Raw genomic sequence first — 50,923 nt, forward strand, 5'->3', positions numbered from 1 at the left:
GTTCAGGCTCTTTTACAGAAGCATCAGCTTCTTTTTCAGTTTCGTTAAAAAGCTGCATCTGATCTGGAGTTACTTCACTAGAGCTTCCAAATTGTTTATGTCGGTTAAGCTGGTAGTGTTCTTTGAGCAGTTTATTCTCTTGCTCTAACCTGACATTTTCTCGCTCTAATGCACTGCATCTATCTTGTAATTGTTGGATTGCTTTCTCTTGATTTGTCATACTAATTTAATTCGACTTTTTGTACTAAAAACCTTTGAAATCAGTGATTTTTACAAAATTTTATTCTTAGTTACTTGGTTATGAGCCTCTCGTTGATCTAAAGCTAACCCGTCGAGTAACCAGCGTAGTTGACGGTAGCTTATGCTTACTGTCTGTGTAGTTGTATCATCGGGCCACTGGAATTTACCTTCTTCTAATCTATGGTAGTACAGCCAAAAGCCCGATGAGTCCCAGTAGAGTATTTTAATCTTGTCTTTTTTGCGATTACAGAAAGCGAACAGGCATGGAGAGAATGGATCTAATTCAAAGCTCTGTTGTACTAACACTGCCAAACCATCTATTGACTTTCTCAAATCAGTTTTACCAACTGCCAGGTAGACTCTTTCTACACTGGTTTCTGTTAGCATAGTTCCGAAAGAGTCCTGACTAAATCTTTTAGTAATTGTTTATCAAAATCAGATCCTACTTCTATGGAAGCCTGACCAACTTTTACTGTCATCTGGGAAGTGTCTTTTTTTTCTACCTGGCTGGCATCATCAACTTTCAGCGGAAGCCACTGAGTATCAGATGTATTATTGTGATTATTTAAATCTTCATCTTTGTATTTTCTGAGCCAGTAACGCAGTTTAGTGATGCTTAAATTGTGTGTATTGCACCATTCTCTAGTGGTCATGCCGCTAGATCTGAACTCGGCTATGTGCTGTTTCCAGCTTTCTCTTCGCCTTTCATATTTGTTTTTAGGTTGTGACATGAAAATTCCCCCTACCTTAGTTAGTTGGGGGAATTATGACACAGTCTTAGTTGTTTTACTATGTGGGGATAGTTTGACGCTCACTTTGATACTCAAATTGTGGACTAACCTCCCACTACTAAAATAACCAACAATCTCACCTATATTATTCTTAGCCCCTATTACTGTTATAGTAGCTATTGCTAAAAAAGTACCTGCTATTCCTGGTGTCCTTGGTATTTCAACAGCAAGACTTGACAAGGAAGATAACTAAAAGATAAAAGAGCGGTTGCACTCACACAAAGTGAATTCAACCGCTCTTTATTAGTAAGCAATTATTCATACTTGAATTTATCTATACTTGTTTTCATTTCTTCAGATAACTTTGCAAGGGAATCACTAGCTCTAGAAATATCTTCCATAGCAGCAGTTTGCTCTTCAACAGATGCAGAAGCTTCTTCTGTTCCGGCAGCATTTTCTTCTGAAATAGAAGATAAGTTTTCCATAACACTTATAATCTTATCTTTCTTTTCTTCCATCTCTTTACCTGAGTCATTTACATCTTGGAGTACTTCTTTTACCTGTTCTATCGCATCTTTTATTCCACTAAATTTGGTACTAGTTTGTTCAACACTTTCTTTCTCAGAATCAACTATTTCTTTTACCTCTTCCATAGTAGTTACAGCGTAGTTACTTTTTTCTAGTAGATCTTTAATAATGGAGTCTATCTCTTCAGTAAATTTACTGGATTCTTCAGCAAGCTTTCTAATCTCATCAGCTACAACAGAAAACCCTTGTCCTGCTTCACCTGCTCTAGCAGCTTCTATAGCTGCATTTAAGGCAAGTAGGTTTGTCTGTTCAGAAATGTTTTTTATCATTTCACTTGCCTCTGTAATTTGTTCAGCACTATTCTTTGTATTTAAGATGATATCATTTACCTCTGTAGTTCTAGTATTAAGGTGCTCAGTTTTATTTACTAAATCTTCAACTATTGTTAGTCCTTCATCTTTTAATGTATCTACCTTACCTGCAGTATTGTTTAAGTTTTCAACATCAGTGTGATTTTTTTGTATGTAATTACCTAAATCATTAATCTCTTTTACACCTTCATCTGTATCTTGAGCTTGTGTACTAGCACCATTTGCAATCTCCTCAATAGTCTTTGCTACTTCATTTGCTGATTGTGTTGATTCTTCACTAGTAGCTGATAGTTCTTGTGAAGATGAAGCTACTTGTTCTGATTTATAGTGAATGTCACGGATCATTTCAACAACAGAATTTTGCATTGTATCAATAGATTTTGATATTTCACCTAGTTCATCTTTTAAAGTTAGTTCTTTATCTGTTAGGTTATCTGCAAAATTGCCTGATGATAACTTATTTAGATGATCTCGTAACTTACCTAAGGTTGTTACTACGTAGTTAGATGATCTATATAATATTAAACTTAATATTAAGAAGGTAACTAATCCTATGATACCAACCCTTAGTAAGTTTTCATATACAGCTCCTTGTACCTCTTCCATAGAATAACCGATATTTAAAGCACCAACATGTTCACCATCGATTTCAACAGGAACTATGACATCATAAACATCGACATCTTCTGGTTCATAGTAATATTCATCAGTAAAATGTTCTTTATGAACTGCTGCCTGTTTTAAGCCTTCATCATCTACTTCCATACCTATTCTATCTTCATTACTATGGGCTTCTATTTTAAGATCTTTTGATGTAAATAAAGCAAAAACAATATTATTTTCTTCTACTAAATCATTAACTGTATTTTGAATATCAAAGGAATCTTGAAGTTCTTCAACCTGATTAGCTGAAACACCAGCTTGTACAAATCCACCTTCTGGGTTTATTAAGTAACCATATTTAATATATTCATCTGATTCTGTGTCTTGTCTAATATCTTCCATTAATTCATCGTCATTGCTTTCTATAAACTCATTTAAAACATGATCTTCTGGTGGCTCCCAGCCAACATATTCTTCAATTGAGCTATAGATTATTTCACCATCTTCATTAAAAACATTTAGTTCTGTTAATTCAGAATCTTCAGCTATCTGTTTTACTACTTCATTTGAAAGATTTTCATGATTACTGATGACATTTCTACTTGCTGTTCTGATAGTATCCTCGATCATGTCATTGATAACATTTATTGATTCTTCATTATCTTCCATTTGACTAATGATCCTATGGGATAATTCGAACCCATTTTCTCTCATCTGCTCAAATAAACTCTCTCTAATATAATAGGAAGATACTCCTCCTATCCCAGCTATAGCAACAAAAGTTATCAGTAATGGAATAATAATCAACTTTAATTTAATAGAACTTTTATTTCTCAATACTATACACCATCCTTTAAATTTTTTCTATAAGATATAGCAAACTACCAACTATAAAACTATTAATTAAGACAACATTTAGTAGATTTTATGATAAGTATTGGTATCTTCTCATTTACAAATATACCACCCTTTCTTCTCTGCAATTGTTACCGTCTTCTCTTCTAAAACTTCTATTATCCCTTGGTACTGTATAATTTTGTATTTCGACAATCTTTATAACGATTATGACCTATTTTTAATATTATGTAAATAGGTCTAACGTTACAGTATTAGGGCGAAAAGCCCACTCTTTCAATCGTGGGCTTTTCGCCCTAATACTGTAAATACAACTGAAAAAACAGTTAAAATTTTTATTATTAATTGGTTAATAATCACATAGTTTATTCTACCAACAAAGAAAAAAATCCCCTCAGTTCCCAGTCTTAAACTAGGGGGATCAATTAAGATAGGGGGCGGTTCCAGATTATATCTGACGTAAGAATTCATATCTAGACACAAGACTTTCAAGCCCTAGACCAATCTAATAGGCTTCCGTCTAGGGTTCTTTGTAGTATTGGACTTTTAACTAGACGCCTATAAGCTTTCCGGGAATTACCCCATTCATACGCTTTACATGAAGAAACTTCAAGTGAAATAAGATTCTCAACCTACGACTTAACCACGATTCGAGACTCTTCAGTTTGCTTGGAGTGTATGAGATTTGTGTCCCTCGGGGCGAAAATTTGCCGCTGACTTCCTTCAGATGATAGAGTCACCTCCACCACCCTTGTCTTGAGCTACAGCTACTACTACCTTCGCTGTCCGAGACTTTCACCCTATAGCTTATACCCATGCCGGGCACACACAAACAAGTGTCGCTTATAAAATAAGCGACACTTGTTAACATGCTCAAAGTTTATCCCATTACCGTTCTTTTTCCATATCATTAATTCCTTGATCTATACCTTGTGACTGTGTATCCATATCCCCTAATCCATCAACCATGATACCATGTTCATCTAACATTAAAAGTTCTCTTTTAGCTAAATATGCTTGTAGTCTAGCCATTTCATATAAATTTTTTGTTTGGATTGGTTCTGTCATACTATTCAAGTACTCAGTTTCTGAAATCATACCATTTTGAAATCTTATTTCATCAACATTTACTGCTTCTTTTTGTAACTCTAATGCTTCTTTTGCTAACTCTACATCATTCATCGCTTCTTTGAAACTATTGTAACTTGAATATGCTTTCTTCTCTATATCCTCCTCTATCATTTCTTTTTCTATTTCAGCCTGCTCTAGTTCATATCTTTTCATATCATATTCTTCACTATTAGAACCATGTTGCTCTTCCATCCAATCTAAATTATCTTCTTCATGATCTACCTTCTTTTCTTTTAATCTTATCTCAACACCATCATTAAGAGCATAATCTATAGTATCATCAATATTGACATTAAAACTGTCTATGCTAGGTTCGATAGATTCTAAATAGATTGAATCATCTATTGGGATTCCTATAAATGTTTTAAGTTCTCTTTGTAAGTTTTCCCTTTCATTCTTAACACTTTCAAGGTTATTTTTCACTTCATTTTTTTGCATTTCTAAAGTATCTACATTTAACCCAGTACTTAGACCAATTTCTTTTCTTGCTATCTCTTCATCTAAATCCCTTTTAGCATTAGCATAATCAATATTTAGAGATTCTAATTGTTTATCTAACATTAAAAGACCTACATACATGCTCTCAACAGCAAATTGAAGTTCCTTTTGTCCCTTTTCTTCCCACTCTTTATAGGCTAGATCTCGTTGCTGTTCGATTTCTATTACGCTTTGTTCAGCTTCAGAAAGTATATCATCTGTAAAGTTTTCCTCTTCCATTCGATCAGTTGCATCAATCAGTCCATTAACAGCTCTTAACTCCATTTCAACTTTTTGAAGCTCTAAATATATCTTGGTAACTTTATTTAATTGTTCTTCAAATTCTTCTTCAGTCGTTGTTCCATTTTCGTCATTGTTATCATTTCTTCCAAAATCTATATCAGAAGGTAAATCGTCTCCATCTACTACATAGTCATAACCATTACCCGCAAATCCTTGTTCTAATTCTTCTAATTTTTCTATTTCTTCCTCAAGTTCTCTTTCTAATTGATCTCGCTTATCTTCAAGATTTCTCTTTTCTGAATTTAAATCATCTGATATGTCAGATGTACTATCCACCAAATCTTCTAGGTCATCATGTTGTTTCTGTGCCATGTTAACACCAGCATCAGCCATCCCAAGGCTTACCTCTATTTGCTGTGCTTGCCAAGAATGCAATACTTTATCTTTTGTTTCTTCTAAAGTTAAAATCTTATCATACTCATCTAAGTTAACATCTCTAATGTAAAATTCTTCTAGCTCTGACTCTAACCTTCTTCTTATTTCTTCATCACTTTCTTTCTCTTCTTCTTTTTCTTCATAAACAGTGACTAAATTATCATCTGAATGCCATTCTACTTCTGTCCCTAACCCCTCAGATATGAAACGTAACGGTACCATAGTTCTATTATTATCAGAAATCTTAGGTACTGTGTCCATGGTTTTAGTATCATCGTTTAACTGATACTCTTTTTCACCAACCACTAGTTCTAAAGTATCTACCCCACGCTGAATGGAGATTAAATCTTGTGAGCCATCCCAATCAACATTAGCTTGTAAAGCCTCACTTACATACCTAACAGGTACTTGTGTCCTATTTGAATCATCAATATATGGTTTTTGATCAGTAAATTCAATAAGCTCATCCTCTACCATTACATGTATTTCTTCTTCAGCAGAAGAAACATTGGGTACTGATAATAGTAATAACATAGCTGGTATCAATTTTTTGTAGTTTAACATTATATCACCCTTTACTTATAAATTATTCTAATACATATATCTTCTTTTTAAATTTAATTTTCCCTTCTAAATTTCATTACTAACGTAATTAGGACTTTAATAACTTCAAAACTGTCACAGTTTATAATTTTTAGAAAATAGAATAATTTCTGCAATGGAATTATTCTATTTTCTAATACGACAAAATTTGGTAAAATGAACAATGCATTAAATTTAGGAGTGTGATATCATGAGTCTCGAAAAAATTAATAGATTAAGGGCCAAACTTCATGAATTAGTTATAGAAAATGCTCCTTATGAAAAGATCTTAACGTTAAGTCAACAGTTAGATGAACTAATTGTTGATCATCAAAAAGAGAAAAAAGATTATTTTGAAGATAGATGAGTGATTAATTTCACACATTCTATTCATAATACCTTTTAGGTATACTTTGTGGGCACCTAAATAAAATAACCGCCTTTGGCGGTTATTTTAATAGCGCACTTAAGAAACCAAACAGATCATTAGCTGAATGTTCATTTTCTATATCCTCATCTCCATCAACTTTTATTGTAACTGGCTCTTCAATTAATTCTGCCACACCTAACCCGTCAAAACTAGATCCTACTTTTAACTCAAATTCACCGGGTTCAGTACTGTCAACGTAAAACGAAACATATCCATCCTCATTAACTTCACCAATTAGATTCCAGATATTTTCTTCTCGATAATTCTCTTCAGCGCCCTGCTCATGAGGCGGTAAATCTTCACCTAGAAAGTCATCACTCATATATATATTTTCAGATCCTCTACTAGTTTCTACATAGAATTGTACTCTTTCACCTTCTTCTATTGCCTCTATACTTGTGGCAGGTTCTAGCCTTATTTCTATTCCTTCTCTATCTTCTACCTTGTCTTGTAAAATTTCATTATCCATTACTTCTAGTGAACTAGTAGCGCTGTAATAGTCAACAGTTTCACGTCCAAAAATCACTTCAACATCTTTATCCTTTTCCATAAAAAGCCTTAAATTATCATAAACAAACTTTTCACCATTTACTATAATCCCATCAACTTGCCAGCCATCTCCTGGTACAAACTCTAGGTTAGCTTGTTCATCTTCATTATATACACCTGACCAACCATAGTCTATTTCTTCTCCATCTACGGTAACGCTTCCATTACCTACTACCCCTACTCTTAACTGGTAATCATCACTACTTTGTGATAATTCAATAGGAATAATCGCCTCGCCGGATCTTGTTTCGAAGTTACCTGTTATAGATCTATAACCTTCTTTATCTACTTCATAGCTATATATATCTGAAGGCATCTCTTCAAAGACGACTTTTCCATTTTCATTAGTTTCTTTCTCATAACCACCTAATTCAACATTAACATTTTCTAGCTCTTTGTTACCTTCAAATACTCTAAAAGTAACATCTTGAGTATCCTCTGCATAAGCTGTACTGGTTGTTAGTGTTATAAAACCTAATGTTACTATAACAAATAGTTTACTTTTCAATACGTCTTCACTCCTTGTTTATCAAAGATTTGTGTGTTATCACTCCTAATATATAGTTTCATAAATTTAGACGTCACTTAACTTTGTCAAGTTCCATTTTTTCTACTATTTTTTAAATATATTTAGTTTGACATACTCCCACAGCTAAAGCAGTGGGCTTTCTGCTTGATTTTCTCGTAAAAAAACAGTAGAAACACTAGGGGTATCCCAAAAGATTATCATAAAAATCATTTAGGATACCCCTGATTTTTTACTCCATTACTCTTTAATAGTTATCTGTTGATTAGATTGTTCATATTCTACATAAGCATCAAAAGCATCAGCAAAAAATCTCAAAGGAAGTAGAGTTCTACCTAAGTCATCATCAACAAAAGGCTTTGTATCCATAACAAACTCTTCATCATTTACATAAGCAGTTTTTTCTCCTAGATAAAAGACAACTCTTCTATCGTCTCTTGTAGCAATTACCGACTGATCTGCTTGGTTATACTCTACATAAGCTCCCATAGTCTCACCTAGAGTTCTAAAGGGAAGAAAAGTCCTTCCATCTATAGCACGAGGTGCCACCTCAAATATTTTTTCTTCTCCGTCTACTAAATATCCCCTTTCATCTAAGCTCATGATAATATTCTGACTAGAAGCACTATCTTCTTTTGAAAGTGTAATTACTTTATCTGTATCATCAGAAAGGGTAATAGAGCCTTTATAAGTCTCATAGCCATCTGCTTCTACAGTGTATCTCTGATACCCTGCTTCTAAATTACTAATCTCTACATACCCAATCATATCAGTTTCATAAGTATTACCGTCAATGCTAACTTTAGCACCTTCTACAGTGCTTTTATCTTCATCTTCTACGATAAATGTAAGGTCATACTCTTCCTCTTTTTCTTCACTGAAAGTTATTTCAAAGGTCTTGTTTACACCCTCATCAGTGATAGCTCTAAGCTCATAAGTACCAAAACTATCTACTTCCACATCAAAAGTCGCACGCCCTGAGTCAAAGTCTTCTTCATTTGTAACTTCAACATCATCATTTCTTGTGATTACATAACCACCTTCTCCATGAGCTCTTCTCCCGTCTTCATCTACATAAGTCATTTTAACTTCACCAGATAAAGAACCTGGTTCAATATTTGATTCAATTTCAATATCTTCAGCTTGATCACCTACTACTAGAGTAGCGGTAGCTTCTAAACCAGTCTCTTTATGATATGCACTGATCTCTGCTTCACCTTCACCACGGATAGTAATGTCTCCGGTATCTCTATCTATACCTGCAACAGAATAACTGTCGGTACTAAAGATGATCTCTTCATCATCAGTATCATATTTTCTTTTAAGATCATCTTCATCGATTAAATAAACTTCTCCATAGTAATCGTCATCATCAGCGTCATCTACCACTGCTGTCTCTTCACTTAGTTCAAGTTCTAAATCATCTACATCTCCAAATTTAGAAACAGTCACATCTATTGAATCTCTAATAGTAGTACCACTTACTCTGGCTTCTATTTCATATGTTCCAAGTAGATCAATTCTATCCTGATCTACTTCCACTACAAACATATTGTAGGTATCTTCATCTTCATCATCTTCAACAGCTAAAGATACTTCACGGTTATCTCTATCATAAGTATCTCCATCAGGATCAGTTACTGTAATGACAACTTCATCAGTATCAGGAACTTTATTTTCATATTCATCATATAGAGCAAAGAAGACTTCAAAGTCATCTTGACCGTCTTCTACAAATTTAGTGTCTTGATATGCTTCTATTCTGTCAATATCGCCTACTTCATCAATATTTACCACTACAGTATCAGATTCTACATCGTCATCGTCACCTTCGTATATAGCCTTATACCTGTAATCACCCAGTTGACTTTGATCGAGTCTCAGCTCTGCTATACCGTCTTCATCAGTTTCAATAGTTTCTATCTCTTCAAAATCGTCGTCATCTTTTTCTTCTTTTATTACAATATCTAAACCTTCCCCAGATTCAAAATTACCGTCAAAAGCTTCTACAGTTAAGATAAAATCTTCACCTACTCTAGGATAGCGTTCATCTACTTCTAAATATAGATCAGTAATATCCTCTGATCCAAAGTGAATATCTTGACTACCCCGTCTTACAGTTCTACGCATTTCTTCATCCTCTTCGTCCCAGTCACCCACTTCTATAGTGGCTCCTCCTGGAATAGAACTGTATACTTCAAATACTACTTCCCCGTCACCGTCTGTTTCTGCTTCTATTCTCCACACTTCGTTATCAATTATTTCATCTAGCTCGTCGTAATCACTAACCATATCGAGATTTTCTGTATCTCTATCAGAACTTACATAAAAGACTACATCTTCATTCTCTAAAACTTCACCATCAGCTTCTCTAAATCTAACAGTAAATTCGGCACCATCGTCCCCAGTGTCAGGGTCATCAGGGTCAACATCTCTCACACTACTAGCTGAATAGCTGAAATCAGTTCCTGCTAGAGCTATCCCTGCTGACATGGTAAGAATTAAAGCTGTAGTTAGAAATAATCCAATACTTTTTTTAATGGAAAGTTTCATGTTCTTACCTCCTTTGGTTCTATAATCCTGTTAGTCTATTTTTAAAATGATTAGATACAAGAAGAGACCGCCATTCTGGCGGTCTCTCTGTATTACTTAGCTTACTTAACTAGTCTTTCAATGATTACTTCTTGTGCGTCTCCGTCCCAGTCAACGTAAGCATCAAATGCTTCTGCTACGTATCTTACTGGAAGTAGAGTTCTACCTGCATCTTCGTCTAGTTCAGGAGCTACGTCCATTTCACGCTCTTCTCCGTTTACTGTGTAAGAAGTTTCGCCTAGGTAGAATACTGCAGTTTGACCATCTAGTTCAGCAGTGAATGACTGATCTGCGCCGTCCCACTCAATATAGCCTCCTAGTGCTTCACCGATAGCTCTGAATGGAAGATAAGTTCTTCCGTTCATGATTTCAGGAGCTGCATCTAGAGTTCCTGGCTCACCATCAGTTAGGTAAGTAGTGTCGCCGATAGTCATGTTGATGAATATTCTTTCTTCATCCTTTTCATCATCTTTATCGTCTTCTTTGTCTTCTGCTGCAAAGTCAGCATCGAAAGTTACTGTGTAACCGTCTTCTGCTACTACTACTACTTCATATACTTCGTCTGCATCAGCTTCGATGGAGAATTCTGCATATCCATCTTCAAAGTCGTCTTGTTCTACTACTTCTAGACCTGCATCAGTGTATACATTGTACTCGTAGTCATCGTAAATGTCTGCATCTTCTCCGTCACCTTCAAGGTAAGTTCTGTATCCATCTTCATCGATTAGATAAAGTGTAACATCGCCAGTTCTTTCATCTACGTCTAGGTCAAGAACTGCTTCTACTGCATCTGGGTCTTCACCTACATATAGTTCAGCTTGAACTACGATATCTTCTTCTAAATGACGAGCTGTAATAGTAGTTACACCTTGGTTGTGTACTTCTACTTCAGCATCGTATCTAGTGATTGTAGCTACTGAACTGTTACTTGAGCTGAATACGATATCTTCGTCACCTGGATCGTATTCTTCTTCCATACCTTCTGCGTCGATTAGGTCAATTGTTACAATTTCATCAGCATCAAAGTCAGAGCCTTCAATGTCAAAGTCTTCATGGAAAACTACAGGTTCAACACTAATTTCCATATCTGTTGTGTCACCGAATTCTCTTGCCATTACTGTAGTATAAGCTCTTCTAGTTGTTCCAGCAATGGAACCTCTTACTTCATATTCACCTTGTGCTTCATCTTCGCCAATTTCGTCTTCGATTTCTGAGTAGTCAACTTCTACATAGAACATGTCGTCTTCTGTGCAGAAGTCAATTCCTTTAATTTCATCGTCATCTGTGCTGTCATATCTGTTTCCTTCTGGATCTTCGACTCTAAATTCAAAGAAGTCAGCTACTTCGTCTTCAGTTGCGTCAAGAGCTTTTTGAAAATCAGTGTTTCCAAATTCGTCTTCGATTTCAAAGTAAACTTCAAAGTAAGTGTCATCAATGTCATGGAATTCTGTTTCTTCGTCTTCTGAGATATTGTCAGCATCGCCAGGGATTACTAAGAAATCTTCGATAACGTCATAGTAGAAATTATCAGCATCTACATCGCTACCGAATTCTTCGTCGTCATCCCATTCGTCTGCTACTGCACGGAACTGATATTCATCTACATCAGTTAATTCAAATTCCACTACTGCTTCACCGTCACTGTCAGTTTCTTTAGTGTCGATTTCGCTCCAGTCATCGTCCCATTCTTGATCGTCTTCTACTTCTCTGTATTCAAATACTACGTCTTCGCCTTCTACTTCCCAACCTGAAGCGTTACGGTTTTCAAAAGCTGTGGCAGTAAGTTCGATTGTTTCGCCTGCTTCCTGATAATAAGCGTCATCCATATCGTCTCTATCTTCAACTTCGTCTATTTCTAGTTCTACAGATTTAATTTCATCGGATGCTTCTACGTCTACAGTTACTCCATCAATGTGGTGAGCTTCGTCTTGACCTCTGTAAAGGTCTACTTCAACATCACCAGGAGAAGTCGTAACAATGTCAAACTCTGTATCGCCATCGTCAATTTCTGCTACTACAAAGAACTCGTTGTCTTCTGCATCTTCATGATCAAATTCTTGATTGTACTTTGCTTTGTATTCGTCTGCATCTTCTGAGTTATTTAGGTCGTATACTTTAACGATATCTTTCTTTTCGGCATCTTCGTCATAAAGCTCATCTTCGTCTATAATATGTGAAGCGTCTCCGCTAAACACAGCGTAGAAATGAACTTCTCCTTCTTCGCCTAGATATCTACTTCCGTCAGATTCACGGAACCTAACTTCAAATTCAGATCTTTCATTTGTATCTACTTCGTCGTCAAAATCTCTGATGTCACTACCTGCTGATCTGTATCCGTCTGCTTTTTCTTTTGGATCTACATCTTCGGAATCATCTTCGGATTCTGTTAAACGAACTAGACTTTCACCGTCTTTCCAGATTCCTTCAGTTATCTTAATGGAACCTTCTAAATCTTCTCTAACAATATTTAGTTCTTCTCCATATTTAACTTCATCAACTTCCACTTCTCCCTGAGCATCTGTGAAATACGGTTCTTCATTAATCTCTACTTCAGTTCCCATAAGAAGTGATCCTTCTTCACCATCTACGATTGTAAGTGTGATTTTTTGGTCTTCTATTTTAACTTCAATTTCTTCTTCTTCATCTACGTCATTAGGTGTAACTTCTGTACTAGCTATACTGTTTTCATCGTTTTCTGCATCTTCTTCGTTTTCAAAAAGTTTAAGATCTAGTTCTGTATCTCCATTACCAGCTTCAATTGTTATTTCCGCTTTACCGTCTTCATCAACTTCCGCGTGACCTAGATAATTATTAAATAGAGCGGCAAATTTACCTTCAAATTGAGTGCCAACATTTAATGTAAATGTTTCTTCTAGAGTCACTTCTTCTTTTTCAATCAAAGTTTTTAAGTCTGAATCTTCATAAGCTGCTACAAAAATTTCATCGCCTTTTTCTGCTTCATTTTTAAGGTCTAATGAGAATTCACTTTCTTCGTCTTCTTCTAGTTCTACTTCAATTTCTGCATCTCCAGTTAATGATTCCTCTTCGCCATTAACCAAATCAACATAAACGTTGTCATAAACTGACTCAGCTACAGTAGTAGCATTCACTTCTGTTTCTCCTACCTCTACGTATGCTGAATTAATAACTTTTGCTTCATCATCTTGTTCATCTGCAATTGCAACCCCACTAAATAGAGTGAATACCATGGCGATTGCTGTCATTAATGATAATGATTTTTTAAATGTTTTAGTCATGTAATAATTTCCCTCCTTCAATTTTTCCTTTTTTCAAAGGTCTTTCAGTCGTTCGATCTAACTCGCTCAATTGGTCGACCAAAATCAATTGGCATAAATGAAACTATAAGGTTGAGGTCTTCCTCTGTTCTCCTCTAGTTTACTACCACCCCCTTAAAAGGACTTTATTTACTGGGACCTAGCTGCCCCTCGATATATTAAAAAGCATTGCTAGCTAACAGAAACTGTCGGAGGGAAAAGATACATGAATAACTACTATTGCATCTGTTCAAATTGAATGCGAAATGGTTTATCATGCTTTAAACCTCCTTATTAAATTTTCAAAGATCTAGATAGTTGTGTTAGGTAGTTTTTTGAGAAATTAAACATCCCCTTAATTACCAGGAGATGTTATGACTGTCTCGTTAATGTATTCTACATTGATACTAGAATTCCTTCCAAAAAATTAATGTTTTTGGTTAATATAATATAAGTTACATTCATTTTCTTTTGTTGGTAAATTTTCATTCACATATTGTGACGCATTAACTTTTAAGTTTGTTCCGTTTTTTTAAAATTTTTTTGGAAAAATTTTTAATCCCAAACATAAAAAGGGTTCAAAATAATCCAGTTATCTTCATTTGGGCGGGATATAACTAAATGGTATGTTCCATATGAAAAGTCAATTTTTTCACGAAAAGGAAACGGATATTCCTTTATTTTTATACCATCTTTATAGAGCTTTAACCTAAGTTTAGTTGGTACATTATTTTTGAACTGGCAAATTAATGAGTAGTTACCAGGTTTTACCCGATCCCCTGGTATATATTTATAACTCATATCCTTAAGAAATGTCAAGAGGCCGTCCCCTTGTTTTTTCCTATCATGAGAGATATAAAGGTTACCTTTTTTAAGAGCATTTAGAACTTGTTTTTTAGCAGTTACAAAATCTTCTGCTAACGGTTCTTTTAAATATAGGTAGTTATTTGCTGACTTAAATAGATAGTTATAACTAAGAACAGTTATAGAAAAATAGAACTTAGATAATATTGGTGCATGAGCATCAGAACCTACTATACCTACTACTTGTTTTTCTTTAGTTAGCTCTAACCACTTATCAAATGCTTTTTTACTTGGAAAATTAAAATAAGCTTGATCATTTATAAAATTAGCATAGAGTCCTTGTAAGGTAGTTCTAACACCATCTCTCCACTGACTAGAATAATTACTTATTTCCATACCAGTAAAACCAGCTACATCCCAATCTGTCCACTGATAAGTTTTGTTGTTACTAATCAGTGGAGAGCCTTTTTCAAAAGGATGAGCTATAAAACCTAGACCACCTTGGCGATTAACCTCATCTATTACCTCTTGTGGGTTTTCTTCATTTCTCATTATCTCTTCATCTATACCTATAGCAAGGTAATGGTTTTTAGATAAGTTAATCTCAGAACCAATTAGTACTAATACATCATGATAAAAACCTTCTAGCCCACGTTGTTTACCTAAAAGATGTCTATGGTCATTTATGATAATGAAATCCAAATTATTCTTTTTAGCTATTTTAGCTATTTCTTCAATTGAAGAAGTTCCATCAGAATATTTTGTATGAATATGAATATTACCTTTGTAAATGTACAAGTCTTTCACCTACCAATTATATATGCGAAATTTCTATTCATTATAACCAAATAATTAAGGTCTTTAAACTTATACAAAAAAAGAGCCTTTCTAAATATATGAAAGACTCCTACTTAAAGTTACGATCTTTTAGTTTCGTTGATGTAAAAACTAAAAATAAAGGCGATCAAAGAAACTATAAAATATGATAAAAATGCATATTGATAATTTTCTGGTTCATATAACCTAGCACCATTTACAAACTCACCTTGCCAGGTTAAATCAAGTACCCAGCCAATTACAAAGTTTAATATCACAGTACCTACAAAAGGTGCTATGTTAATAACACTAATAGCAACTCCAGAAAACTTTGGTGGGTTTATTTCTTTTATAATAGCATGAGTTAGCATCATAAAAATACCAAAAAAACCAGCTAGAAAGTATACAATAGGTAATTGATACATTGGGAGTATATTATTCATAGCAATTACTTTATAACCCCAAACTACAGTAAATACAAGTGAACCCACTTGTATTAATCTTTTTCTGTCACCAAATAAATCAGCTACTCTTCCCATAATAGGAGATCCAATTAAAACACCAATAGTAAATATAAGTACTTGAGTAGCTGCAGCATCATTAGACATGTCATATACATGCATTAAATAAGTTACACCCCAACCTCCTGAAAAACTCATGATAGTTCCCATTATTCCAGCTAATATAATAAAATTAACCCAAGTAGATTTATCTTTTATGATATAAAGTAACCCTGACTTTATATCAATATTGTTATTCTCATCTGTATGTTCTAATACAGATGAGTAGTTTAAATCTTCTGGTTTATCTCTTACTACTAACCATAGTAAACCAGCAATTAATATTGAAATAATTCCTATAACATAAAAAGAACTTCTCCACCCTATATTCATCACAAGTAACGAAAAAGGAGTAGTAGCTAATATACCACCACTATTACCTACAAGTGAAGTTAAACCAAGTACTGTTGCAAACTCTTTTGGTTTAAACCAAAGAGTTTGTATCTTTAAGATACAGATAAGTATCCCTGATACTCCTAGTCCAACTAAAAATCTACCAAGATAAGCAGTTACAGGTATTGTAGAGCTACCTAATATAAAAGACCCTATACCCGCTATAATCATACCAGATACAGTTATTGCTCTAGGACCTATTGTATCAGCTAAAATACCAGCAGGTATCTGTAAGATAGCATAGATATAAAAATACATAGAAATTAAATTACCTAATTGAGTACCACTTAAATGTAATTCAGAACCCAAATCTTCTGCAACTACACCTAAAGCATACCTATGAAAAAATACTATTAAAAAAGCAAGAGCACATACAGCCCATATAACCCAGCGGTAATTATCTCTTTTTATTGTGTTATTAATGCCACTAAACATATATTACCCTCCATTTCCCCAAGAACAAGCCAAGTGTCAAAATATTTTGACACTTGGCTTTATGGTTTAGGTTCTCATTAGTAATGGGTATTCGTTCTCTTTTTCTTTCATGTTTTTCTTCTTGAATTCATGGTTTTTTTGAATTTATTTCTTAACATATAACTGGATAACAAAAGAGCGGCAACAGCCGCTCGATATCTATCCTGACATATTGTGCTCATTTTCTATAATAGTGTCTCGTTCTTTTGTTCTAGTCCAAAACTCATGAAAGAAAGAACCAAATACCCCTATCATTAAACCTAGTACCGCTCCTAAAGCAACATTTAGTTGTAAATTAGCACCTTCTACACCACTATAAGGTGCTATCGCGTATTGAATACCTTCACTAGCTCTTTCTTCATAATATTCTTCTATAATTTCATTATGTATGTTCACTAAACTGTTTAATTCACTAATTAATACTTTAATATCATCTTCAACCTCAGATGCAATATCTTCATGTTGATTATCCTCATCATAGCTTTCAAGTCTTTTTATTTCATTTTCTAATCTTTCTATTTCATACTTTTTATCAATAGAATCATTAGAAGCTTCTAATGATACTTCAATTAACTGAGGATAGAAATTATCAGTATATAACTTATCATATATCTCTTCTATTAGACTATGGTCTTGTTCTTCTATAACATTATAAAACATAGAAGGTAGTTCACCAGTACGTAGTTCATCAGCATCTTGTAATAATTCTAATGCATAATCAGCTTCTCTTTGTTTTTTCTCTTCTTCTAGTTTTAGTTCATTTATCATAGATTCATAGTGTCTAATAGCAGCTTCTCTATCTCTAGATAAACTATTTGTACTAATAGCAGCAGAGATATCTTCAAATTGAGTATCTCTTAAGATATCAACTTGACGTGCTATATCATTAAAAGACATACCATGTTGTGTTGAATGAAAGTCTTCAGTTTCTTCAGCCATCTCTTCTGCATGATCTTCTAACATATCTAGATATGATCTTATATTTCTACTAGCAATAGGATAATCAAGATCTAAAATATCTTCATGTTCAGTTAGTCTTGGAAATGGTGATTCTTCTCTAAACTCACTTTGATAAGTTTCTTTGTAATTATTGATTATAGAAGATAAAGTTTGGCGCTTAAAGTGAGTAGGAATATCAATATCACCATGTTCAAGTAAAGAAACTTGATATTGATAAGCAGGTTCTGGTTCTTCATCTTCATCATCAACTGAATAATATAATTCATTTACTTCTGCCATTTCAGTTATATCAATAGCACGAATTCCACGTTCTTCTAAGTTCATTTCACCTGTAACTTCAGAGATAATATAAGGTGAAATAATATCAGACTTAGAGAAAGGTTCTCCACTAGGATACTCACTTTCTTCAATCTCTTCAAAATTATATTCTAATACAGCTCCTACATATTCTTCTCGTTGTAGAAGAGAAAATAAACCTGAAGCTAAAACACATAGACCAACAACACAAGCTATAATCCACTTTCTTTTAAGTAACACTTCTATAAGTTCTCGTAAATCTATCTCCTGTTCACCAAAACCTTGTTCTGTTGTACTCTCATCTCTAGTTACTCTATGGTTATTATCCATTTTACTCATTGTCTTTCCCCTCTTCTTTAGTTAAAACTGATACTACTTTATGAAACTTTTTTGAGTGAGTTTTTAAAACAGCTGAAAAGACACCAAAAAAAGCTCCAATAAACCCAAAAAGTCCTAAATTAATAATGATACTTCTACTAGTCCCTCTTTCTCTTTGATCTTGTATTTCAACACTTTCATCATTATTTTGTGAAAACATATCTCTTCTCATAGTTTCAATATCTTCTCTATAATCTTCCATCTGATTTAATACAACCTCTATCTCGTTATCTACATCAGAGGTTATTTCTTCTTTTTCTTCTCCTTCTAAAAGATCACCTTCTTCTAAACTAGTTACTATATCTTGGTAGTAGTAAAATTCAGCTTGTAGTGCTTCAGCTTCTACTCCTTCATCTAATGATCTTTCTAATGTTTCAGAAAAGTAATCTTGACGTAGTAGGTCTTCAATAATGTTTGCTTCTTGTTCTTCACCTTCAGGACTATATTCACCATCTTCTATCTGGTGTAATAAGTCCCTTGCATAAGAAGCACGTTCTTCTTTTTCAGATATTTCATGTTCTAGTTCTTGTAAAACACTTTCATATCGATTTAAAGTTTTGTTTGGATCATTTGTTAAATTATGTTTTTGAATAATAGATCTAATATTACTGATATTATTATCCTTTAGATTTTCTAGTTGATATGTAATATCACTAAAAGTAAGATCTAGTTCTTCAGAGACAAAGTTTGGTTCAATATCCTTTAAATGCTCTGCATTTTCTATTAGTGTTTCTACTTGTCGTTCTAGTACTAAAGGAACAAAAGGATAATCATCTTGTAAAACTTCCTCTACATTTTGTCTATAAGACTTAGGAAGAGGATAATCCATACTTAGATGAACTTGATACTTTTCTTCAAACTCTTTTACTATATTTTCTAAAAGTAAAAACTCTTCTTCTTGTGACAGTCCAAGAAGTTCACCTTCATATAAATTAAGTCTATATTCATTTGGATTATATCCATCTACCGCCTCATCCGATCTAGACTTAATATCATCGGGAAATACCCCTTCGACTTCTAAATGACCTCTTAACTCTGATACCGTTAAATCTTTGTCTACATTTTCAATAGATCTAGTAAGTATCTCATCATCTAGTAAATCATTTTTATTAAAGCTTATACCATCTGGGTACATACCTCTATGGATATTTTCAAACTTTAATAATACATCAGTACTACTATAACCATCTTGTAATGTTACAAAATGATACCCAACACCAATTACTAGAAACATTAAAACAACAATTGATATTATTTTCCATTCCTTTATTAAAAACATATCTACTACACCTTTCTATTATTATATTAAGCTCCAAAATATTATTCTAGATATTTCCCGTTATTCCTTCCACCACTTTCCTAAAATTTAAGAGTGACATCAATTTGAATCGCAGATACTTATAGAAAGTTGGGATAAAACAGTAAAATACAACTGCTTATACATATAAAGACCGAAAAGAATTTTGTAACGATCTTAAAGTGTTTATAGAGCACCGACTGAGGAAAGCTTTAACAGAGCTAGATAACCTTGAAGAAAAATGGGAAAGTAAATACGAACTAGAGAAGTTAGAAAATTGTGAAAACGACTGTAGATATCACTAAAAAATGTACTATGAGAACAAAAAATTGGGCTCAAATACTGGGACAATTAAGCATTTATTTCGAAGGATTTTCTTTGGTAGTTGTATACCAGGAGTTTTTACTCACTAGTTACCATACAACAATAAAAATGATAAATCGAGGAAGATGATCCCCTTGTTTAAGGAATCTTCCTCGATTTATCCAGCATTTCATCCTGTAATTAAGTTATTCTTATAGGTCATTATCGAAATGTTCACACCAATTACTTGACAGACTCAATTAAAACGAAAACATCATCTTTAAACTTATCAATATTGTTTTCGTGATCTTTGATCATCTCGTTTTCTTCCATGATTTTTTCATATTTTTCATCTCCTTTCCAAAAGAATAAATTTATATCTTTTTCCCCTACACTATATTCACTATTAGCAAGAGACGGTGTTTTACCCCCGATTTTCCATCTATTAGTTTGATCCTCTATAAAAAAAGCATCTTCACTTTGATCTAAACTTATTGTAGATAAAAATATTGCTTCATTCTTATTATCATAGATCACTAAAACCTCTTGAAAATTGTTAATTTTAATTGATGTAAGGATTTCATCATTCTCTTTTAATAAATTTTCGATAGCTGATTGTTTTGAAGTATAATAAGTTGGCTCCTTTTCGCCAGTGCTATTTATACCAATTAAAGTTATACATATCAACATCATTAAAAAAAAGAAAACTGTAGATTTATGCATACTCCCCCCTTTCTCAATTATTTCTTAAGAAAATAAATATCATCCTAATATGTAGTATAGGATGATATTTATTTAATCAACTTCATTAGATCTGACTTCAAATTTATTTGTATTCTAGATAATATATTCCATCTGCAAAATTACCAACTTCTTTTAGGACACTCGCTGAAGCAGCTTCTTCTGATCTGAGCCTAGGATTCGCCTGTCCTTCTAGCTGTCTCCAGGTTTGAATTTTTCCTTCTGACTCACGAACCATAGGAGCAAACCTTACACGAGCAACATCACCAGAGCTTATATTAAAAGTGGTTCCAAAACTTTCATCGTTAGATGTAGTTTCTTTATATGACACTCCTAATTCTCCTAATATTACATTTATTTGAGAAGATGATAGACCTATATCAAAAGAACTAGAAAATGTTTTACTCTGCCCATAAGAAACTGTTGCTCCATCTTTTGAACCGTCAATCCAAGGTGTGACATGCTCTGATTTACTATAATCAATGTCTTCAGTAGCACTTTCTTCTACATATTCATAAAATGTGATGGATTTGGGGCTTATAGAATCTTTTTTATCAACTTTTGTTACACTATTCTCATCTAGTTCTACTTCTTTCGGATATAATTCGTCTAACTCTTCATGAGTAACTACCCTGGTAGATCCGTCCTCTACTAGTACTGCTTTTTTCTCATCAGTCACACTCTCTGCAAGCACGTTACTGGTACCTAATGCTAATACCAGCATTACAACAAACAAGAGAACAAACTTTCTCATAAATTAACCTCCTCATATAATATATTTTAGAAACACTTACACATAAAGTTGCCTACAAAAAATAACCCACTATAGATGGATTTTGTTTACCTCCGGGTATTGAAATAATTTCATAGGAGCTTTTTCAGGATAATCAAACTACTTCCGTAGTTCAATATTATTGCCATTTTAATTTATAAAAAGATATCAAGTTTTTTAAAGCTGACAACAATACCCACATACAACTTGATTGTGAACACCTCCTCCCCTTAAAGAGTTAAGGTTAGACTTTTTAGTTTACCCCGAATGTTTTTACAGTTCAACCAAGGAATCAAATTTTTAAAAGTAGTTCTACTAATTCTCAAACAACCCATATGAAGCAAATTTTCTTAAAAATTTAATATATAATTTTATTTCTATAAATTATAAAACATCACCTACCTAAAAACCTGTATGTTCTATTTTTTAACCCGAATGTTCTATTTTTTAACCTGAATGGTAGTCTCAATTGTGAATGTTATTATAAAAATTTAATAACGTACCAAGATAAATGAACCATAATTCAAGTTTATTCAATTCTTTGGAAGGAGTTAACATCTTTACCTAGAATTTTATACAAAGCAATTTTCTACAATATACCACTTTAACCCTAAAGGGGGATTAAACATGACAATGAAATATTTAAAACGTGGGCTTCAAGTCATAGTAGACATTTATTTATTTAATCTTTCATTTATCATGGCCTTATTATTTCGTTTTGATGGTCTCATCCCAGAAGAGTACATACTTTTATTTCAAGATAGCTTTTGGTGGATGACACTTATCTTTATCTTAACCTGTGCTATCTTTCGCCTTTATCACAGGCTTTGGAATTATGCTAGTATTCATGATGTGATAGTTTTAGGTACAGCTATCACTATAGGTACTGTTGCTGTATTTTCCATCACAGTATCTTTTGGGGCTATGTTTCCAAGAAGTATCTATCTAATAAGTTTGTTTTTAAATTTAGTACTCCTTGGTGGTTATCGTTTAGGATTTAGAATCCTAAATATCTATAAACGGTTAAGACTCTCAAAGATTGAACCAAAAAACACCAAAAATGTTTTAATAGTCGGAGCTGGTAATGCTGGTAATATGGCTTTAAAAGAAACTAGTCGCCACCAAGAAGATCTTTCAGTAAAAGTAGTAGGTTTTTTAGATGATGATCCTGAAAAAGAGGGTTGTCGAATTAACGGAGTTAAAGTATTAGGTTCTACAGATAAACTAAAAGAAGTTTGTACAAAAAAACACATTGATGAAGTGATCATTGCTATACCTTCAGCATCACAACAAAACATTAAAAATATAATCCGAAAATGTAGTGATGCTTCAGTTAAAACAAAGATAATCCCAGCAGTACACGATCTTATATCTGGTAGAGTTTCTGTAAATAGTATCCGTGATGTAGATATAGAAGACCTACTTAAAAGAGATCCGATAAACCTAAACATAAGCCAAATAGCAGGTTATCTTCAAAACAAAACAGTACTAGTTACAGGAGCCGGTGGTTCAATAGGTTCAGAACTAGTAAGACAAATTATAAACTTTAACCCAAGTAAAATTATCATACTAGGCCATGGTGAAAACAGTATCTTTAATATCTATAAAGAACTACTATCTAAATTTCCAAAAGATAAGATTTATCCAAACATAACAGACATAAAAGATAGAGAAAAAGTCTTTCAAGTCTTCTATGAAGAAAAACCAGATGTTGTGTTTCATGCAGCTGCTCACAAACACGTACCTTTAATGGAAGAAAACCCTATAGAAGCTGTAAAAAACAACATATTTGGTACCAAAAACGTCTCTGAAGCAGCTTCAACCTATGGTTGTGAACGATTTGTTCTCATATCAACAGACAAAGCTGTTAACCCAACAAACGTTATGGGTGCAACTAAAAGGGTAGCAGAACTAATAATCCAAAAATTATCTAAAGAAAGTACCACTAGGTTCTGTGCAGTTAGATTCGGTAATGTACTAGGCAGTCGCGGAAGTGTAGTACCACACTTTAAAGAACAAATCAAACAAGGTGGACCAGTAACAGTAACACACCCAGACATGACCCGTTACTTCATGACTATACCAGAAGCTTCTCAACTAGTTATAGAAGCTGGAGGTATGAGTGATAGTGGAGAGCTATTCGTCTTAGATATGGGTGAGCCAGTTAAAATTGTTGATCTAGCTCGAAACCTAATAAAACTATCAGGTTTTGAACCAGAAAAAGATATACCAATTACCTATACAGGCATCCGCCCCGGAGAAAAACTCTACGAAGACCTATTTACAGAACAAGAACAAATGTCATCAACTACCCATGATAAAATATTTATTACTAAAGGCACTACAAACGGACAAGACCTAAATCATGAATTAACTGAATTAGAAGATATTATTAAAACTGATTTTTCATTTCTGAAAAAACAATTAGAGGTTGATAGTAAGACAGTAAAGTAGGTCAAGGTAAAAAATATATGTCAGGTAAATGAAAAATCTAGGAAGCTTCTTTTAGCTAAATACTGCCCCTCGATTTTTCATTTCTATAGGTGGATATTCATTATAGGGTAATTCTAACCGACTCCTCCTAAAATTAATTCTAAAAATTATTTATGTGAGGGATAGTACATGAAGATAAACAATTTTCTACCAAGGAAAATGTTAAACAGAAATATTAAAAATCAAAATAATATCAAAAAATCTTTTAATAGATTATCAACGGGAAAAAGAATCAATTCAGCTTCAGATGATTCAGCAGGACTTTCAATCTCACAAAGAAAAAAAGGACAACTTAATGGTATAGGGCAAGCACAGAAAAATATCCAAGACGGCATCTCTTTACTTCAAACAGCTGAAGGTGGGCTAAAAGAAATAAACTCCTCATTACAACGAATGAGAGAGTTATCAGTCCAAGCAGCAAATGATACTTTAACTGACAAAGATCGTGAAGGATTACAAAACGAATTTTCACAGTTAAAAAACAACATCTTAACTATTGCAAAAGAAACATCATTTAACGGTAAAAATTTGTTAAATAAAAATCATAAGCTGCAAAATGTTACATCTCCAAATGAAATTAGCGATAATAAACTTAATGACTCTCCTCCTGATTTGAAGTGGGAAAAACATTTACCGTCAGATGTATCCATTAATTCAATAGAACTTACAAATGATGGTGACTATATAGTAGGCGGTAATAGTGGTGGTTGGAAATTTAGAGACAGTAATAGTTGGTTAGCGAAAATAAACCAAAACGGTGAGCTAGTTTGGGAAAAAGACCTAGATAGGTTTGATGATTATAATAGAATCAATGATATCAGTAAGCTAGATCAAGATAAATATGTAGCAATTGCTGAATCTAATAATGATCGTAGTTCTACAATAGCTTACATTTTTGATAGTAAGGGAAATATTTTAGAGTCTTCTGATCTCTATCATGCTACCAATGATGTATTATATTCTATAGAATCAAAAGGGGATAGTTTTGTAGGTTCAGGTACTCAAATAAGTTCCTTAGTTATAGAACAGTTCGATAGTGATTTAGAATCAGAAAAAAGGGCGTATAAAACCCATGATTATATTGGTAGTTACTATGGGTATGACATACAAACTCTTGATAATGGTGGTTATATGGTAGTAGGGGAAGAATCTTTTACAAACGATCCTAATAAAGGTTTTGCGATGAAATTTGATGAAGAATTAAATAGTGAACCCTTATGGGAAGTTAAAATGGAAGAAGAAGCTTTTACATCTGTTAAACAAACAAATTCAGGAGATTATTTAGCTTTAGGTCAAAAAGGCTTATACAAAATTGATTCGAATGGAGAAAACATAAATATTATAAATGATAATATCAACTACAATGTAGATACAAGAGATTTTACTGGAGATACTATTAGAAAAACAGATGATGGAAACTTTTTGATAGGAGCTTCCGAAAAAATGCATAAAGTAGACAACAATGGTGACATTATATGGGAAAAAGAAATGCCCTCTGGCGAAAACCTAGTAAGAGGATTACAACAAACCAATGAAAACGAATATATAAGTATACAAAAACGTAATAGCATAGCTAAATTTAGTCACACAGAAGAAACAACAGAACCCGATGAACCGGATGATAAAAATAAAAAGAAATATGAAGACTTAGTAATCCAAACTGGTCCAAATAGTGGTGATAATTTCAATATTAGTTTAGAGCGTATTTCAACTAAAACACTAAATATTAACGATACTTCTATAGAAACACAAGAAAAAGCAAATTTAGCTATTGAAGATATTGATAATGCTATTAATTTAGTAAATTCAGAACGAGCAAACGTTGGGTCTCAAGTTAATGCACTAGAACATACAAATAATAACTTATATAATTACCAATCCAATATTTCAGATTCACTTTCACAAATCGAAGACGCTGATATAGCTGATGAGATAATGAATCTAACTAAAGAACAAATTATACAGGAATCAAATATATCTGCTTTATTAAATTTAAAAAATATTAACGATCAAGTTTTAGAGATTATAAACTATTCAAATAACCAACATTAAAATTATCATCCACACCTGATAATAGAAATTTAGTAGAAGAAATTCCAAGATTATCCAGAGCTTCTTCTACTAAATATTATTCGTTTCTATTCTAAACTATACTCAAAAGAGTATTAGCCAATAACTGAATCCCTTTAAAAATGTCATCCATTTCAGTATATTCTTCTGGTGTATGACTCACACCGTCTCGACTAGGTACTAAAATCATTCCAGAATCAGTTATCTTTGAGAGATTTTCATTTGATTAACAATTTCCATAACAGAATTCATCTGTGAACTATTAGAAACTATAGGATTATATTCTTCTAATCTATTTTTACGAATTTCATTACGATACCATTCTAAACTTGTTTCCATTTTATTTAATCGTTTTTTTAACTTATCTTCATCAGTAATATCTCTACAGATATTAAGTACTCTTATAAGATTTCCTGAGTTATCAAACATGGGGATACCTGTTACTACTAGACGCTTCCCTGACCCAGTAGTCTGAACAAGAGTCACTTCTTCTTTCTTTTTTAAAACTTCTACAGTTGATGATTTAGAAAATATTCCTTGTTTTTCTAGTTCATAAGCACTTGTACCAATCATATCAGTATCTTTAATACCAAATGTTTTATCACAACTTTTACTAACTCTAAGAAAGACACCGTCTCCATCGGTAATGGTAATCTCATCATATGTTGCATCAAGAATTAACTTCAGCTCCTGGTAGATCTGTTTATAATAGGTGAGGTCATTATTATCTTTTATATCAGACATACCACACCTCCTAAAAAGAGCTAAAGTTTTTATAATCTTTGGGAAACTGATAGGTTTTTCAAACAAAAATTTATTCTCTCTTATTTCAACCGAAAAAAATTCCGAAGCTTACTCAAGTTCGGAATTTTTTAGCTATTATCCTATTTTTTTATATCTCATTAGTTTTCTTAGCTAAGTTTTTAACATAAGTTGTTAGAAGAATTAAAGGTGGCACATTTACGTTAGAGGTAAATGTAATAATTAAGGCACGTAAATAAGGGAACAAAATTGCTACAGCATTTTCTTCTAACATCCACTTTTTATCTTTATCATCAAGTTTTTGAATATTGAAATACCCAGATAATGACGCCTCTAAGTAAAAAGGGTATTATTTTCTTTAGTTTCTTTAAATAGTTCTAATTCATTAACCACAAAATTAAAGTGGTCAACTACATAGTTTTCAAAAATCAAAGCACTTTTAAAGTTTTAGGTTTGTCCACTCATTATGCAACCCCACTTATCTCATATGATAAATATTCAAATTCATCATCATAATTAAATGAATACTTATATTGCTCAGTATGATACTGTACTTCAACAACCTCGCTAGAGTTCAGTCGCTCTGTCTGTTCTACTTCATCAATCCCGGCAGTTTTTAAGTTTTCTTCAACTTCTTTCGAAGTTAAATTGGGAAAATGATCCTTAATTTCTTGTTTCATTTTTTTTATATCCATATTACCACCCCTTTGATGGGAAATTTATTGTAATACGTCCTTTCCCTATCTACATAACACATCATATCTGGGAGTTTCCCCTTATACAAGCTTTCTGAAATACTTTTATAGCTTTGTAAATCTTCTTCACTTATTTCATATTTCCTAAGCTTATTCACGATTGAATAATTCTTTACACAATATTGTTTTTCAGGAACATAATTGAGCTTAAGTGATGTGTTACGATAATTATTATGATTTCTAATAAAAACTGCAATAACCTTTTATTTCTTCAGCTTTTCTTTTTCCCGGGTTCTTACGCAATTCATGAAAAGATAAGTCAAATAACTCCTTATGTTGAACAGTTTTAAGATCGAACACCCTTTTTTCATCTATAGATACTTCTGCAGTTATTATTTTATAATTATCTAGTAATTTTGAAAGCTCTACACCATCTCCATAACAATCACTACACAATTCAAGACACCATTTAAAAGCAAAAAATGTCTCTTCGTAAAAATAATAACCATCACCTAGCCAGTGTCTATCTCTTAACGAAGCTCTAAACCCAGAAGTAATAATATCTTCAGCATTTTGTACAGAAGTTACATAATACAAATTTTTATTTATCATTCTATCCCTCTGATATTAATATTTTTATCATTCTATTGCTTTATATATTCTTAATTATTTAGCGTAATCCTGCTAAATATAACCAATTATTTTTATACTGTAAACGTCAAACTATCCCCACCTAGTAAGTCTTCCTCCTTTGTGGGATACCCAAGTCACTTAGTAGATTATCTGCCTTTAAAAAAAGCAGGCAAAGTATCTCTTCTTGATATAAGGAGAATGACGTCAAAGCTCATAAATTAAGATGTTGACTCCATAAAAAACTAGAATACTTCAACCTAAGACCTGTTCCTGGCTACCTTTAAACATTGAAAAATAGAAACTAACTTACCTTTAAAATAGCTTCACTCAAAAACATGAGTAAAAATTTCTTTTTTTTACTCATGTTTTTAGAAAATGGGTAATTGTTTCCCATATTTACTTTGTTTATGCCAATAGAGATTCTTATAAATTTTCGGTAGAAATTCTGAAAGACATTATTACCCAAGGTTATTTCAGTGCTGAACTAATATTAGAATTTGAAACACAGACCAAAAATATCAAAATACTGTTACCAATATGCTTGAAGAAGCAGATGCTATTGCTGCTGGTGAAAAAATTCCGCTAACTTCGAAGACATTTTTGGTTCGGAGAACTAATTGGAATACGGGAAACTTTTATGAACAACTAAAGCTGCGAAAAACATCACCTAACTTGTGGTGGCTTCTGTTTTGTATAACAACTTGTCCCAACCGAAGGATGTTGTCCTAACAAAATAGTAATATTAAATAAGGAGTTATTCTTATTTCCGATACTTATCATCAACAATCCGATACCGAGTATGGTTAATTTTATCCCATTCAGTATTCTGATATTTGACATTTTTGAGATTCTCATTAATCCAATCTACATCATATTCTCCAAAGCCTAATGATTCAGCCCATTCTTTCATGTCGTCATGATCCGTATGCTTGGGATCACGGTAAGCCTTTAAAAACTCATAGAAACCATGTATCCCACCTACATCCTCGGGAGGTGCAGTTTCCGCTCCATCTAGTAGGGTTGGAAAACCAAAGTAATAATCATCAACAATCTGTTCAAGTTTTACAGTAAATTGCCAGTTATCACCAAAATCATAATTATATCTGATTTCCTTGTATTTCTCCAGGTAGTCATCTATCTTTATTCCCGTAGGTTTACGGACTTCTATTTTCAACCTTTCCTGATGATGTTTCTCAAATTCATACATTTGTGGTGGCATGTTCTTCAATCGCTCCTGATACATCTTCTTGTTTTTCTTGTAGTGCTGGTGATCAAGATATGCCTCTTCGTCATTAGTGACTATTTTATTCTCCTCAGTCAAGTCAAATTCGTACAGATGATAATCTTCATGTGGGTACCCACTTTGAAAGTTAGTCACATTCTGAATGATATCATGAAATCTTTTGAAGGTTGCTCCGGCCGGCAAAATGACACGCCTCCATATTAACGGATCTGATTCCTCTAGTTCTATTCTTACAATATATGATTTCACTTGATATCGCCTCCATTAATGATTATAAACAGCACTTAGAGCTGTTTATACTTAAAATATAATATGTACTGTTTCATCATTAAGAAATTCCAAAAAAGTCTGATTATCAATAGTGGTATCTAGTTCTTCCACAGATTTATCTTGTTTCATCCTGGTAAACTTAGTGCTTCTCATTTGCCGATATTCCCTTACAAAAGCGTCTAGTTTTCCTTCATTGATATATCCTGAATTTTTCCATTCATAGATCAGACAATCATTGGACTTAAATGTTATAGAAATGTATTCTCTATATTTAAACTTCTCATCTTCTCGAAACTTTCTTTTAGCACTAGAAATAAATTCGTATGCGTCCCTATCATTACTAAACACAGTAATTGTGTCTACAAGCTCTGTGTAGTAAAAAGAAAGTATATGGCTCAAAACAGCAATAGATATTTCACCTGCATTTTTCTTTTGTTTTCTACCGTTGGAAAGTTCTTTCCCATCTAATCCTTGTTCATAAAATGTTGTAAGCCACTCTTCGTAAGGTTCTAATTCCTCTAGAGGTCTATTTTTGGTAATTTTTCTCTTCATAAAGCTAACAAGCCTAGCTATATAATCACAGCTATATTGAAACAAATAATACAATTCCGCTTCTTTGTAATCTACTAATTTTGTGTAATCCTGTTCATTTATAATTTCTACTCTTTCAAGAGCATTTTGCAACTCTGTTATATAATTCACCCTGTTATTACTGTCTGTAACTTCATTCCACACCCATTGTGGTATCAGTATAATATCATATGAAGCGAAAACCATTTTATAAGAAATTTCATTTTGTACTCGAGTTAAAAATTCTACAGAACAATTATCAAGAATACATATTTTTATGGACTTGTCCATTGAAAGATATCTCTTAAAATCATCTATAGTTCCTTTCATTTAGACAAGTCCTCCCATTCTTTTTTTATCTCTTTTTTTAATTCAATTAAAAATTCATAATTATCTTTATGATATGAAACACCCGTATTCTGATTTATAGCTTTTTTCACCTTTTGTTCAAGCCCTCCAAAACTTATGACAAATGAAGATCTAACTAGTTCCGGGTCTAGTTCTAAACCTTCAAACTTACCTTCCAGATTCTTAGGCTTATCATCAAAGTGGTTTAGAACTGTATGTTTTAAATCCATATCACCATAAACTTCAACTGCCTGCTCGTAGAGCTCTATTAAGGTGGCTTTATATGGCGCTTTGTAAGCATCCATACACTTTATAATCCTATCTATTACATTCTCATCTTCTAAAGAGTAGTAATATTTATATATATCACCAAAAATCATCTTAGCTGCAAAGTAATCCGCTTTTCGTTCATTTATATCCATATCAATTGCAACGTTGTGTGTTTTTTCATCTAAATTGATATCATAAAGAAGATGATAAATCTCATGCCATGCCACAAAATATTGATATACTCTAGGTTGGGCTGTATTTATCACGGGTATTTTCATACCCCCCTTTGCAATTATGGCTCCGCCCCAGTGTTCATCCTCTATAGGAATTTGAATTAAATTATTCTCTTTTAAAACTGAAAAGGCTTGTTTTTCTTGAGCCGTCAAACCCGATTTATTGAATCTTTTATTGAAGTCACTAACTAATCCATATATTTGTTCTTTAATTGAACTATTTTGTTGCATAACTTGTTCAAGACAATCCTTTGTTATAGGTTTAATAGACATAAATAACACCGCCTAAGTTTGGTATAGTTCACATAAGTGAACTATATCTTCTAGAATATCGAACATCTTTTGTGCCCTAGAGTTACGGGAATGCTCATTAGGAGCATTATCTGAAAGAGCAAGCTTGGTTTCTTCTTTTTCCTGATACTTAGGAGAATACTTCAATAGTTTATCTGCATTGATTATTTGTTTATCAAAAATCTTTTGCAAATGATTTTCAAAAGTAGCAAGATTGTTGATATCACCATCAATCAATTTATTTAAAGTCGGACGAGAAATACCGGTCAGTTTTGAAAATGAAGATTTGGTATATCCATTATCTTTAATGACAAGCCACAGTTTTCTACCGACTGTTTTTCTGTTTTCAAACAATAATTCTATAGACATGCTATACACCTCCTAGTTATATTATAAAACAATGAAGTGACAAAAGATACATCTTGTAAAAATTTTTTTTACAGTTAAGCATTTTCTAACTACCCGATCTTTAATTATACTTAAATGAATAAATACAGAATTATAGATAGTAAACAGTTTATCTCTTAGAACCACCAATGAATTTAATAATGAAGTACTTTATCAATTCTATTGTTTATATAATTCTTTAACTCATTTATTTGATTGTATATTGATACTCGCCTAGATATATATTCAGACCATTCTTTTGATTCTTTTATTTGTAATAGTTTTGCATAAATATTGTCCATCTGATTGCTATACCCTTTGGTATAGTCGTTTTTTTCAAACTTTTCTAGTAACTTATCTTTCGATACACTAATCTCAATATAATCGTCATATACGATTTCTATGTCAGAATCATTAATTACAATCCTTGTCACTTCATTGAGTATCTCAACTAGAACATCTTCATATTCTACCGCTTCATTAAACTCATCTACTTGGCTATATAGAGTAACCTTTAGTTCATTATAAAGATTGCTACTTATATAATCGCTCACTGCATAAGATAACCCGAAAGTTTCGTCACTATAATCCAAACTACCTTCAATTTGTTTTAACCTCCGTTTTGTAGAGGTATTAATCATATCCCAGCTACTCTCCTTTTTGAGTTCAGAAAGTCTTTCTTTTAGTTTGGTAAGTTTCTCAACACTTAAAGAAGATAATATTTTATTGTATAAATCTATATTGTTAAAAAATAGTTCGTCTTTCTTTTCTTCTTCTCTTTTTTTCTGATCTATTCTCATGGTAGCAAACACACCAAATACTCCAATCATTGAACCTAGATAGCTAGCATAAAATCCAATCCAATCATTGTCAGTTTCTACTTTCCAGGTCAAGTTCAGTTCCATTATAAAAGCAACAATAATCGGGATAAGAAGTATACTAAAAATCACTAACACGGATAACCTTAACTTCGAATTAATTCTCATTTTTTCACCTCTATAAAAAGTATTAATATTTCAATATCCGAATTTTCTAATAATTACTCCTAAGTAAAGCGAGCAACACTAAGAATTTTGAAAGTCGCTCTACCAGTCAAAATGACTCTTGGTTAGTTTTTTCTATTCAATGACAGATATTCAGTGAAAGATTGAGTAGGAAGCCACCTACGCTTTTCAAGCATTCTTCCCCAAATAAAATCACCTTCACTATCATTAATTATATTAGCATTATAAGCTTTAATTAAAATATCACCAGTTGTTAAAAGTTCCAAATTGTATTGACAAATATATTGGTTAATATCCTTCAAGTTGTTACTAGCTACAAAACCATTGTTTGCTGTTGCAAGAGAAATTGTAGCAGCTTCACCTTTTCCTATTTGTAAGTTCCCTTTTGGAGGATTCTCAGTTAGTTCATAGTAGACTCTATATTCGTAAGTACCAAATAAAATATCCTCAACCGAAATGTTGTTATCCTCCCATAGTCTGTCTAACTTTGCACCAATATGGGGAATGCTTGGATTAGAAAGCTCTCTATATACTTGTTTAGGTACTATTATCTTCCCAGTAAATAAATCTAAAAGGATCCTTTCTTCATCTACCCAAAGAAAAGACGAAATACAGTCAGTGTCAAAATATATTACCTTAATCATACTGGTCTTCTCCCTCTATACCATAGACAATATCCCCTTTAAACGCAGCCAGCAATAACTCTTCATACTTTCCATTTGAAATATAATTTTTTTCTTTTAGCTCTTCCGCCAAAGCAATATACTTGCCAAAAGTATTAAATTTCTCATTCTGAGGAGCTGGTTCATACAGTTTTGTATCGTAACCTAATCTCAGGGCAGATGCCTTTATCCCTGTTTTCATTTCCTCCGCTTCTTTCCACGACAAATATCCTTCAAATGTTAACCTCCATAATATGGCCTGTCTGCTTATCCCAAAAAATTGTTCAATTTTAACAACATCTTTAAGATCTAATTCGTATTTTTTCTTCCCTAATTTATTATATACATAATCTTTCAGAGCCTCGTAGGTAATTAAAAAATAAGAAGCAAACATATCTGCTTCTCTTTCGGATTCAACTTCCTGCAAATTCTCCTTACTTTTATCTAGATCGCTTGTACAAATTATTACTTCATGGTCATCTTGGAAGTACAAATGATATAACTCATGAGCTAAAGTAAAGCGTTGTCTTCCAAGTGTCATAGATGAGTTTATTCCTATGATTTTGCTAGTTTTATCCTTTATACAAACCCCACTTATTCTTTGACTCATAGGATAAAAAACAACAGTCATATCATCTGCTGTTTTAACCATTGTAAACACATCAATTGGGGAGTACATATCAATCCCAAATTGTTTTCTTAAAGTAACTGCATCAGAGTTTAGTTCAATAAATTTCTTCATTTCTTGGCCTCCGCGACGCAGTCTTCCATATATCTTAAATTTAAAGCTATTTTTCTAATTGCAGCTATAGCCTGTAAATCATCTGCTTCTACTTCCTCGGCACGAAAAGCTAAAGCTAATGGTTCATGTTGAATATCCTCTTCAGTAAAATAAGTTACTGTGCATCCAAAAAGGTCCGCAGCCCTTTCTAATATATCCAGGGTAAACTGACGTTCACCCTTCTCACATTTAGATATGTAGCTCTGGTCCACTTCCAGATATTTAGCAATTTGAGACTGAGTTAAACCACTTTTAGACCTTAATTCTTGAAATCTTTTTCCTGCTAATTCTAAGCTTAACATAGAGTTCACTCCTTTTCTTTTAGTATATCCGATGTTTGTCATAATTACAACTCCACTTTCTAGTTATTTTATGACAACGAAGTTAAAGGAATATTGGGTATAATATGTTCAGTCTTATTTATCAATATTTGTAGACTCTAGATTAGCAGTTACATGTATCTCTAATATTTTGCAGTCAATATTTTTTGTTCTCTCACTAAGCTATATCATGCCATAAAGCTGATCTATAATTAGCTACTTCTTTAACTGCACAGGATCGGAGTTATTTTCCTTACTTAGTTCCTTAAATCGTTGTCTTCTGAGTGTCATAGATGAGTTTATCCCTATTATTTTACTAGCTCTATCCATATCATCTGTTATTTTAACAATTGTAAAAACATCAACTAGATATTATTTTAATGGATTCATTCTACAAATACTAAAAAATAAGAAGGAACAATGAGTGCTATTTCTATGGAGCGTGATCAAATAGATTGTAAAATTATTAGTTCAATCAGAGTATAAAAAACATTTTAATTAAACTTGCTTTCTAAGCCAAAGACTACCTTTACTATTAGTTTCCTGCATTACAAAATCAAATTTACCTAAAAAAGGGCCCGTAAGTTCGTTTTCACTATTATCATAATCAACAATATAACCAACAGCAGAGGCAGAGGTACCCAAAACCCGAATCAGAACATCCATAGCTTTTTCTTTTAGTTCATCATACTGGGGTACTATCTCAAACCAGTCAATAAATAATACACCCGATCTTAACGAATAGTCTTCTTTTAATATACCGTCTTCATCAACCAATCGTTCTACAGCCCATAGACAGTCCCCACTAATTGAATCTGCCATATCTATAAGGTTATACAAATCTCCAGTTATAACATCACTACCTGGTACGAAATAACAACAATACTTACCAATTTCAATAAGTTGTGTTTCACTAGCTATTTCTCCATCTTCCATTACTGGACAATCTGCAATGAAACTGCCAGTGTGACAAATTGCATTTAGTTCCGTCAAACTCGCAGTCCCCTCAAGATCAATATAAGTGAATTCGGTTATTTGTTTATCCATACCTACCCCTCCAAATAATTGTCAAGATGATCCTGTTAGGAGAAAAAGGGTCTAGTTTAAAACTATATTGGACTAGAACATCAAGGCCGTCTATTAATCTTCCTAATAGTTTTACCAGCCTATCTTTTACTTCTAGTAACCATCCATCAATTTTTATTTATGTCCTACAGATTTTTAAATATATAAATGTTTCGGATAAATAATCTCATCAAACTGACCATTAACATCTCCTTTAATTGTTTCTAAATATTGTTTATAGCTTTCTTCTTTAGTTATCAATATTTCTTCCATTGTTAGTTTAGGACATCTAGTGTAATTAAATATTATATTATTCATTGTAATCTTGAAGTAAAACTGTAGTTGTTTTACGTTACTAGCCATTTCAATCGGTGCAATATACGCTTGATGTACTAACTTATTCCTTAAACGATATATTCGTTGTAAATCAAATTGTGCTTCTTTTGAAATTCTTTTGATTCTTCTATATAACTTACCTTCATCTATCCAGAGCGAAACATAATCAGTAAGTAAGCGTTTAAAAACATCAGCTCGTTCACAGAGTGCTAATAATTCCTCGTAGTTATTTACTAAAAACTCTGCAACATTATTTTTAGAAAAATCTTCTTCCTTTGATACGGCAGCCAAAACATGCCCATCTTGATGTTTATACTGTCTTTCTAGCTGACGCAAATGATTTCGCATCACTCCTGTATATGTCTCCATATAATACATTCCCCAGTAATAAGGTACAAATCTAGTTAGTCTATCAATAATCCTACCATCAAAATCAGAAAATAATGATTCCATAGAAGACCATAAATTTGTTAAGCTAGCTTCGATGTATGGTTGATTAGATTGAACGCTCCAGTAAACAGCTCGATTTATTTTTTGATAAGTATTTGTATTGATAGGCCTTTGAAAATCCATTAATTTTATAAAATCTGCAACATTTTTTAATTCAATAGGTCCATAAGCTTTTACTCGCCTAGTTTTATGGACTTGGTTGTCCTTAGTTATTACCAAAATTTCTGTCATTATAGAAGGGTCATACGCCCTCTCTTTTCCGGATTTGCTCCTATTACATAAATCAATTGTTTTAAGGAAATTTTCAAGTACATATCCTGCTAAATCAGCTGCATATTGAAAATCTGATGCATCTACCTTCACACTGGCATAATCAAAATCACTGTCAAAAAAACCTCCCCACCTATCATCATTACAATCATCTGGACGTTCCAAATAGATAATATTATTAAAGGATTTAACCGGTGAGCCATCTTTTGGTAGCTCAAACGACAAGTAACATTGATATTCTTGTCTCTTTTCAGGACCCAAATTATCAATTATTGAATCCAAAAATTCATGGAAGGTTTTTTCACTCATGCTAACACCCTTTGACCAGTTGTGAAGATATCTTACTGAGTGACCTTCATTTAACAGCTCACATAACAGGCTTTCCAACAACCTATCTATCTTATGGTATTTTCGTTTAGAACTGTCTGAATATATTAGTTTTATAGCATCAATATGATATCTAATAAGTGAATAATTTTCAATTTTCTTGACAAGACTAGATATTATAGGTTCTAATGATTCTCTATTATTTGAACTAGTTAAAGCTTTGCGAAGATGTACTGATTCATCTTTCAATTGCCCATGCTCAAAAATAGGATGCTCACATATTGAAAGATCAATTTCATTTAATATATTCTCCTGCTGAGTTTTTGCCATATTATTATCCCATTGCAGATATTCAATAGCTTCATTAAGTAATTTTCTTATTCCACAAGCAGGGATAGTAAAAAAAGCGGACGAATACTCACTAGTAAGTAATTTCCAATAAAATAAAAAATACTTTTCTTCATGTGTCCATCTTTTAGAGTTAGAGATAATTATTACCTCCTCAAACCGGGTTAGTATTGACAAAACAAACTGTTTTAGTTAATATAATATACACAAGTAACATATATACTATTGCAATGATAGGGAAACGGGATGCTGTGTAAGAAAGTTGCTTTGCGACTTTCACCAGTAGTATCGTTTCCCTTTTATAATATAATTTAAATACACTCACTTGATTCTAGCCCATTTAAATCTCTTATTGTTCTATTTCATATCTTATTACCACAATTATATCACACAATAAACAGCAACAGAACTCTAGTTCGATAAAGGTCTTCTCACTCTATGCCATAGACAATATCCCCTTAAACGCATCCAGCAATAATTCTTCGTACTTTCCATTTGAAATATTTTTTTCTTTTAGCTCTTCTACCAAAAAAATATCTCTGCCAAACATATACAGTTTTGTATGGTAACCTAATCTTAGAGGTTAACCTCCACAACATGGCTTAGTTGCTTATACCAAAAAACTGTTCATTTGTTTTGTTGAGGGTCTTACAAGATTATCTTTATCTTCTGACTACTCGACCTAACCCTTAAGTTATCCTATATCTTTCACTTCCTTTTTAAACATATCGTATAAGCCGAAACTGTCATCGAAATCGTCAACATGTTGTTGTAATAATGAGTAAATATTTAAAAAAGTCTCCTTCACATTGTTTTTTTCATTATCTAACCATAGGAGTGCAGCACCACACCAGCATAGGGTTTCAATGGAGCTCTTCCATTTCTCATACTTCCGAGTTTTAATAAATGGTTCAATTAATACTCTTTTAGCCTGATTTATTAATGTATTCAATTCACCCTCAAGTTCAGATGCTTTCTGTGGTGAAATTTCACAAAAGCAAAGAATAACATTGTAAGTAAAAGGACTGTCAACAGGAAGAGAGTATTTATTTCCATATTCTAAATGCGTACTCACCTTTTCTTTTAACACTTTGATAATATAATCTCCCGCCATCTCCACTGACACTTTATTACACTCAACTAGTTGCTTCAAAACATCACATAAATCTTCGGAATGGCTTCCTTCAATAGGGCCAGAAAATTTCTTCATAATCGAACGAAATTCAGTGTCATCTTCAAATCCTTCCTGAAAATGTTCAACAGTTTTCTTCTTAATATGTTCCATTTTATCAGCAAGTAGTGAACTCTCATTTTTTTGATTTCTGAGTACCTGGCATTCATACGCTACCCAAGCTAAAGAATGTACTTTTTCCATAGGATCTTTTAAATAATCAAAATAATAAAGAGCTTCAACCCACTCATTGCCATAATCTCTCAATTTTCTTTGGCCCCCAACTATATAACTAGAAATAGCTGCTACAGAAAGTGCCCTAATGACGTCTGCTTCTGCTTGTAAGGCGATCTTTAAAAAACGGAATTCATTATGATTCATGTCAGCAGATAATTTAATCGATAACTCATTCACACAATTTGAAATTACTATATAACAAGGTGCTAAATCAACTGTCGGTACCGCCCCTTCTTTTTCTTTTGCCTGCTCTATAACACGAGTTAAAACATCAATAGCTTCTTCGGAGTTATAGCTTAACAAATATTTAAATGCTATGCTTACCGAATAAATATAGTGATACCTTCCGAAATGGTATTCAAGCATTGATTTTGCAAATTGACCCATATTAGTAAAAGGTAGAAAAGAATTTCTAGCTATACTAATATTCTCATTATCACATCTCAAATTTTGTACCCCAATAGGAAATTCTCTTTCTATAGATTCTAAAATACAAAATTTAGTTACATTTGTTAACGCCTCTCTATAATCTAACTCATTTAACCAGTTAAATATTTTCTTTCTATCATGACCTGGTATTCTTACCGACCAGTTAGCTATCCCACACCAAAGCTTTAATGCTTTATGTCTATCATGATTCAAATAACTATTTAAACTTTTACCCAGTCTTTCAAATTGTTTATATCTAATTTGTTTGTTTTCAGCTATTTGTAATTTATAGTCATCCCCAATTTGATCGAGAGGAATTTCTTTAGAATCAAAAAGTACTTTAGTTAATTCGTCGAACCCAGGAAATTCCTCAACACCACTTTTGCCTACCTTCTTTTCCCTTGTACTCACGGATTCTTTTTTCTGTGACCATAAAAGCTTAACTTCAACTTTAGGGATTCCTTCGGCCTCACATTTGTTAAAAAGTTTTAAATAATAATCTGCTATTTCATGGCTGACATCATCTGGAACAGGAACTACTACCGAGGGATAGTTTTTGGCTACACCGCTAAGTGAATTGGAAAGTGTATATACCTGTTCTAACTGGTTCTCACTAAATAGAAGTACAAATCGATCATGAAATATCTGATCTGTACCCCTGTTCTTTCTAAATAGTCCATGTATCTCAATATTAGGAGGAAGCATAGGTTCCGCTCGTTTACAACCGTTTATTATGTTATCTTCAATATTACTGTCTCGAAACCCAATATCAGTGATCACTTTATATGTTATATCACTATATTTTGCAAGGGCCAAGAACTTAGACACCGCTTCATCATCAAAATATGGATCAATTATAATAACCTCTTTAGCCTTGTGTTTCCCGGCTATATCTTGAAACCACTTAACAAAAGTATTTTCATCCTGCCAGCCTTTTGAAAAAAACTGAGCTTTTGATTTCTCAGGAAAATAATGCTTAAATAGCCGATTAAGTTCGCTTCCAGCAGGTACCCAAGGGTCTTTATCAAACCCTCCAATTTGAAAGTTTTCTCTACTAATCCTTTCAACCTTTTTGTTAACCTTTTGACCTCCACTCTTTTTCTCAAGTTTTTTAGTCCACTTGTCTTCTAGTTTTCCCCTCAAACCTATTAACCCCATATCAAAACTCAAAGAACGCATAAGTGGTACCCTATATTCGTATAGCAGTTTAATGGGTTGGTTATCAATTTCACTAGCATCCCAAACTGTGACTTCAATATCACTACAAGGTTCATTGATAGGAAAAGTTATCTCTTGAGAAGCTTCTGCATCTCTTATAAATTTCAACTGATCCCCAATAATTACTTGACCGTTTCGAGTCCTACACCTTAAATAAACTTTGTTTTTGAAGTTCCCCGGTTTGATATTAATTTTAACCCCAGTAGGTTGGTGATCTTTACCTTCTCTGAGCACCTTTGTGGTTAACGGTCTAACATCTTTACAACTTTCAAAGGGATATGAAAATACCTCAAAATTACCGAGTCTCTTAATATCCGGCCCAGGAATTTTGAAGGAAAGCTCATCAGTTAAGATGTTCTTAATAAATTCCATCACGTCGTACTGTTCATACCCACCATCATCAAAGTCGATCACTTTTTCTTTTTCAATATTTACAATAGATTCACAAATTACTGGATTACTGGCGAGAGAAGCTATAGGCTCTAACTTGTAATAATTAATCGATTCCTTATTTTCTAAAAATACGGGCGGTCTGTGCCTATAATCTTTTGTTTTCAGGTGAAAACCTTTAAGTTCTTCTGTTAGTTTCTTATCAAGTTCAATTTCTAGCTCGCCTGCTATAGTTTGAAGGTTTTTACCTTCTTCTATCTTGTCTAAAAAACTCTTTAACTTATCTCCCGTTAAAAAGCAAGTCAAACGATTAACTTGTAATTTCTCTGGTCCATTATTTGATATTGTGTAATTAAAAAATTTGTCCTTTGGTACTTCTCCGTTAATTGGGTATCCTAAACCATACAGAAATTTTGAACTGCCGTTAATATGTTCTACAAGAGCTAATAAATATACAGAAAAGAGTTCACTATCCTTCACATATTTCCATTTATCCATAATTTTCTCCTTTCAAACAAAATCTATATGTTTCCAAAAATCCAGTTCGTCTTATCCAGAGTCTTCTTAAGCATATCTTTTATTTTTAGAATTCTGATCTCATATATGTATTGCATTTCTCGGTACATTTTTTCAGCTTTCTCAATCTCCCAGTTACTAATTTCAATAATTCTGTTCTTATGGTAATATTCTTCCAAAGCTAAATAGTCTTCTGTACTATATACACCCAACAATATCAAGTCCTGCTGTTGCCAAACTTTGAATTCAAATTTTTCATAAGCTTTTTCATTATCGTTGTGAATCATCCTCGATACATCTTCATAGTCATTAAACAATTTTAAAGAGTCCAAAAAAATATTACTTTTATCTATAAGATGTGAGCAGAATTCATCAAGGTTTTTTCTTTTTTGAGTACCTTTTAAGGAATTAAATTTCTCAATATTCACTATTAGGTACTCAATCGGATCGTGCAATTCATGATCTTTCATGTCTAAAGCTTTCGCCCTATTCTCTATATCCAACAAAAGGTTGTATATTGATTTACATTCGTATCTTTCAATGTCTGCATCAATGCTTTCTAAATGACTTCGATATTGTTCCCCATCAGCTTCTATTTGATTTCTTTCGCAATTTAAATGCCGAATAATTTCAAGAGGTTTTTCTGTATAAGCAACCTCAACATCAGGTTCTCCTTTGCCATAAACAATATCTTGATTTACGTATAATTTTAATGAATTAACAAGACCATAAAGTTCATAAAGACCTTCTGTATTTTCTCCTCTAAATAAACTATCTAGCAAATAATATTTTGAATGGTAATCAATAATTTTTCTAAGCAACTCTTGGTTCTTCACAATTTCTCTTTCAAGCTCAATAATTTGAATATAAAGCCTACTATTATCTTTTTTATTTCTATACATCTGAAATATCTTAAAACTAATAAATCCAAATAAAGCAGTTACTATAATCTTAAATAATTCAATAGCAACTGCCTGTGAAAACAGAAAATCCCACATAGAATCACCACTTTCATTTACTTCTTTAACCATATCAGAAAGTCTCGAACGGCAACTTATGTACAAACTCTAGATACCAGCTTGCTGTTCATTTTAACTTTTATTTACTGCCAAACAAGATTATACTCGCACTTCAACATCAGTTCTAAGTTTTACATTATTATGCCAGAAGTTATATTCTTCAAGTTTTTGATTGACTTTGTCGTATACAGGCTTAGTACCAGAAGGATCTTTTATAGTAACCATTAGGCAAAACTCTTGGCTCAGGTTTGTAGATTCAATCTCTGCTTTAGTTTCTATATGTTCTCTAAATAATCCATTTAAATGCAGATACCATTTTTTGTCTTTAGTTAGATACTTAACCTTATTTGAATCTGTTACCTCTGATAAATCAACTGCAAATTTCTTTACCGGATAATACTTATCCTTATACTGAATTAGCAACCTTTCTTTTAAAGCAAAATCATCGCTATTACTTTTTAGTTTCTGCTTACTATAACAACTTTCCAGAAGGATATTCTGTGACCCCTCTCTACCTATTGGATTTAATATATTACTTTCTGTAGTATCCCTGTCTTTTTTTGTATCAAAAGTACCCATCTTAACTTCAATATCTGATTGACAATATTCTGCTCTTTGCGAAGGTTCAAGTATCGAATCATACACAAGCGTCACAATAATTTGGCCATTATAATAACCATCATCATCAACCATGCAATCAGGCATCGGGAAATCCATAATATCTACCAATTCTCCTTTTGATATTTCATCTCGTAGTATTAAGGTAACTTCATTAGGAGAATTATGAAGTATGCTTTTTATACTTTGAGGCCTTCCAAAACCTAGTTGGTTCACTCGCTCTACATTAGGTATTTTCAAATCTTTCGAATAACTTGCAGAGTGCACAATTAATCCTTTTAACAGTAGTGGGTCAAATTCTTCGTCCATCTCTTGATATAATCCTGCAGCTAATGCAGAAATACGCGGTGTTGAATAGCTTGTACCAATTGATTGCTGCCTGGTCCCGTCAATCCCGAAAGATTTAACTCCTGTTTTAACTAACCGTCCCTCGCCATTCAATCCAGCGTTACCGCCATAATGAACGACTTCTGGCTTGATAATATATGAGGGACCCCTTCCAATCCTCGTGAACGGAGAAGGATTATCTGTTTCAGCAAGATCATCATCAGACTGTTTATGTGCTATTGAACCAACAACAATTGACCTTACAGAATCCGCCCCTTCGTGTACTTTACCCTTAGGGCGACCTGTCATAAAATTCTTACAATTTCCAGCGGATTTAATTATTAAGACATTATAATCATCCTGCAATGAGTCCAAAGCAATTGCAAAATCAGAAAAACTGAATTCATCAACAGTTCTAGTTATACTTATAGATAAATTCCATACTTTAACATCCTTATGGTATTTTTGTATTACTTCCTGAATATTTCTAATAAGTTCATCTTCACTTATTTCTTCCTTCTCAGTATCAGGAAAAACACAAGCATCTAGTATCTTAACACCATCTAATCCCACCCACTCCTTACCTTCGAGCTTATCTCCGTACAAAACAACACCAGATACAAATGTACCATGAGTCTTTTTGATATATTCTTCTGGGTAAGCTGACCACCTTTCTCCATATATCCAAGGCTTAAGATGGGGGATTTCTGCTATTCCATTGTCCAAAATACCAACATTAACGTAATTTTTTCCTTCTTGGGGTTCTAAAACATCTATCTCATCATCGTCTGCATCCATATCTAGAGTCACTTTATACTTGGGCATTGGTTCTATCGAAAAAATAGCCTCAAAAGACTCATCTTTTTTCAACATTTCTAAAGTATCTGTATCTACCGATTTAAGGTTATATATAATGTAGTCTTGAGTATATTTCGTTTTAACGAAGTCTAATTTAAGTTCAGCTATTGACTTCTCAAAATACTTCTGTACAGAAACATTTTGTTCATAATTCTGATAATTAACTAACTTAACTTTATAATCCACTGGCTCCTTTTTATTAGTCTCAGTAATAAAAGGAGTAAATTCTTCAATATCATCTATACAAGAAAGTGCATACGCATATCTATCTGTATTTTTTAATCTTTTGATAATAGCATCTGTAGCCCTAGAATCACCCAACTTAACAACCAATTCATCAGAATCAGCAAGCCCGAGTACATTATTGTCACTACTGGTTCTAAACAAATCAGTCACTTTGCGTCTATGCGTTTTAGCAGTTGCTTCATCTATAATCCTTGTCTTAATAGTGAGTGGTATCAATGAATTGGTTCTTTCTTTTTTAAGTACTTCTTCTTTGAATCTTTCAACAGTACTAACAAAAGCTTTTGATTTTAAAGCTAGTTTTTCTTCATCAAGAACCCATTTTGGTAGATCCCTAGACCCACCAGGTTCAACACGCTGATTATCAACCTCTCTTTTAGCAAAAAATTTAATGGGTAATCTTTCATTATTCTTCATTAAATCCCCCCTCGTATCATTCCACTAATTTAGAAACTTCCCGTACTTTTCGTAGTGAGTAGGAAAAATTCTCATTTACTTCTTTGTGTGTTACACCATACTGCAATAAAAACTTAATAAATTCATTTTCACTTACAATTCTATGGTTTTTATATAGATAGATTTCATTAAGTATATCACAGTTGTTAACAGATTCTTTTTTGTTTATAATTGCTTTTTTGATTGCATTATTAATAACAGTCTTTACATCTGCATGGCTCATACCTTCAAACGCATCAGTCAACCACTTCAGTTTCTTTTTACTGTTAACAACAGTACTGTTTAAATACTCTTTATAAGATTTAATTAGTGACATTATTTCATTTTTATCGGGTCTATCCATATTGATAATTTTAGAAAATCTTCTCCAAATAGCTGGATCAAGTAGCTCATGATGATTAGTGGCAGCTATTAAAACACTGTTTTCATTGAAATTGTCTATATTTTGAATCAAACTATTAACTACCCTTTTAAGTTCTCCTAACTCATAGCTATCGTTACGAAGCTTTGCTACAACATCAAATTCATCTAACAATAAAATACAATCCCTCTTAGAAGCATAATTAAATATCTTTCTGATGTTCTTAGATGTACTACCCAATAATGAAGAAACCAAGCCATCTAATCGAACTATGACTAGTGGTAACCCTGTTCTATAAGATATGTACCTAGCTAAAGTGGTTTTACCACACCCCGGTGGTCCATATAATAATAACGAATTAATCATTTCAATCCCTGCTCGCAATATTTCGTCTCTATTTTGATAGCTCTTAATAAATTCATCAATTTCTTCCTCAATAAAAGGTTTTAACACCGGTTCATCAGTTAAGGTCTCTGGATAAAAAATATCAACCATATCCATGCGGCTTTCAGTATCCACTGGTTTGGTTGAAAAATCATCTAAAGATGCCATCCTTGTTTTTTTATTAGTTAAAAGCGTACGTATTTTCTTAGAAAGAGACGCATCTCCATCCTTTTCTAAATTATCAGCCAAAACTTGAGCATAATTAAATACCTTCTCTTTATCTCCTATTACTCCACCCTCAATAATTTTAACAATTTCTGTATACATTACCATCACCTCAGATAATACAATAATATCATAAGCAAAAGCACAATGCAACGATGCGTTACTATTTAGGTATTTATTGTTATTATAATTGTATTTATGTTATTGTTTCTGGGTTTTTCGTTGACTATCAAAATTAAATGATGATCTGTGCTTATAAACACCAGAACTAGAGCAAATTTCAATTCATTATGTTCTTAAAAACTCACTTAATTCATAGTCTACCACCTGCGGCATATAGACACTTTTAAGCTTAAGTTCTCGAATAAAAGTTCGGTAGCTTTCCTGGTCATTTTCAATAAATTCTTCATTCAAATTAGTAGGTTCGATATCAAATACCAAAAAATAATCATTTTCTTTTAATTTCCCGTACATATCTAGTAATGCTATAAGATTAGGGTCAAAGTCATGAGGAATAAGTACCTCAAAATCAGCTGATATTAAAACGCATTCATTATACCAATAATCAGGATATATTCTATTGATATAATACCACCCCTCCGGAGTAAGCTTTACATAATAATTTTCATCTATTTCCTTAAATCTTATAAGTCCTAACTTTTCAATTGCCTCCTTTGTCTTAAGTATATCTTCTTCTATAATAACCCTTATATCAATCCAATCTTCAAAATTTATTTGGAGTTTTGATAATGCAGATACCATTTTTAATACTTTTATATTTTTAGAATCTAACCACCTATACAATAACTCAAATTTAGTAAAGTTGTCTTTTTTTACCCATTTCTTAAATTCTACTTTATTTATCACCATATCTTTCTCAACCCAATATACAATACCTTGATTCTCTAAAAAATCGATTAATAGCTTTAGAAAGGTTCCTTGTAAATGTCTATACGCTTCTTTATATTCCGCGTTCAAGCTAGGTTTCAAACCATTATTTTTGAGTTTTTTGATTTTAATTTCATCTCGTTGAATTAGACCTGTTAATAAAATCAAATTCATAAAAGGGGTTTGCCTTACTTCCCACTCTCTACTATATTTCTTCCTAATTTTATGGTACAAACAATCCTTAAGTAGTTCTTTGATATCTTCAGGAACTAGCATTTCTTGATAGACTAATCCTTTTTTGCGTAAAACAGATAATGACTGGCTATCCGAGCAGAAATTAAAATACACCAGTTGTGTAAGAGCTATATTACATGTTTTCTCCATCTTTTCTATCATTTTGTTTAAATAATCTAAGCTAGTTAAATTTTCAATAATCTTTTTTTCTAGAAATTTTCTACCAGTACCATTAAAAACACTTACTCCTCTTAATTCCCGACCAATTTCTTTTAATTCATCTAAAGTCAGACCTTTAAGAAACTCCCTTAACTTCAAAAATTTAACCCCCCTTTAGTTAAATCTCTTGAATCTAGTATTTTAAACCTATACCCATAATTTATTAAACTTTTACGTCTGTTTTTATAATCACTTTCTTCAATGGTTCTTGTAGAAATTATGGAGAAAAACCAGCCATCTTTATCCCTTTTGTCTACTTCCATTAGTTTTCCTAATCTTAAATACTCTTCCCTAGCTGACCCCCCATGATAAGAAATAGAAATCATCACATCTAAATTTCTCAGATTAACTTGTTCACCTACTTGTGTATGAATTAAACAATCAATATCTCCATTATTAAATCTTTTAACTATTTCCTTTCTGATGTTCGGTTCAATTTCCCCAGTTATATAGTTTAAATGATAATTATCCCCTATTTGTTTGGCTATATCTTTATAATATGAAGCTATCGCCGTTCTTTTCTGTGGTCTTATCAGGTGAGCAAAAACATCTGTTTTTTTATCGTTTTTAGCTGCAATTTGTCTCAGAACTCCATTATCGTTACTATATACTTTAAAATACTTATAGTTTTCCTTGTCTTTTTCAGATAAAGGCACTTTTACCTCTCTACACTCTATATTGCTTAAATACCCTTCCTGTCTCAATGTCTGTGGTAGTATCTCATACCACTTAGGACCTATTAACGCATATAAAAAAGATCCTTTTTTATCACTCCTAGCAAGTGTTGCCGCTAAAGCAAGTTTATATTTCGAGGATATGTCTGAAGTTCTTTGATACTTAGGGGCAGGTAATTTATGGGCATCATCATAGATAACTAGTCCCCATTCTTGTTTATCCAAGTAATCAATCCGCTGTTCTTCTGAGGTGAGGTACCGATAAGTAGTTATCGTTATAGGCTCTAGGTTTTTTTGGTCATTATTATAAAAACTAATACTTCCTTCGGATAAATCAGTTTTATCTAAAAGTTCATTTTTCCAACTTGCAGCACTATCATCATTCTCAGTAATTATCAAGGTATTTTTTTTCAATTTTTCAATCACTTTTAAACCTACAAATGTTTTTCCTGACCTGGGAGGCATTATAATTACCCCACCACCTCCAGTTTTATCTTTATTATTCAAAAATGAGTTAACTGCTTGTAATTGATAATCTCTAAATTTAAAATCTATACCACTTCTAGTTGTTTTGAGAAATTTTATGTCTAGTTTCTTACCCCTCTCATTAGTTGTATCAATTGCGAATAATTCTAATTTAAATAGTTGCTTTTTTAATGTTACTTTCTCTGAAATGTCAAATAATAACGTGCATTCATTCGGTCTGTTAATCATTTTTCCCTTAATTTTTTTGTCTCTTAATACTTTTTCAATTATTTCCGGCCTTACAGCTTGTAACATTAAATAATCCCTACTTTGAAATAATTCTAGACTTTTATATTGCCTAACAGTTTCTATAATCCTCGACTCTAAGGCTCTATCTAATACGTTACATGAGTTGTCTTTTAAAAAAGACAATATATCTTCTGATTTATAACCTTTTGCCGCAGCTGACCATAACGCATACGGAGATAGCTCAAAAGTAGATACCCCTTCTGGTAATTTAACCATATCTGCAAAATCAGTTAACACCTGAGCAACTTTATAGTGATTATCAATGTTTTTAACTAAAAAGATCTTACCATCATTATGAATTATTAAAGGATTAAAATACAATTTCTTACCCCCTCCTTTTCAACTTCTTTCCGTATACATATGCTTGTTTCTAAATTAATAAAGATTGTCCATTCAAATTTTATAGTTGATCAACAAAAAACTCACCACTTAGGTGAGCTTTTTTACTAGCAATACATTTTAAACTTCTGAATACCAAGGTTCTTGTAACCCAAACTCTTCTCTATACTATAATACCAAATTATTAGAATCCATTATTCACCATACCTTGCCAGTTCGAATCTGTTCCATAAAGAATATTGTACTGTTTTATAGCAAAATGATCTGTCATCCCCGCTATATAATCGGTAATTGTTCTCAATAAACAAACACAATATTCAGGAGCTTTTTCTTTATGAAGCTTGTTTAGCACAATCCTAATATCGCCCGGCTGATCGATATTTTTCCCCAGTGACTTTATAGCACTTTCAAGCTTTTTAGAAGCATCATTATGGGAATTTAACTCCCCATCATTAATAATCTTCTGTAAATTTTTAAATAAAGTTATTATTGTGCTATCAGGTAATTGTCGAGGATTTGTAGTATAAGCTTTTATTAATTGTCTTAATAAAAAGTCTGACTTTCCATCCATTTTCTGAGCAAGATGAGAGTTTATAATTCTACTAAACAGATAATCACGAAGCGATTTATCTCTTGCAGCAAGTTCTTTATCGTAATTGATTCTTTCTTTTTCTTCAGTAATGTCTAGTTTTTTTCGAATTTCCTTGAAGTATTTCCCTGAACCAATCCTTTTATCGCTTTGAAATTGTCGTAAATTTTTTTCTGACTCATTAATAAGATTTGTTGTTAAAAAATCAACTATGAATTTACTTAATAAAGGCAGGTAGTATGTTTTTTCTTCTTTATCTTTAATAGATTCAATTAGTTCTTTATGATAATCACTTTTATCTATATAGTCCTTAAATTCATGTTCAATTTTCTCTACTAATTCATCTTTCTTTAGTATACCTGCTTCTATGCCATCTTCAATATCATGGTGCCGTTGTGCTATTTCATCAGCCATATCAACCACAAACGCTTCATATGACCAATTTTGTGAATCAGGTAAATCAGATCCATATTTATTATAAAAATCTAATTTATGTTCACCTTTGTTTGGGCAAGTTTTATCTTTATGCCTATAACCGCATTTCAGTTCTTCTACCCCTTCATTGGTTTCTTCTTTATCAACGTAATCACACTTTTTAGCATCTCTCTTAGTATGATTTAAAATCCCCCATAAAGTAAAATAAGTAAGATTCAACCCTCCACCTTCATAGTTCTCATTCAATTTTTCTAAAGAAGATGCTACCCTAATACCCTGCCAATTATGTTTAAAACCTTTTTCAGCATCCGGTAAATTAGTATCTAAATCATTTAGTTCGTAACAACCATTCATTAATAAGTTTAGAAATCTCTCACCTACATGACCGAAAGGGGTATGTCCAACATCATGTCCTAATGCTATTGCCTCAGTTAACTCAGTATTTAAACCTAACCTTTCACTAATAGTACGTGCAATCTGCGCTACTTCAATTGTATGAGTTAATCTAGTTCTACAATGATCGTCAAATCCTACTACAAACACTTGGGTTTTTCCACTAAGTCTTCTAAACTCTTTAGAGTACATAATACGATCTCGATCTCTAGCGAAATTACTTCGAAATTCATGTGGCCTATCATCATACTTTCTAGTCGCCCATTCATCCTGCACAGCCAAACAACTAAATTTCTTCATTAAAACTCTCCTTGTCTGTTATAGTTATTTATAGAAGGGCAGGAAAGCCCCTCTTGGATCACGTAATAATAAAGTAAAGGTGGCCATCCGGGGAAAGACTAAACACTCCTAGTCAGTACGACTGCTTTTGAAAGAAATGTCTTCCCCGGATACCATAAGTAGCAGTTACGGACTATAGAGAAGTTGTGCCTCAAGCACTGATGCTAGACAAGGCTTACCTCTGCTACTAAATACCATCACCTTAAGGAGGTCTTAGAATGTACTTTGTTGGGATTGATTGGGCTGATACAAAACATGATATCCTGGTCATGAGTGGCGATGGTAGAGAACTAGATAACTTCACTATCCAACATTCCAAAGATGGATTTGAAATTTTAGAAACTAAACTTCTAAAGCACGATGACAATCCTAAAAACTTCTGCTGCTTAATTGAAA

39 protein-coding genes and 2 pseudogenes are annotated in these 50,923 nt (G+C 32.7%); 5 read left to right on the forward strand and 36 right to left on the reverse strand.

Annotation, left to right across the window (positions count from 1 at the left end; genetic code table 11):
- From CDO51_RS08925 to CDO51_RS08950, 6 genes are all read right to left on the reverse strand, one after another.
- Nucleotides 1-220, reverse strand: a 220-nt coding sequence (locus CDO51_RS08925; protein ID WP_476703720.1) for an IS66 family transposase, incomplete at its 3' end; no start/stop codon positions are given.
- Nucleotides 221-270: 50 nt separating this feature from the next.
- Nucleotides 271-627 (reverse strand): IS66 family insertion sequence element accessory protein TnpB, encoded by a 357-nt coding sequence (tnpB, locus tag CDO51_RS08930; protein WP_089023935.1) that lies wholly within the window; start codon nucleotides 625-627, stop codon nucleotides 271-273.
- Nucleotides 621-971 (reverse strand): IS66 family insertion sequence element accessory protein TnpA, encoded by a 351-nt coding sequence (tnpA, locus tag CDO51_RS08935; RefSeq protein WP_089023936.1) that lies wholly within the window; start codon nucleotides 969-971, stop codon nucleotides 621-623. Before tnpA ends, tnpB begins: the two co-directional genes overlap by 7 nt.
- Before the next feature lie 33 nt (nucleotides 972-1,004).
- Entirely contained in the window at nucleotides 1,005-1,211 is a 207-nt protein-coding gene (locus CDO51_RS13515) for a hypothetical protein (RefSeq protein ID WP_143824702.1), read from the reverse strand.
- Between the two features lie 74 nt (nucleotides 1,212-1,285).
- A complete protein-coding gene (locus tag CDO51_RS08940) occupies nucleotides 1,286-3,310 on the reverse strand; it encodes a methyl-accepting chemotaxis protein (RefSeq protein ID WP_089023937.1) in 2,025 nt (674 codons plus the stop codon).
- Nucleotides 3,311-4,216: 906 nt separating this feature from the next.
- Nucleotides 4,217-6,178: a stalk domain-containing protein gene (locus CDO51_RS08950; protein WP_089023938.1), complete on the reverse strand. Its 1,962-nt coding sequence runs from the start codon at nucleotides 6,176-6,178 to the stop codon at nucleotides 4,217-4,219.
- A 229-nt stretch (nucleotides 6,179-6,407) separates the two neighbouring features.
- Here CDO51_RS08950 and CDO51_RS08955 point away from each other — a divergent pair, with 229 nt between their 5' ends.
- Entirely contained in the window at nucleotides 6,408-6,563 is a 156-nt protein-coding gene (locus CDO51_RS08955) for an aspartyl-phosphate phosphatase Spo0E family protein (RefSeq protein WP_089023939.1), read from the forward strand.
- Between the two features lie 82 nt (nucleotides 6,564-6,645).
- On the opposite strand, the gene CDO51_RS08960 is transcribed toward CDO51_RS08955, so the two are convergent.
- The 7 genes from CDO51_RS08960 to CDO51_RS08990 all read right to left on the reverse strand — a co-directional run bounded on the left by CDO51_RS08960 (nucleotide 6,646) and on the right by CDO51_RS08990 (nucleotide 19,529).
- Complete coding sequence (locus CDO51_RS08960) at nucleotides 6,646-7,683, reverse strand: hypothetical protein (protein WP_089023940.1); 1,038 nt, start codon at nucleotides 7,681-7,683, stop codon at nucleotides 6,646-6,648.
- Between the two features lie 258 nt (nucleotides 7,684-7,941).
- Nucleotides 7,942-10,254 carry a stalk domain-containing protein gene (locus CDO51_RS08965; protein WP_089023941.1) on the reverse strand — a complete coding sequence of 771 codons (2,313 nt, stop codon included), beginning with the start codon at nucleotides 10,252-10,254 and terminating at the stop codon, nucleotides 7,942-7,944.
- Between the two features lie 101 nt (nucleotides 10,255-10,355).
- Nucleotides 10,356-13,550: a copper amine oxidase N-terminal domain-containing protein gene (locus tag CDO51_RS08970; protein ID WP_089023942.1), complete on the reverse strand. Its 3,195-nt coding sequence runs from the start codon at nucleotides 13,548-13,550 to the stop codon at nucleotides 10,356-10,358.
- Between the two features lie 573 nt (nucleotides 13,551-14,123).
- On the reverse strand, nucleotides 14,124-15,170 hold the full coding sequence (locus CDO51_RS08975; RefSeq protein WP_089023943.1) for a CehA/McbA family metallohydrolase: 1,047 nt from the start codon (nucleotides 15,168-15,170) through the stop codon (nucleotides 14,124-14,126).
- A 119-nt stretch (nucleotides 15,171-15,289) separates the two neighbouring features.
- Entirely contained in the window at nucleotides 15,290-16,576 is a 1,287-nt protein-coding gene (locus CDO51_RS08980) for an MFS transporter (RefSeq protein WP_089023944.1), read from the reverse strand.
- Nucleotides 16,577-16,774: 198 nt separating this feature from the next.
- A complete protein-coding gene (locus tag CDO51_RS08985; protein WP_089023945.1) occupies nucleotides 16,775-18,211 on the reverse strand; it encodes a Wzz/FepE/Etk N-terminal domain-containing protein in 1,437 nt (478 codons plus the stop codon).
- The gene (locus tag CDO51_RS08990) at nucleotides 18,204-19,529 is read right to left on the reverse strand and encodes a hypothetical protein (RefSeq protein ID WP_089023946.1); all 1,326 of its coding nucleotides are present in this window, start codon (nucleotides 19,527-19,529) and stop codon (nucleotides 18,204-18,206) included. Before CDO51_RS08990 ends, CDO51_RS08985 begins: the two co-directional genes overlap by 8 nt.
- 146 nt (nucleotides 19,530-19,675) lie before the next feature.
- On the opposite strand from CDO51_RS08990, the pseudogene CDO51_RS15430 reads away from it, so the two are divergent.
- Nucleotides 19,676-19,919 (forward strand): annotated as a pseudogene (locus CDO51_RS15430) (IS256 family transposase); the annotation flags it as partial.
- A 174-nt stretch (nucleotides 19,920-20,093) separates the two neighbouring features.
- Here the strand turns inward: CDO51_RS15430 and CDO51_RS08995 are convergent.
- Nucleotides 20,094-20,573: a hypothetical protein gene (locus CDO51_RS08995; protein WP_089023947.1), complete on the reverse strand. Its 480-nt coding sequence runs from the start codon at nucleotides 20,571-20,573 to the stop codon at nucleotides 20,094-20,096.
- A gap of 103 nt (nucleotides 20,574-20,676) precedes the next feature.
- Nucleotides 20,677-21,345 (reverse strand): hypothetical protein, encoded by a 669-nt coding sequence (locus CDO51_RS09000; protein ID WP_089023948.1) that lies wholly within the window; start codon nucleotides 21,343-21,345, stop codon nucleotides 20,677-20,679.
- Nucleotides 21,346-21,990: 645 nt separating this feature from the next.
- Here CDO51_RS09000 and CDO51_RS09005 point away from each other — a divergent pair.
- On the forward strand, nucleotides 21,991-23,817 hold the full coding sequence (locus CDO51_RS09005) for a polysaccharide biosynthesis protein (RefSeq protein WP_089023949.1): 1,827 nt from the start codon (nucleotides 21,991-21,993) through the stop codon (nucleotides 23,815-23,817).
- Nucleotides 23,818-23,985: 168 nt separating this feature from the next.
- Entirely contained in the window at nucleotides 23,986-25,908 is a 1,923-nt protein-coding gene (locus tag CDO51_RS09010) for a flagellin N-terminal helical domain-containing protein (RefSeq protein WP_089023950.1), read from the forward strand.
- A 219-nt stretch (nucleotides 25,909-26,127) separates the two neighbouring features.
- Here CDO51_RS09010 and CDO51_RS09015 read toward each other — a convergent pair whose 3' ends face one another.
- The 21 genes and pseudogenes from CDO51_RS09015 to CDO51_RS09115 all read right to left on the reverse strand — a co-directional run bounded on the left by CDO51_RS09015 (nucleotide 26,128) and on the right by CDO51_RS09115 (nucleotide 50,488).
- Nucleotides 26,128-26,670 carry a PAS domain-containing protein gene (locus CDO51_RS09015; protein ID WP_089023951.1) on the reverse strand — a complete coding sequence of 181 codons (543 nt, stop codon included), beginning with the start codon at nucleotides 26,668-26,670 and terminating at the stop codon, nucleotides 26,128-26,130.
- Nucleotides 26,671-26,818: 148 nt separating this feature from the next.
- A pseudogene (locus CDO51_RS09020) lies at nucleotides 26,819-27,019 on the reverse strand (protein-export chaperone SecB); the annotation flags it as partial.
- Between the two features lie 133 nt (nucleotides 27,020-27,152).
- A complete protein-coding gene (locus CDO51_RS09025; RefSeq protein ID WP_089023953.1) occupies nucleotides 27,153-27,383 on the reverse strand; it encodes a hypothetical protein in 231 nt (76 codons plus the stop codon).
- Nucleotides 27,384-27,623: 240 nt separating this feature from the next.
- Complete coding sequence (locus CDO51_RS09030) at nucleotides 27,624-27,995, reverse strand: hypothetical protein (RefSeq protein ID WP_089023954.1); 372 nt, start codon at nucleotides 27,993-27,995, stop codon at nucleotides 27,624-27,626.
- 781 nt (nucleotides 27,996-28,776) lie between these two features.
- Entirely contained in the window at nucleotides 28,777-29,508 is a 732-nt protein-coding gene (locus CDO51_RS09035) for a plasmid pRiA4b ORF-3 family protein (protein WP_089023955.1), read from the reverse strand.
- Nucleotides 29,509-29,559: 51 nt separating this feature from the next.
- Entirely contained in the window at nucleotides 29,560-30,429 is an 870-nt protein-coding gene (locus CDO51_RS09040; protein ID WP_089023956.1) for a hypothetical protein, read from the reverse strand.
- The gene (locus tag CDO51_RS09045) at nucleotides 30,426-31,223 is read right to left on the reverse strand and encodes an ImmA/IrrE family metallo-endopeptidase (protein WP_089023957.1); all 798 of its coding nucleotides are present in this window, start codon (nucleotides 31,221-31,223) and stop codon (nucleotides 30,426-30,428) included. Before CDO51_RS09045 ends, CDO51_RS09040 begins: the two co-directional genes overlap by 4 nt.
- Nucleotides 31,224-31,235: 12 nt before the next feature.
- Nucleotides 31,236-31,610 (reverse strand): helix-turn-helix domain-containing protein, encoded by a 375-nt coding sequence (locus tag CDO51_RS09050; protein ID WP_089023958.1) that lies wholly within the window; start codon nucleotides 31,608-31,610, stop codon nucleotides 31,236-31,238.
- Nucleotides 31,611-31,783: 173 nt separating this feature from the next.
- Nucleotides 31,784-32,614, reverse strand: coding sequence for a hypothetical protein (locus CDO51_RS09055; protein ID WP_089023959.1), 831 nt, complete (start codon nucleotides 32,612-32,614; stop codon nucleotides 31,784-31,786).
- A gap of 122 nt (nucleotides 32,615-32,736) precedes the next feature.
- Nucleotides 32,737-33,276: a hypothetical protein gene (locus tag CDO51_RS09060; RefSeq protein WP_089023960.1), complete on the reverse strand. Its 540-nt coding sequence runs from the start codon at nucleotides 33,274-33,276 to the stop codon at nucleotides 32,737-32,739.
- The gene (locus CDO51_RS09065; RefSeq protein ID WP_089023961.1) at nucleotides 33,269-34,036 is read right to left on the reverse strand and encodes an ImmA/IrrE family metallo-endopeptidase; all 768 of its coding nucleotides are present in this window, start codon (nucleotides 34,034-34,036) and stop codon (nucleotides 33,269-33,271) included. The genes CDO51_RS09060 and CDO51_RS09065 overlap by 8 nt, the downstream gene beginning before the upstream one ends.
- A complete protein-coding gene (locus CDO51_RS09070; protein ID WP_089023962.1) occupies nucleotides 34,033-34,419 on the reverse strand; it encodes a helix-turn-helix domain-containing protein in 387 nt (128 codons plus the stop codon). Before CDO51_RS09070 ends, CDO51_RS09065 begins: the two co-directional genes overlap by 4 nt.
- A 474-nt stretch (nucleotides 34,420-34,893) precedes the next feature.
- On the reverse strand, nucleotides 34,894-35,442 hold the full coding sequence (locus CDO51_RS09075) for a hypothetical protein (RefSeq protein WP_089023963.1): 549 nt from the start codon (nucleotides 35,440-35,442) through the stop codon (nucleotides 34,894-34,896).
- A gap of 174 nt (nucleotides 35,443-35,616) precedes the next feature.
- On the reverse strand, nucleotides 35,617-37,368 hold the full coding sequence (locus CDO51_RS09080; RefSeq protein ID WP_143824704.1) for a HEPN domain-containing protein: 1,752 nt from the start codon (nucleotides 37,366-37,368) through the stop codon (nucleotides 35,617-35,619).
- 517 nt (nucleotides 37,369-37,885) lie between these two features.
- On the reverse strand, nucleotides 37,886-41,134 hold the full coding sequence (locus CDO51_RS09085) for a VPA1262 family protein (RefSeq protein ID WP_089023965.1): 3,249 nt from the start codon (nucleotides 41,132-41,134) through the stop codon (nucleotides 37,886-37,888).
- Nucleotides 41,135-41,157: 23 nt separating this feature from the next.
- Nucleotides 41,158-42,183 carry a hypothetical protein gene (locus CDO51_RS09090; protein WP_089023966.1) on the reverse strand — a complete coding sequence of 342 codons (1,026 nt, stop codon included), beginning with the start codon at nucleotides 42,181-42,183 and terminating at the stop codon, nucleotides 41,158-41,160.
- Between the two features lie 87 nt (nucleotides 42,184-42,270).
- Complete coding sequence (locus CDO51_RS09095; RefSeq protein ID WP_089023967.1) at nucleotides 42,271-44,634, reverse strand: S8 family peptidase; 2,364 nt, start codon at nucleotides 44,632-44,634, stop codon at nucleotides 42,271-42,273.
- Nucleotides 44,635-44,650: 16 nt separating this feature from the next.
- Nucleotides 44,651-45,745 carry an AAA family ATPase gene (locus tag CDO51_RS09100; protein WP_089023968.1) on the reverse strand — a complete coding sequence of 365 codons (1,095 nt, stop codon included), beginning with the start codon at nucleotides 45,743-45,745 and terminating at the stop codon, nucleotides 44,651-44,653.
- A gap of 186 nt (nucleotides 45,746-45,931) precedes the next feature.
- Complete coding sequence (locus tag CDO51_RS09105; RefSeq protein WP_089023969.1) at nucleotides 45,932-47,083, reverse strand: hypothetical protein; 1,152 nt, start codon at nucleotides 47,081-47,083, stop codon at nucleotides 45,932-45,934.
- Nucleotides 47,080-48,753 carry a DEAD/DEAH box helicase family protein gene (locus CDO51_RS09110; protein ID WP_089023970.1) on the reverse strand — a complete coding sequence of 558 codons (1,674 nt, stop codon included), beginning with the start codon at nucleotides 48,751-48,753 and terminating at the stop codon, nucleotides 47,080-47,082. The genes CDO51_RS09105 and CDO51_RS09110 overlap by 4 nt, the downstream gene beginning before the upstream one ends.
- A gap of 202 nt (nucleotides 48,754-48,955) precedes the next feature.
- Nucleotides 48,956-50,488 carry a deoxyguanosinetriphosphate triphosphohydrolase family protein gene (locus tag CDO51_RS09115; protein WP_089023971.1) on the reverse strand — a complete coding sequence of 511 codons (1,533 nt, stop codon included), beginning with the start codon at nucleotides 50,486-50,488 and terminating at the stop codon, nucleotides 48,956-48,958.
- A gap of 257 nt (nucleotides 50,489-50,745) precedes the next feature.
- Between CDO51_RS09115 and CDO51_RS09120 the strand changes: the two genes are divergently transcribed.
- Nucleotides 50,746-50,923: IS110 family transposase (locus CDO51_RS09120; RefSeq protein ID WP_143824705.1), on the forward strand; the 178-nt coding region annotated here is incomplete at its 3' end.

The sequence above is a fragment of the Natranaerobius trueperi genome (assembly GCF_002216005.1).
Lineage (GTDB): Bacteria > Bacillota > Natranaerobiia > Natranaerobiales > Natranaerobiaceae > Natranaerobius_A > Natranaerobius_A trueperi.

Excerpts from the sequence above, each read along its gene's own strand:
- tnpB (WP_089023935.1), bottom strand. The coding sequence starts at position 627 with ATGCTAACAGAAACCAGTGTAGAAAGAGTCTACCTGGCAGTTGGTAAA.
- tnpA (WP_089023936.1), bottom strand. The coding sequence starts at position 971 with ATGTCACAACCTAAAAACAAATATGAAAGGCGAAGAGAAAGCTGGAAA.
- CDO51_RS08950 (WP_089023938.1), bottom strand. The coding sequence starts at position 6,178 with ATGTTAAACTACAAAAAATTGATACCAGCTATGTTATTACTATTATCA.
- CDO51_RS08955 (WP_089023939.1), top strand. The coding sequence starts at position 6,408 with ATGAGTCTCGAAAAAATTAATAGATTAAGGGCCAAACTTCATGAATTA.
- CDO51_RS08965 (WP_089023941.1), bottom strand. The coding sequence starts at position 10,254 with ATGAAACTTTCCATTAAAAAAAGTATTGGATTATTTCTAACTACAGCT.
- CDO51_RS08970 (WP_089023942.1), bottom strand. The coding sequence starts at position 13,550 with ATGACTAAAACATTTAAAAAATCATTATCATTAATGACAGCAATCGCC.
- CDO51_RS08980 (WP_089023944.1), bottom strand. The coding sequence starts at position 16,576 with ATGTTTAGTGGCATTAATAACACAATAAAAAGAGATAATTACCGCTGG.
- CDO51_RS08985 (WP_089023945.1), bottom strand. The coding sequence starts at position 18,211 with ATGAGTAAAATGGATAATAACCATAGAGTAACTAGAGATGAGAGTACA.
- CDO51_RS08990 (WP_089023946.1), bottom strand. The coding sequence starts at position 19,529 with ATGTTTTTAATAAAGGAATGGAAAATAATATCAATTGTTGTTTTAATG.
- CDO51_RS08995 (WP_089023947.1), bottom strand. The coding sequence starts at position 20,573 with ATGCATAAATCTACAGTTTTCTTTTTTTTAATGATGTTGATATGTATA.
- CDO51_RS09000 (WP_089023948.1), bottom strand. The coding sequence starts at position 21,345 with ATGAGAAAGTTTGTTCTCTTGTTTGTTGTAATGCTGGTATTAGCATTA.
- CDO51_RS09005 (WP_089023949.1), top strand. The coding sequence starts at position 21,991 with ATGACAATGAAATATTTAAAACGTGGGCTTCAAGTCATAGTAGACATT.
- CDO51_RS09010 (WP_089023950.1), top strand. The coding sequence starts at position 23,986 with ATGAAGATAAACAATTTTCTACCAAGGAAAATGTTAAACAGAAATATT.
- CDO51_RS09015 (WP_089023951.1), bottom strand. The coding sequence starts at position 26,670 with ATGTCTGATATAAAAGATAATAATGACCTCACCTATTATAAACAGATC.
- CDO51_RS09025 (WP_089023953.1), bottom strand. The coding sequence starts at position 27,383 with ATGGATATAAAAAAAATGAAACAAGAAATTAAGGATCATTTTCCCAAT.
- CDO51_RS09030 (WP_089023954.1), bottom strand. The coding sequence starts at position 27,995 with ATGATAAATAAAAATTTGTATTATGTAACTTCTGTACAAAATGCTGAA.
- CDO51_RS09040 (WP_089023956.1), bottom strand. The coding sequence starts at position 30,429 with ATGAAAGGAACTATAGATGATTTTAAGAGATATCTTTCAATGGACAAG.
- CDO51_RS09045 (WP_089023957.1), bottom strand. The coding sequence starts at position 31,223 with ATGTCTATTAAACCTATAACAAAGGATTGTCTTGAACAAGTTATGCAA.
- CDO51_RS09050 (WP_089023958.1), bottom strand. The coding sequence starts at position 31,610 with ATGTCTATAGAATTATTGTTTGAAAACAGAAAAACAGTCGGTAGAAAA.
- CDO51_RS09055 (WP_089023959.1), bottom strand. The coding sequence starts at position 32,614 with ATGAGAATTAATTCGAAGTTAAGGTTATCCGTGTTAGTGATTTTTAGT.
- CDO51_RS09060 (WP_089023960.1), bottom strand. The coding sequence starts at position 33,276 with ATGATTAAGGTAATATATTTTGACACTGACTGTATTTCGTCTTTTCTT.
- CDO51_RS09065 (WP_089023961.1), bottom strand. The coding sequence starts at position 34,036 with ATGAAGAAATTTATTGAACTAAACTCTGATGCAGTTACTTTAAGAAAA.
- CDO51_RS09070 (WP_089023962.1), bottom strand. The coding sequence starts at position 34,419 with ATGACAAACATCGGATATACTAAAAGAAAAGGAGTGAACTCTATGTTA.
- CDO51_RS09075 (WP_089023963.1), bottom strand. The coding sequence starts at position 35,442 with ATGGATAAACAAATAACCGAATTCACTTATATTGATCTTGAGGGGACT.
- CDO51_RS09085 (WP_089023965.1), bottom strand. The coding sequence starts at position 41,134 with ATGGATAAATGGAAATATGTGAAGGATAGTGAACTCTTTTCTGTATAT.
- CDO51_RS09090 (WP_089023966.1), bottom strand. The coding sequence starts at position 42,183 with ATGGTTAAAGAAGTAAATGAAAGTGGTGATTCTATGTGGGATTTTCTG.
- CDO51_RS09095 (WP_089023967.1), bottom strand. The coding sequence starts at position 44,634 with ATGAAGAATAATGAAAGATTACCCATTAAATTTTTTGCTAAAAGAGAG.
- CDO51_RS09100 (WP_089023968.1), bottom strand. The coding sequence starts at position 45,745 with ATGTATACAGAAATTGTTAAAATTATTGAGGGTGGAGTAATAGGAGAT.
- CDO51_RS09115 (WP_089023971.1), bottom strand. The coding sequence starts at position 50,488 with ATGAAGAAATTTAGTTGTTTGGCTGTGCAGGATGAATGGGCGACTAGA.